Origin of the sequence: Prosthecobacter sp. (assembly GCF_046154365.1) — a bacterium.
Classification (GTDB): Bacteria; Verrucomicrobiota; Verrucomicrobiia; order Verrucomicrobiales; family Verrucomicrobiaceae; genus Prosthecobacter.
In genome coordinates, this window is sequence record NZ_JBJXFV010000238.1 from 1 (window position 1) to 48,270 (window position 48,270).

At 59.6% G+C, this 48,270-nt stretch carries 35 protein-coding genes and 1 tRNA gene; 14 read left to right on the top strand and 22 right to left on the bottom strand.

Annotated features, from left to right (window positions below):
* Positions 1-152: 152 nt before the first annotated feature.
* Both ACKVY0_RS29785 and ACKVY0_RS29790 read left to right on the top strand, forming a co-directional pair.
* Positions 153-440: a hypothetical protein gene (locus ACKVY0_RS29785; protein WP_409218529.1), complete on the top strand. Its 288-nt coding sequence runs from the start codon at positions 153-155 to the stop codon at positions 438-440.
* 525 nt (positions 441-965) lie between these two features.
* Positions 966-4,895: an MBG domain-containing protein gene (locus ACKVY0_RS29790; RefSeq protein WP_409218530.1), complete on the top strand. Its 3,930-nt coding sequence runs from the start codon at positions 966-968 to the stop codon at positions 4,893-4,895.
* Between the two features lie 252 nt (positions 4,896-5,147).
* Here the strand turns inward: ACKVY0_RS29790 and ACKVY0_RS29795 are convergent, their stop codons facing one another.
* From ACKVY0_RS29795 to ACKVY0_RS29810, 4 genes are all read right to left on the bottom strand, one after another.
* Positions 5,148-6,182, bottom strand: a complete 1,035-nt coding sequence (locus ACKVY0_RS29795; protein WP_409218531.1) for an MlaD family protein — start codon at positions 6,180-6,182, stop codon at positions 5,148-5,150.
* Between the two features lie 32 nt (positions 6,183-6,214).
* On the bottom strand, positions 6,215-7,015 hold the full coding sequence (locus ACKVY0_RS29800; RefSeq protein ID WP_409218532.1) for an ABC transporter ATP-binding protein: 801 nt from the start codon (positions 7,013-7,015) through the stop codon (positions 6,215-6,217).
* 2 nt (positions 7,016-7,017) lie between these two features.
* Positions 7,018-7,821, bottom strand: coding sequence for an MlaE family ABC transporter permease (locus ACKVY0_RS29805; protein WP_409218533.1), 804 nt, complete (start codon positions 7,819-7,821; stop codon positions 7,018-7,020).
* Between the two features lie 133 nt (positions 7,822-7,954).
* Positions 7,955-8,575, bottom strand: a complete 621-nt coding sequence (locus ACKVY0_RS29810; RefSeq protein WP_409218534.1) for a hypothetical protein — start codon at positions 8,573-8,575, stop codon at positions 7,955-7,957.
* A gap of 298 nt (positions 8,576-8,873) precedes the next feature.
* On the opposite strand from ACKVY0_RS29810, the gene ACKVY0_RS29815 reads away from it, so the two are divergent.
* The 3 genes from ACKVY0_RS29815 (at position 8,874) to ACKVY0_RS29825 (ending at position 14,552) form a co-directional block, all read left to right on the top strand.
* Positions 8,874-9,314 carry a 23S rRNA (pseudouridine(1915)-N(3))-methyltransferase RlmH gene (locus ACKVY0_RS29815; protein WP_409218535.1) on the top strand — a complete coding sequence of 147 codons (441 nt, stop codon included), beginning with the start codon at positions 8,874-8,876 and terminating at the stop codon, positions 9,312-9,314.
* A gap of 297 nt (positions 9,315-9,611) precedes the next feature.
* Positions 9,612-12,407: a PAS domain S-box protein gene (locus ACKVY0_RS29820; RefSeq protein WP_409218536.1), complete on the top strand. Its 2,796-nt coding sequence runs from the start codon at positions 9,612-9,614 to the stop codon at positions 12,405-12,407.
* Positions 12,408-12,473: 66 nt separating this feature from the next.
* Positions 12,474-14,552: a hypothetical protein gene (locus tag ACKVY0_RS29825; RefSeq protein ID WP_409218537.1), complete on the top strand. Its 2,079-nt coding sequence runs from the start codon at positions 12,474-12,476 to the stop codon at positions 14,550-14,552.
* A gap of 211 nt (positions 14,553-14,763) precedes the next feature.
* On the opposite strand, the gene ACKVY0_RS29830 is transcribed toward ACKVY0_RS29825, so the two are convergent.
* The 11 genes from ACKVY0_RS29830 to ACKVY0_RS29880 all read right to left on the bottom strand — a co-directional run bounded on the left by ACKVY0_RS29830 (position 14,764) and on the right by ACKVY0_RS29880 (position 30,852).
* Positions 14,764-16,836 carry a hypothetical protein gene (locus tag ACKVY0_RS29830; RefSeq protein WP_409218538.1) on the bottom strand — a complete coding sequence of 691 codons (2,073 nt, stop codon included), beginning with the start codon at positions 16,834-16,836 and terminating at the stop codon, positions 14,764-14,766.
* 137 nt (positions 16,837-16,973) lie between these two features.
* On the bottom strand, positions 16,974-17,690 hold the full coding sequence (locus ACKVY0_RS29835) for a YebC/PmpR family DNA-binding transcriptional regulator (RefSeq protein ID WP_409218539.1): 717 nt from the start codon (positions 17,688-17,690) through the stop codon (positions 16,974-16,976).
* Between the two features lie 267 nt (positions 17,691-17,957).
* Positions 17,958-18,140 (bottom strand): DUF433 domain-containing protein, encoded by a 183-nt coding sequence (locus ACKVY0_RS29840; protein ID WP_409218540.1) that lies wholly within the window; start codon positions 18,138-18,140, stop codon positions 17,958-17,960.
* A 44-nt stretch (positions 18,141-18,184) separates the two neighbouring features.
* Complete coding sequence (locus ACKVY0_RS29845) at positions 18,185-19,183, bottom strand: hypothetical protein (protein ID WP_409218541.1); 999 nt, start codon at positions 19,181-19,183, stop codon at positions 18,185-18,187.
* Positions 19,150-24,870 (bottom strand): excinuclease ABC subunit UvrA, encoded by a 5,721-nt coding sequence (gene uvrA, locus ACKVY0_RS29850; protein WP_409218542.1) that lies wholly within the window; start codon positions 24,868-24,870, stop codon positions 19,150-19,152. The genes ACKVY0_RS29845 and uvrA overlap by 34 nt, the downstream gene beginning before the upstream one ends.
* Positions 24,871-24,958: 88 nt before the next feature.
* Positions 24,959-25,717, bottom strand: a complete 759-nt coding sequence (locus tag ACKVY0_RS29855) for a purine-nucleoside phosphorylase (protein ID WP_409218543.1) — start codon at positions 25,715-25,717, stop codon at positions 24,959-24,961.
* 89 nt (positions 25,718-25,806) lie between these two features.
* Positions 25,807-26,976: a DUF1080 domain-containing protein gene (locus tag ACKVY0_RS29860; RefSeq protein ID WP_409218544.1), complete on the bottom strand. Its 1,170-nt coding sequence runs from the start codon at positions 26,974-26,976 to the stop codon at positions 25,807-25,809.
* A 343-nt stretch (positions 26,977-27,319) separates the two neighbouring features.
* Positions 27,320-27,766 carry a transposase gene (locus ACKVY0_RS29865; RefSeq protein ID WP_409218545.1) on the bottom strand — a complete coding sequence of 149 codons (447 nt, stop codon included), beginning with the start codon at positions 27,764-27,766 and terminating at the stop codon, positions 27,320-27,322.
* Positions 27,767-28,343: 577 nt separating this feature from the next.
* Positions 28,344-29,720 carry a sulfatase gene (locus tag ACKVY0_RS29870; RefSeq protein WP_409218546.1) on the bottom strand — a complete coding sequence of 459 codons (1,377 nt, stop codon included), beginning with the start codon at positions 29,718-29,720 and terminating at the stop codon, positions 28,344-28,346.
* 47 nt (positions 29,721-29,767) lie between these two features.
* Positions 29,768-29,852: transfer RNA gene (locus ACKVY0_RS29875), tRNA-Leu, on the bottom strand.
* A 52-nt stretch (positions 29,853-29,904) separates the two neighbouring features.
* On the bottom strand, positions 29,905-30,852 hold the full coding sequence (locus tag ACKVY0_RS29880) for a type II CAAX prenyl endopeptidase Rce1 family protein (protein WP_409218547.1): 948 nt from the start codon (positions 30,850-30,852) through the stop codon (positions 29,905-29,907).
* Positions 30,853-30,885: 33 nt separating this feature from the next.
* Between ACKVY0_RS29880 and ACKVY0_RS29885 the strand changes: the two genes are divergently transcribed.
* Entirely contained in the window at positions 30,886-31,176 is a 291-nt protein-coding gene (locus tag ACKVY0_RS29885; RefSeq protein WP_409218548.1) for a hypothetical protein, read from the top strand.
* Positions 31,177-31,190: 14 nt separating this feature from the next.
* On the opposite strand, the gene ACKVY0_RS29890 is transcribed toward ACKVY0_RS29885, so the two are convergent.
* Complete coding sequence (locus ACKVY0_RS29890; RefSeq protein WP_409218549.1) at positions 31,191-31,925, bottom strand: hypothetical protein; 735 nt, start codon at positions 31,923-31,925, stop codon at positions 31,191-31,193.
* Positions 31,926-32,129: 204 nt separating this feature from the next.
* Here ACKVY0_RS29890 and nuoD point away from each other — a divergent pair, with 204 nt between their 5' ends.
* Both nuoD and ACKVY0_RS29900 read left to right on the top strand, forming a co-directional pair.
* Complete coding sequence (nuoD, locus tag ACKVY0_RS29895) at positions 32,130-33,389, top strand: NADH dehydrogenase (quinone) subunit D (RefSeq protein ID WP_409218550.1); 1,260 nt, start codon at positions 32,130-32,132, stop codon at positions 33,387-33,389.
* Between the two features lie 35 nt (positions 33,390-33,424).
* Positions 33,425-33,925: an NAD(P)H-dependent oxidoreductase subunit E gene (locus ACKVY0_RS29900; RefSeq protein WP_409218551.1), complete on the top strand. Its 501-nt coding sequence runs from the start codon at positions 33,425-33,427 to the stop codon at positions 33,923-33,925.
* Positions 33,926-33,989: 64 nt separating this feature from the next.
* On the opposite strand, the gene ACKVY0_RS29905 is transcribed toward ACKVY0_RS29900, so the two are convergent.
* The gene (locus tag ACKVY0_RS29905) at positions 33,990-34,655 is read right to left on the bottom strand and encodes a type II secretion system protein (RefSeq protein WP_409218552.1); all 666 of its coding nucleotides are present in this window, start codon (positions 34,653-34,655) and stop codon (positions 33,990-33,992) included.
* A gap of 312 nt (positions 34,656-34,967) precedes the next feature.
* Between ACKVY0_RS29905 and ppdK the strand changes: the two genes are divergently transcribed.
* Positions 34,968-37,898 (top strand): pyruvate, phosphate dikinase, encoded by a 2,931-nt coding sequence (gene ppdK / locus ACKVY0_RS29910; RefSeq protein WP_409218553.1) that lies wholly within the window; start codon positions 34,968-34,970, stop codon positions 37,896-37,898.
* 171 nt (positions 37,899-38,069) lie between these two features.
* Here ppdK and ACKVY0_RS29915 read toward each other — a convergent pair whose 3' ends face one another.
* Positions 38,070-38,621, bottom strand: a complete 552-nt coding sequence (locus tag ACKVY0_RS29915; RefSeq protein ID WP_409218554.1) for a hypothetical protein — start codon at positions 38,619-38,621, stop codon at positions 38,070-38,072.
* 137 nt (positions 38,622-38,758) lie between these two features.
* Here ACKVY0_RS29915 and ACKVY0_RS29920 point away from each other — a divergent pair, with 137 nt between their 5' ends.
* From ACKVY0_RS29920 to ACKVY0_RS29940, 5 genes are all read left to right on the top strand, one after another.
* Positions 38,759-40,009 (top strand): valine--pyruvate transaminase, encoded by a 1,251-nt coding sequence (locus tag ACKVY0_RS29920; RefSeq protein WP_409218555.1) that lies wholly within the window; start codon positions 38,759-38,761, stop codon positions 40,007-40,009.
* Between the two features lie 71 nt (positions 40,010-40,080).
* A complete protein-coding gene (locus tag ACKVY0_RS29925; RefSeq protein ID WP_409218556.1) occupies positions 40,081-40,404 on the top strand; it encodes a hypothetical protein in 324 nt (107 codons plus the stop codon).
* 85 nt (positions 40,405-40,489) lie between these two features.
* The gene (locus ACKVY0_RS29930) at positions 40,490-40,651 is read left to right on the top strand and encodes a hypothetical protein (RefSeq protein WP_409218557.1); all 162 of its coding nucleotides are present in this window, start codon (positions 40,490-40,492) and stop codon (positions 40,649-40,651) included.
* Positions 40,648-41,223, top strand: a complete 576-nt coding sequence (locus ACKVY0_RS29935) for a hypothetical protein (RefSeq protein WP_409218558.1) — start codon at positions 40,648-40,650, stop codon at positions 41,221-41,223. The genes ACKVY0_RS29930 and ACKVY0_RS29935 overlap by 4 nt, the downstream gene beginning before the upstream one ends.
* A gap of 20 nt (positions 41,224-41,243) precedes the next feature.
* On the top strand, positions 41,244-42,170 hold the full coding sequence (locus tag ACKVY0_RS29940; protein WP_409218559.1) for an SAM-dependent methyltransferase: 927 nt from the start codon (positions 41,244-41,246) through the stop codon (positions 42,168-42,170).
* A 227-nt stretch (positions 42,171-42,397) separates the two neighbouring features.
* Here the strand turns inward: ACKVY0_RS29940 and ACKVY0_RS29945 are convergent, their stop codons facing one another.
* Genes ACKVY0_RS29945 through ACKVY0_RS29960 form a run of 4 tightly spaced genes read right to left on the bottom strand, consistent with a single transcriptional unit; the run spans position 42,398 to position 47,953 of the window.
* Positions 42,398-44,221, bottom strand: a complete 1,824-nt coding sequence (locus tag ACKVY0_RS29945) for an Hsp70 family protein (RefSeq protein WP_409218560.1) — start codon at positions 44,219-44,221, stop codon at positions 42,398-42,400.
* A gap of 16 nt (positions 44,222-44,237) precedes the next feature.
* Positions 44,238-44,942 (bottom strand): nucleotide exchange factor GrpE, encoded by a 705-nt coding sequence (gene grpE / locus ACKVY0_RS29950; protein ID WP_409218561.1) that lies wholly within the window; start codon positions 44,940-44,942, stop codon positions 44,238-44,240.
* Between the two features lie 6 nt (positions 44,943-44,948).
* Positions 44,949-45,287, bottom strand: a complete 339-nt coding sequence (locus tag ACKVY0_RS29955; RefSeq protein WP_409218562.1) for a molecular chaperone DnaJ — start codon at positions 45,285-45,287, stop codon at positions 44,949-44,951.
* Between the two features lie 5 nt (positions 45,288-45,292).
* Positions 45,293-47,953, bottom strand: a complete 2,661-nt coding sequence (locus ACKVY0_RS29960) for a tetratricopeptide repeat protein (RefSeq protein WP_409218563.1) — start codon at positions 47,951-47,953, stop codon at positions 45,293-45,295.
* Between the last annotated feature and the right edge of the window lie 317 nt (positions 47,954-48,270).

Below are 48,270 nucleotides of genomic sequence, written 5' to 3' on the forward strand. Positions count from 1 at the left end.
TGCGTGACCACGAGCGCAACGCACGCCACCACGAAGCCTTCGTTTATCTGGCAATGATCGGCCATAGCGCTCGCCATCTGGCGTCTCAAAACTAGTGATTATGAAGTTTTAACGGACAGGCTCTGAGCGATGAGAATGGTGAGAACATCGACGTGGCGGACTCGCAGGCGACACCTGACCGCGAACTCGACCGCAACTGGGCCAGAAGCGTGATCGACCGTGCATTGAACTGCATGAGTGTGGAACTGCATGCCCAAGGGCGCGGCGATGTGTGGGGCTGCCTGGAAAACAACGTGATCGAGGGCGCTCGTGCCGAGCGTCCGCAAAGCGGCGCGCTGCGCACGGCGCTGCATCGTGCCAGAAATCGTCTGCGTACGCTGATCCGTGCCGAATGCCGCCATGGCGAGAACGAGACCGTCCTGCATGCGGCACTGGCATGAGGGATTGATCCGAGGTGGGCCAAGGCTGCTGAACAGAACTGGCACTGGCGTGTCTTAGAACCGCTCTTCCTCGCTACTTCTTTGATTGACGGGCGTTTAGGGCGCACCCACCCTCGCCGCTTTTCCCGTTTCGATTCAACCCGCCTTATGTGCTCCAGTTCTTCCGCCCGCATGAGTGTTCGCACGTTTTTCTTCAGCCTCTTTGCATTGGCCTTTACCAGCGCTGCCCTGGCGGCACCGAATGCGCCGACGAGCCTGACCACTTTTATCACCAAGCAAGCCTCGAGCCACACCTATGCATGGTTATGGACGGATAATTCCACCGACGAGACTTCCTTTGTGATCAGCTATCGGATCGGACCTAGTGGAGGTTTTTCACCGTTATATACTGCATCTGCGTCCACTGGAACTGGTAGTGCGGGCGTCGTGCTTCCCGGGATTACGGCTTTGGCAAACGGTACGGATATATACTTTCAAGTGACTGCTCAAAACGGTAGCGGAGCATCTGCGCCAACAAACACGACGTTGGTCACCATCCCGGCGGATGCCTTTAACGTGCCATCGGCGGTTACCGCCACCGCCGTGAGCGAAACGGTGATCAATGTCACCTGGACCGACAATGCAACAACCGAAGACGGTGATGAGTTGGAGCTCAGCACGAATGGCGGGGCGAATTACACAAAGCTCGCAGACGTTTTGTTTTACCAGCAAAAATCAATCAACATCACGGGTTTGTCCCCTGGGCAGTCAGGCTACCGAGTTCGTTTGAGAACATACAAAGAGGGTACGCCAAGAACTTACACAGGCTACTCCACGGTGGCCAGCGCCACCACGCTGTTCAATGCTCCCACGGGTCTCACGGCCACGGTGCAAAACGACTCGTCTGTCTTGTTCACCTGGACTGACAATTCCAGTGCTGAGACCGGCTATGAAATCCAGTACAGCCCGGCGTCTGCGAATAATTTCAAGAAGCTCGGCACCCCCAGCGCCAATGCCACCAGCATCACCTTGGGCGGCTTCGGTCCGGGACAGTCCAGCCTCAGCCCGGGCCAGTCCTATGATTTCAAAGTCCGCGCCATTTTTAATAACGGCATCGCTATCAGCAACTCGGCATTCTCGTCGGTGGTGACCAGGTCCACCAAGGACGGCTTCACCAGCGCCACCTACAAGCAGATCGCCTACAACCAGCCCTTGACCTACCAGGCGGTGGTCACCGCCCTTTCTTCTCGCAACTCTTGGAACATCACCGGGCTGCCCACGGGACTCACTTTCAGCAGCACCACCGGTCAGATCACTGGCACCCCGACGGTGACCGGGGTTTTCAACTGCCCCATGACCGCAACTTTCGCCAGCGGCGCGACTGCCAGCACCACCTTGACACTGCGCGTCGTGCTGCCGCCCGTGGTCGCCACTTCCATACCTGCCCAAGTCACGACAGCCGGGGGTAATGTCTCCGTTCCTCTGGCAGACAAGTTCACCGACCCCGATACCACCTCTGCCGCGCGGCTGGTCACCAACCAGGGCACCATGGACTTCATCCTCTATGACACGACGACATCGACCCAGAGCGCGACACCGCAAACGGTGGCCAATTTCCTCAGCTACGTGCGAAACTTCGGCGTCTCAGACACGACCAACAAATACGATGGCGCACTCTTCCACCGCTCCATTCCGGGCTTCATCGTCCAAGGCGGTGCCTTCAAAGTCCAATCGGCACCGAATAACTTCTCCTCGATCACCACTTCGCCTTCGCCCACCAACGAACCGGTCAACTCCAATTCCCGCGGCACGGTGGCCATGGCCAAACTCGGCGGCGATCCGAACAGCGCGACAAATCAGTTCTTCGTCAACCTCGCTGATAACAGCGCCATTCTTGACGGCCAGAACGGTGGCTTCACGGCTTTCGCCCGCGTCGCCGGCAATGGCATAGCTGTGGCAGAGGCCATCGCTGCATTACCGACCGTCGATTCCTTGGTCAACGTCGGGGGTGTCTCCAACACTTCCCTGACCGATTGGCCGCTCACGAGCGCCAGCACGGTGATGGACACGACCAAGATGGTTTCCATTACGTCCGCCACCAAGAATGTGCCTTTGATCACTTACGCCATCACTGGCAACACGAATTCCACCGCCGTCAGCGCCAGCATCAGCACAACGGTGGACGGCAGCGGTATCAGCAGCAGCAGCCTGCAGATCAATGGTGGCTCCATCGGGCAGAGCAACGTGACGATGACTGCGACGGATCTGGATGGGAACACGGTTTCCCAGACGTTTACGGTGACGGTGGGTCAGGCACCGCTCATCACCAGCACCCCGCCCAGTGCGAGCGGCACGGTGGACGCGGCTTACAATTTCAACTACACCGCCTCCGGTTTTCCTGTGCCGACCTTTTCGGTTACCGCAGGCGCCTTGCCTCCCGGGCTGAGCCTGAGCAGCACCGGCGTTATTTCCGGCACCGCCACGACTGCGGGCACTTTTACCGGCACCGTGACCGCCACTAACAGTGTCAGCACTAACTCGCAAAATTTCAGCATAACGATCGCCAAAGCCGCAGCCAGCGTGACGCTGGGTAGTCTGTCGCAGTCCTATGATGGCACAGCGCGTGTTGCCACGGCAACGACAACGCCTGCGGGGAAAACCGTCGCCTTCACCTACAATGGGTCGAGTACACCGCCGACGAACGCAGGTACCTACGAGGTCATTGGCACCATTGTGGACAGCAACTATGCAGGAACCAGCACGCCTCAAGACCTCGTAGTCGCCAAAGCGGCCGCCACTGTAACGCTAGGCAGTCTCGCGCAAACCTATGATGGCACAGCGCGTGTAGCCACGGCGACAACGACGCCATCCGGCAAAACGGTTACCTTCACTTACAATGGTTTGAGCACACCGCCGACGAACGCAGGCACCTACGAGGTCATTGGCACCATTGTGGATAGCAACTATGCAGGAACCAGCACGCCTCAAGACCTCGTAGTCACCAAAGCGACCACCACTGTAACGCTAGGCAGTCTCGCGCAAACCTATGATGGCACAGCGCGTGTAGCCACGGCGACAACGACGCCGTCCGGCAAAACCGTGACCTTCACGTACAACGGCTCAAGCACGCCACCCACGAACGCGGGTACCTACGAGGTCATTGGCACCATTGTGGACAACAACTATGCAGGAACCAGCACTCCTCAAGACCTCGTAATCGCCAAGGCGACCGCCACCGTGACGCTGGGCAGTCTCGCACAAACCTACGATGGCACGGCCAAAGCGGCCACGAGCACGACCACGCCCTCTAACCTCAACGTCACCTACTCCTATGGCGGTTTCGCTACTCCGCCGACGACTGCAGGAAGTTACGCCGTTGTGGGCACCATCAACGACACGAACTACGCAGGCACGGCCAACGGCACGCTGGTGATTTCGAAGGCGACTGCCTCCCTCTCCCTCGGTAGCCTGTCGGCAACCTATGACGGCAGTCCGCACGCGGCCACGGCCTCTACCACGCCTAGCAGTCTCGCCGTGAACTTGACGTACGACAGTTCGTCCACGGCACCGACGACTGCAGGCAGTTATGCCGTCGCCGCCAGCATCAATGACGCAAACTACCAAGGCACCGCCACCGGCACCCTGGCGATCGCCAAAGCTGCCGCCAGCGTCACTCTCGGCAGCCTCGCACAGACGTTCAACGGCAATCCGAAGCCTGCATCAGCCACGACCACGCCTCCTGGTCTCACCGTGACCTTCACCTACGACACATCGGCCACGGCACCCACGAACGCAGGCAGCTACACTGTGATGGGCACTATCAGCGACATCAATTATGCAGGTTCGTCCGCAGACACGCTCGTCATTGCCAAAGCCACCGCCGCCATCACCCTGAACGGGCTGCTGCAAGCCTATGATGGCAGCCCGAAGCCCGTTTCGGCCACCACCACGCCGCCGGGACTCACGGTGAACATCACCTATGGCGGTTCAGCCACCGCCCCCACGAGTCATGGCAGCTATGCGGTTGCCGTCAGCATCAACGATGCGAATTACAGCGGCACGGGGACGGGAACACTGACCATCACGGGCCAGTCCGCCACCGGCTGGCGCACGCAGCACTTCTCCGCCGGGCAGATCACCGCCGGCCTAGCCGCCGATGATGCCGATCCCGATGGCGACGGCTTGAAAAACATGGCCGAATACGCCCTTGGAATGGATCCTCTGAGCCGGACCCCCGCATTGTTACCCACCCGCGATGCCAACGGCCTGACGCTGATTTTCACCCGGCCCAAAGATCTGCCGGACGTGACTTATGGTGCCGAGTCCACCGACAATCTGGGGAGCTGGAATTCTGTAACCCTGGAAGTCATCACCGATGGCCCGGTGCAAACCCTGCGCGCTCGTGACCCGCTCGCCAGCGGTAATCCAAACCGGCGGTTCATCCGCCTGAGCTTTGGGACTTCCGTGGTCGAATAGCCAAGGAGCGTGCTCAGCGCCGCGCCTTCGATGTCATCCAGCGCAAGCTCGATCTCAAATGAGTTGGCACGGACCCATGCCATTGGTTGGCGCGTGGGTTCATTTCTGTCAACAATCGACCCCCTGACCCTTTCTTGCTTATTGAACCTGCTGGTGAGCGACCCGCCGACGCAGGCGGAGGTGCAGTCCATCGCGACCAAGCTGGATGAGCTGATTGCGGCGCTGCGGCGGTAGCCAAGCGAGGAGCGAGGCTTATCTGCCGAAGATGCCGCGTTTTGGCGGAGTCGTGGACTCCTGCTGTTTTTTCAATTCTTCGGCACGCTGTTTTTCCGCCGTGTTCTTGTACCACAGCGGGCCGTTGACTTTGAAGTTGTAAATCAGGTCGCGGAAATCGTTCTTCATCTGCGGGTCGTTCATGAGGGCGCCCAGCAGGCCTTTGCCCGATGAGATGTTGGCGGCGGCGGCGGCGAAGCTGTCAGCGGCTTTTTTGATGGATTGCAGTGATTCTTCGGCGGTGCTCATGGCCTTGTCGGTTTTGGCGATGATAGGATCGAGTTTTTTGCTGGATTCCTCGATGCTTTTGGAGGCACTTTTGAAGCTGGTGGCAGCATCCTTGAGTTCAGCGAGCGTGGTCTTGAGGGTCAGGGCATTTTCTTCCCCGAGCACCTTGTCATCGACCCGTTTGAGGGTGCTATGGAGGTGCTCCATGCCTTCGGAGAAATTATGGATGGTGGCGTCGGAGAGCGCATCTTTGTTCACCTTGCTCATGGCTTCTTTGATGTCCTTGAGGGCGATTTTGACTTCATCGAGCACGACATCGACTTTTTCGCCGACGGCCTTGGCGGTGCTTTGGAGGTCGTTGAGTCCGCCGGCTTTTTCGCCTTCGATGACTTTATCATAGTCGTGTGGCAGGAAGACATCGGTCTCTTTGCCGCTGGGTTTGATTTCGACGAGCGCATCGCCCATGAGACCGGCGGAGCCGATGGCGAAGGTGGCATCAGCGGGGATCTTTACGTCTTTAAAGAGTTCAAGATCGATGATGACGCCGGTGAAGGTGGCGTTGAGGGCAGGTTTCTTGTCCACCTTGCCGACGCGGGAGCCGCCAAGGAAGACGGGGGAGCCTTCCTTGATGCCGGAGGCGTTCGCGAAGGCGACGTGCAGGTGATAGGTGTCTTTGAAGACTTCGCGTACGCGGCCGAACTGGAGGATGAGGCCGCCGAGCAGGAGCAGCCCGACGAACAGGAAGAGTCCGACGAGCATTTCGGTTTTTTTGTCGCTGTCGATCATGGTAGGGATGAGGAAGGTGGAAAAACGTGGGATTAGCCGGTGACGTCGGAACGGCCGTTGATGAAATTTTGCACAATGGGATCGGGTGAGGCGCGCAGCTCGTCAGGAGTGCCGAGGAAGTGAATTTTGCCGCGGTAGAGCATGGCGACGCGGTTGGCGATCTTGAAGATGCTGCGCATGTCGTGTGTGACGATGATGGAGGTGACGCCGAAGCGGCGCTGCATGCGCAGGATCATCTGGTCGATGATGTCGGAGCCGATGGGGTCGAGGCCGGAGTTCGGCTCGTCGTAGAGGATGCACTCGCTGCGGCAGATGATGGCGCGGGCGATGCCGGTGCGCTTGCGCATGCCGCCGGAGAGGCTGGTGGGGTATTTATCCAGGTGCTCGGCGAGATCGACGGCCTCCAGGGCCTCAAGTACGCGTCGCTTTATTTCCTTGCGGTCACGCACGCCGCTTTCCCACAACGGGAAGGCGACGTTTTCCTCCACGGTCATGCGGTCAAAGAGCGCGGCACCTTGGAACAGCATGCTGACCTTCTGCCGGATGGGGGCCATCTCGCGTTCGCCCAGGCGGTTCACATGCATGCCTGCCACGAAGACATCGCCGACATCCGGTCGTATGAGGCCGATGATGTGCTTCATCGTCACCGTCTTGCCTTCGCCGCTGGGGCCGATGATGCAGAGTGTTTCACCGTGGTAGAGCTTGAGGTCGATGCCACAAAGGATCTCCTGTTCGCCAAAGCGTTTGTGGAGATCCCGCAGTTCGATGAACACCTCGGCGGTGCCGTTTGGCGCGGCAGGTGGCTTCGTGCTGGCGGTGGGTGATGCAGCCATGGCTAGACGGTCCCGATGGGGAAGACGTAGTTGAGCAGGATGGAGAGAAAGAAATTAACGATGAGCAGGACGAGCGAGGAGATGACCACCGCACGTGTGGTTCCTAAACCGACGCCGACGGCGCCATTTTCCGCTGCCAAACCCTGATGGCACGAGATCAGGGTGATGAGCATGCCGAAGACGAAACCTTTGATCATGCCGATGGAAAGGTCCTCCATGTTGGTGTGGTCAATCATGTGTGTCAGATACCACGAGGCGGGCATGTCATAGCCGAAGCTCGTCACCATGTAGGAGGCGATCAGGCCGAAGGAGACGCTTTCCGCCACGAGAAAGGGCATGGAGATCATCATGGCCAGGAAGCGTGGCAGCACGAGGTAATCAACCGGATGCACGCCCATGACGCGCAGGGCATCGACCTGCTCGGTGACTTTCATGGTGCCGATGTCGGCGGCCATCGCCGCGCCGACGCGACCTGCGACCATCAAACCGGCCAGGACCGGGCCGAGTTCACGGCACAGGGCCACGGAAACGACGGCACCGACGGTCGTTTCAAAGCCAAATTCTTTGAACTTCGCGTAGCTTTGAAAGGTGAAGACCGCACCGGTGAAGGCACCTGTCACGATGACCACAGCTTGTGAGCCGTAGCCAATGGCGACGATCTGCTGTGCCACGAGCCGCAACCGCCACACCCGTGATCGCACGGCGAGCATCAACTCGCGCATCAGTGCGGCAAGCTGACCGAGGTAGGTCAGAAAGTGAAGAAAGGTGCGACCCGGAAGGGTCAGCAGGCTGGAGGGGGAATCCATCGCACGCCATCATGGCATGTTGTGACACGAAGGCAAATCACGGAACCGTTGAGCAAGAAATGAAAAGCCCCGTCTGGAATTTATTCCAGACGGGGCCAAGACTGATGATCAGCAGTGCTGACGAGAGCGTGCGTTACTGCGGCGGCACACGGAAGAGCTTGCCGGTGTAGGGGCATTTGACTTCCATGCCGACGGGCAGACCCGTAACGTCCACGAGCTGATGTTTGGCTGCAAACGGGCTGTTCACGAATCCTGGGCGTCCAGCAATGGGAGCGCCATATGGCAGTTCAGCCGCAGTGCTAGGAGCAGGAGTGGTCGCAGGCGGAGTGGATGGCGTGGCATTGTTCATCGCAGCGACAGTGCTGTTCGGAGCGACTGGTGCGGTGCGTGGGCGTTCCGGAGCCACAGGCGTCTTGGTACGAGCTGGAGCTGGTGTAGAAGCCAGATTTGAGGCCGTCACACTGCCTGGCACAAGGAAAGGACGCTGGGTGTAAGGGCAGACCACCTTGGCACCTGCGGACATGCCGCGAACATCGACGAGACGGGGAGGATTGGTGAACGGAGTGCGCACATAACCCGGAAGGTCAGGCACCGCTTGAGCGACGGGCATCGTGGATGCATTCAGCATGGATGGCGGCGGCGTAGAAGGACGCTCAGGGCCAACGACGGCGGTCGTCGGTGTTTGAGTCGCTGCGGTATTCTGTGCCAGCGTCTGCGAGCTAGAAGAACCCAGCGGTCCAGAGTCTTTCGACATGTAATAGGAGATCAGACCCTGGGATTGGATTTGCTGCCATGCGTGACGCGGAGGGACAGCGCAAGAAGCCAGCAGGCAAGCCGCAAGGCTGGCTGCGGTGAGACGAACCGTGGAGTAGGATGCTTGTGACATGGGCGTTGCGGTTAATTTTTGAATTAGCATTCTCAATTTAACGATCTTTTTAAATTATGCAACAACAAGGATGGTAATGCTGCGAAACAAAAGTAAACACCACTAAAAATTTCATAAATCAAGACTGATCTTGTTTATTCTTCTTGGACGCGCTCTCACTGTTTGTATGCAATGGCGCATCATCACAGTAGGAAAGCCCGGCCACCCGTGGGTGAAGGATGCTGTGGGGTTGTATTGGAAACGGCTCCAGCACTACGCCCGCTTTGAACATGTGGTGATCAAAGAAGCGCCGTTGTCACAGGTGGAGAGCCAGATTGCAACCGCCTGCGGCGACGCTCATTGCGTCTTGCTCGACGAACGCGGCAAACAACTGCGCAGTCTTGAATTGGCCAAATGGATCGAACACGAAGAAATTTCCAGTCGTAAACGCATTTGTATCGTGATCGGTGGCGCAGAGGGTCATTCGGAGCATTTCCGCGCTCATGCAAAAACATGCTGGTCACTTTCGACACTGACCATGCAGCACGACATTGCTCTCGTCGTGCTGGTGGAGCAGATTTATCGTGCCTACACCATTATGCGCGGAGAGCCATATCATCGTGAGTGAAAGTCAGAAAACTTATGTGACGATGAAGCTTGCCACGCGGTGTGTTTATTGCTGAATTGAGTCGCAAATCTTCGTATTTTCACCTTGTTGAGAACTTGAGAGAGGCTAATTTTTAAAACTTCTCAAATATTTCCCGCGATGTCTTCATCTGTGCTCAAAAACGTAATTCAACCCAAGGTGCAGACATCGCCGCTGGAAAAATATGGTGAGGACTCCCGGCCTCCGCGCACGGGAGCATCCGCATCTCAATTTGCCTCTAACTCCACTCACGAATCGTCTAAAACCGAATCTGAAGACATGGAACTGGTGCTCGGTGTCCTGGTGGAAAACGCCCCGGTGGCGATGGCTATGTTTGACCGTGCCATGCGCTACATGCTTGCCAACCGGCAGTGGATTCATGAATTCGGTTTGCAGCAGGTGCAGCCCCTCGTTGGCAGGAGCCAGTATGAGATATTTCCCGGTCTGCATCCTGGCTGGAGACAGGTCTATGAACGTGCGTTGCAGGGACACATCGTTCGTAGCGAGCACGACGCCTTCAGCGGACCAGACGGCCGCCATCTGGTCTATCGCTGGGAGGTTCGTCCTTGGCGCAAGAAGCGTGATGCCACTGTGGGTGGCCTGATGGTCACCTGTGAGAAGTTCACTTCACCACAGGCTGCTGCGGAGAACGAGCCCGAAACCACCTCCCCTTCGGACGACAAAGAAGGCCTCCAGACGACAACCAAAACGCCAGATCTGCTCGACTGCACCATGCCCATGCTCGTGCTGGATGCTCAAGGCGTGATCCAACGCGCCAATGTCGCCGCCGCACATCTCACACTGGACAAAGGCATTCAGGAAGGCACGACCAGCTTCTGGGAAATCTTTGGCGAAGGCCGCGATTTCACCGCCCTGCGTCAGCAAACGCTCGAAACACTCGCCAAAGTTGCTGCGGGTGAAGATAAAGCGCCCGGTTGCATCACCACGCGGCCAAATTCTTCTGCCGACCATGCCTCACCTTCGCGCTGGCTCGTTTCTTCTCTAGCACACAAAGGCTCCAGTGATTCTCCGCGTCGGTTCATGCTCATGGGGCTTCCACCGCAGGCAGCGGCCGAAACCGTGACGCGAGCGACCTTTCAAATGCCCGCGCCGGTTCCCGCAGCGGCTCCCGTTGCGGTTTCTACACCTGCGACTGACGCCGTCATGCAGCGCATGGAAGACGAGCTTTCACGCGCCCGTCAGGAACTGCGCACCCTCGCCGAGGCACAACACGCTTTTGGCAAACGCGAAATCCGTCTGCGCACTTATCTCGAAGGTGTTCCCTGCGGCGTCTTCGTTCTGGATGAACGTGGTGCCCCGGTGTTTCAAAACGAACGCCTCGCTAAGCTGCTCGGTCGTCCGCTCGAAAAAGACCAAACCGTCGAAAGCTGGCTCGCACATGCCTGCCCCACCGTCGAGCATCGCGAGCAGGTCACGCTCGCCTGGCGTGAGAGCGTTTGGCGTCGTCAGCTCACGCGCACCGTGTCACTCGCCACGGCGGATGGCCTGCTCAAAGAACTCGAGTTTCACCCCATCGCACTGCCCGGCGGCGGCTTGCTCGTCAGCATACAGGACGCCACCGAGCACACCCGGCATGAAGAGCAGCTCCGCAGCATGGAGGCCAAGCTGCGCACGCTGTTGCAGGGCAGTCCTATCGCCATTGTCCTCACCGACAAGACCGGCGTCATCTTTGAGGTCAATCAGCATGCTGAATCGCTGCTCGGCCAGGCCAAGTCCGAGCTGCGCCGCTATCCGCTCGATGCTTGGCTCGATCCCGACAGCGCTACCGCCCGGCGCGATGCCCTGCGTGGCTTGCAAACCAGCGGCAGGCAGGCAGAAGCGCTCGGCGTTCGCATCAAACGCGTCGATGGCTCCTTCTCCAATGCCATTCTGCACCTCGCCACCGTGCCTGATGCACAGGGCGAAACGCATTGCACGATTCATTATCTCCAAGAGGTCACAGCACCCGAAATCGTTGCCGCATCGCCTTCCGTTTTGCCGGTTGCGCCAAGCATCGCCACGTCATCAGCCATCACACAGCAAACGCAAGCCACCTTGCTCACCACCGATGCGAATGGCCGCGTCCGCACCTGGCCCGAGTTGGCGCAGCAAATCTTCGACCTTGATGCCACCACCGCCATCGGTCGTCCGTTGCATCAGTTCTTCCGTCCGTCAGACTCCACCGGGTTCTTTGCCGATCTCGCTCAGCAGGCCGCTGATCCGCAAAACGCCATTGAACGGCCATTCTACGGCGGCAACGGCAAACGCGGTGCCGTGAAAATCAGTGCTCGCATGCTCGATGACGGCGGCTTTGAACTCACCTCGCACGCGGCTCAGCAGTTCGCGTCACCCCAGGTCCAGCTAACGCAGCCCGTCGCTTTGAAAGCCGCTGTGCCACTCGCCTTCCAGGTGGTTTCGCCCTCCAGCCAGCGCTGGCCCGTCGTCGATCTCGAGCGTGAAAAACTCCTGCTCACCGAGACGCATCACCGCATCAAGAATCATCTCCAGATCATCTCCAGCCTGCTGAACATGCAGATCAATGGCGTGAGCGATCAGGACGCGCGTGACGCCCTGCGCTCCAGCCAGAGTCGCGTGCGTGCCATCGCCGCGTTGCATCAGCATCTCTATCAGGTCGCTCTCGGGAAAGGCGACACCTTCAGCGACTTCACGCGCGATCTCGTCGCGCATCTGCGTGAGTGCTACCAACTGCCTGCGGAACAAATCAGCGTGCGTTTGGAAATCCAGGAAGGCCCCATCCAGCAGGAATGGCTCATGCCACTCGCCCTCACGCTCAATGAGGCGCTCTCCAACTGCCTCGAACACGCCTATCCGCATGGTCGCCGGGGACAGATCACCGCCACGCTGAACTACACTCAGTCCAGTGGTGAACTCATCATCAGTGACGACGGTATCGGCCTGCCACCCGAGTTTCATCCTGGCGAAGGTGCCGGTCTCGGCCTCAAAATCCTCGCCGTCTTCGCCGAGCAGATGCGCGGCCAGCTTTTCGTGCAGGGCAATCCCGATCAAGGCGCCGAGATCAAGCTGCGCTTCCCGCTCGTTTCACAAGAAGGATAAACCTTCGGCGCAGCACATTCCTTTTGCGAAGTGCCGGGTCACCCGTGACAATGGCATGTGCGAATCATGACCACGGCCTCTTTGCGCCTCCTTGCGTTCCTCACGCTGGGCCTCGGCACCATCTCCGCACAGCCCGTCACCACGCGTACCGATAACGTCGCCAAGCTGCTCAACGACTGGTTCATCAATGGCACCGCTGCTGGACTCAAGGCCATCACCTATGAAAATCGCGACGGTCAGCACTCGCCGCTGAACACCGCGCAGTATCCGCTGCTGCAAGTCTTCAAAGGCGCGGAGAATGACAAAGGTGCCGCCACACAACTGCGCCCCCAGCCCACGCTGGGCAACTGCTCCATGGCCTCCGCCGCCACCCAGCTCGGCTGCCTGCCGCGCCTCTACATGATGGACCCCGGCGGCAACCGCTTCCTCGCGCAGCAGTATCTCTCCAACAACCTCTTCATCTATCCCGAACACCAGGACCACGACATCGGTGCCAATGGCATCGGCGGGGGTTACGGCGATCTCCTGCCGCTCAACACTCCCGCCTTGCTCATCTCCCAAGGCTCCTCCTACACCGACCAGCCCTTCTTGCAGGCGCTGCTCTCCGCCGCCGCCGCCCTTCCTCCCGACACGCAGAAACTGCTCATCGAGAAAAAACTGCTCATGCCCACGCTGCAGTCCATCTTTCGTCGCTCGAACAAGATGGTTCAAACTCCTGAGGACTACTTCACTGGCAAAGCTCATCCGCCAGTTTTTGACAGTACTCAGATCGACGAAGAAAAAATGGTGCGCATCGCGCATGAGATGACGCCCGAGAAAATCCCACCGCTCGTGCTGCTTCAGGTCATCGAAGAAACCAAGATCGAAGCCGGTAAAAACTACTTCGAACTGCCCGGCGCTTATCCCTGGCAGTTGTCCGACACACCCGTCTCCATCGCCCGTGTCCTGCGCGGCAATGAAGCCGAGCACGGCTTGCTCATCGGTTTCGACAAGACGCTCAACCTCGTCAAAGCCCCGCTGCAAATGCGTGCCACCGTGCTGCAAGGCGATCCGCGCTTCGTTCGCATCGAATCCGCACCCGGCGGCAATGTCATGCGTCTCCGCGTTCGCTGGCAGCCCCCCGTCATCGCCGCCACCGGCATTCGCAGCCATCGCATCGACATCGGCATCTTTGCCGACAACGGTGCCAGCATCAGCGCCCCGGCCATCATCAGTTTTTACATGCTGCCCAACGAGATGCACTTCTACGACGAGCAGGGCCGTGTTGCCGAAATCCATTATCAAACCCACAACCCCGACTTCGGTCTTCCCACTTCCGAAACCGACTCACGCTGGGTGAAAGTTCTCTTCGCCTTCTGTTTGAAGGACACCAACCTGCGTGGCCGTCTCCTCGATCAAATCCTCACTCCCGCCGAACGCAGCGGCCTGCAAAAACACTATCTCGCTCTCAAAGAGCAGGTTGATGCCCTCACCGCCGCCGAACGCGATGATAAACGCAAAGACGAAGCCGCCAAGCTGCGCTCCAAACTCGGTGAAGCCATCAGCACCGCTCTGAAGACACGTATCGACGAAAAATCCGAGTTCACCGTTCGCAACACCATCGAAAAAGTGCTCCACACCATCGCCAGCTTTCATCCCTTCTACCTCGGCTCCCAGCGCGAACTCGACGCCCTCGCCGCAGCGTCTCCCAAGTCTTCCGCCGTCGCCGATGTCCGTGCCGAACTCCATCGCCTCATCATGCAGGGCGTCCTCGTCGAGCAGGCCTCCGGCCAGATCGACACCATGTCCCCGCCCGACCAGCTCTCCCTCGGCGAACGCTACATGCTGCGCGGCCTCAATCTCACGCTGCTGAGCCAGGTCCTCTTCGCCGACGTCCTCGAACGCTCCACCGCCCCCGCCTACGTCAGTCCGCGCCTCACCACGCCCAAGCAATGGCGCGATGTCTATCGCTACGATCCCGATTCGGGTGACTTGCAGGGCTGGATTCGCTACACCGGTGCCCGCATCGCCAACTTCGACGCAGCCGGCCGCCTTCTCCCCGACGGCCCCAAAGGCAAAGCCGTCCCCGTCATCTACACCAAAGACGAAAACGGCGCACTCCTCTGGCAACCCCAGGCCGCACCTGCGGTCGTCTCACCGAAGTAATGGAGCGCGAGTGTGTCGCAGACCACTCGCCACTTGGTTTGGCCCAGCGATCACCAATCGCCCAACAGTGACGAGCGACTCCTTCATTCCCTGAAGACCAACGGTCTTCCGTCATACAGCCCAGGGTTGGAACAACCCTGGGATTTGGCAGAGAGGGAGAGGCTTTCCAAGGGCGAACCCCAACGGGGTTCCGTCCGCTGGTCGATTGACATCAATCATAACTCAACACATCACGCATCCCCCACGACACACGCCCCCGGCCCTGCCTTTCCTCACTCCACAGCCTCACCTCCATCACCCCACACGGCTCCAGCCACTTCAACGTCGTCTTCAATCCGTCCGCCCCGCCATTCTGCGCACGCACCATCGCAAACGCCTTCAAAAACTCCCGCAGCTTCGTGAAGCTCACCTTCACCCGCATCCCCGTCGGCACCAATGCGTTACCCGGCTGCCTTATATTTTCCGCAAATCGATTCTGCTGCGTCCGTGACGTGCCCAGCATGAACAACTTCTCCGTCAGCGAAGCACACGGCACCAAGTCCTCCGATTCAAACGGCAGAGTATAAAGATAGCTGGTCAGATCGTCGCTCCGCTTCGTCACCACCGACGGCAGCTCGATCGGCTGCGCCGCAGGCACCTGCTTCAGCAATTTCTGCAACGCCATCTCCATGTTCTGCCACGACACGCCGATCAGCTCACGGTTCTTGATCTCATGCACCATCGCCAAGCGTGGCAGCGGCACCGCCTCTCCCCCCGGCGGCAAACCCGGCAGCAGCGGCATCTTCCCACCGGTATCGAGAATAATCGCGCCATCACTCTCCAGCGCCTTCTGCCAGATCGTCTTCGTCCCGTCATACACGCTGAGCACACCCGGCAGCACCGCTTGATCCACCAGCTTGAGCGTCTCCGCTGCCTGCTCTCCACCCACGCCCGCCTTGACCAGCTCCTTTGCCGTCGCGTGTGCCATTTTCATCCACGCTTCAAAATACGTCCGGCCAGCTCCCGTCGTCGAACCATGGCCGCTCATGCCAAACACCACTTCCGGCTCATCCAGCAACGCCGTGAACTGCGACGCCTTCGCCAACGCCTCCATCTTCGCTTTCGCGCTACCACCGGCCCAATCCACCTGCAAACCACCGTCCCACCACGCCACCGCCGCGCCACTCGTGTGCTCGCGATGAAAAAATGCCCGCTCTGCCGCCGCCAGTTCCACCGCCTGAGGCTCCAGCGCCCGCGCCATACCCGCAAACATCTTCTCCGACTGCAAACCCGCTAACAACCCGCGCACAATCGGCTGAAACGGCTGATCCGATTGCAGCACATCCCAAAACGGTCCGTCCCAGCACGCGATCAATCCCAGGCCCTTCAGCGCATCCGCATCCAGCGTCCGCATCTCCGGCCGCGCTAGCATCGAATCCTCCACCGAATTCGCCAGCCGGATCTGCTCTGTCGCTTTCGCCACCGCCACATACGCACGCTCTTTTCCCAAGCCCAGCGCCAGCACCCACTTCTTCCGCGCCAGCACATCCAGCCCGCGTGCGATCCGGTCCTTCATCTCCGGCGTGATCTCTGGCATCGCCTTCACCAGCGCCGCCAACCATTCCCGCCGCCGTTCCACCGTCAGCACCGTGCCCATCGCGATCTCATGCACCGTGATCTGCTCCCCCTGCGTCGTCACGATGCGCGACTGCGGCGCATCCCCCAGCCATTCGGCCAGATGCAGTTGGTCACTTGCCAGCTTCAACACCTGCTCCGGTGTCGGCGATGCCACGCCGATCATCACCGGCGGCATCTCAAATCGCTCCAGCAGCAGAATCAGCGCCTCCAGCACCTCGGGATCACGCAGCGCCGCCTCCATCAGCCTCTTCGCATCAAAACTCGTCCCCAAACCCGCCAGCACACCGCCGCTCATCATCCCGCGATACGCCGTCTCGTTGTACAGATCATTCAACTGCCGCAGCAGTGCGATGCTCTTCACGCTCTCCTTGCCAAACGCGATGAACATCTCATCCACCGCCACATTCATCGATCCACTCGTCGCCGGCGTCTGGTCCTCCACCAACGCCATCATCTGCCGCCACCAGTTCGACGCCTTCAACGCCTCCGCATGCTTTTTCCACTGCACGCTGCTCACGCAAAATTCCACATCCCCCGCCACCCGCCCCGCCAGCCCCAGCTTCGCCGCCTCCGTTATCAACGTCGGCATCACCACGACGGGCACATCCGCCTTCGGCTTTGCAGCAGCCTTCTTTTTACATCCACAAAGCGGCACTAGCAGCGTCATCAAAACCACAACGCTGCATCGCACCCAACGCAAATCCCCTCTCCCCGCCATAACAGCTCTTAGCTCAAACATCATCTTCGGGGCTGCGAAGCCGCGAAGCGAAAGGCCGGGTGAGGGGGCATCCATAACATCAGCCGCTACTTCAGCGCCGCATACACCCGATGCACATCATCATGCGCATCCAGCGTCTGCAAAAACTCCGTCACCTCCTCGCGCTGCTCATCCGTCAACTCCGGGAACTCCTTCGGCACATAGCTCATTTCGGAAGTCGTCACCTGCCAGCCAGCCGCTTTCAGCGCCTTCGTCACCGCATCCAGGCTCGTCATCTGGCAAAAGAACCGCGCTCCGAGGTGTCCCACCACTTCTTCATCCTCGACCTCCATCGGCTCCACATTGTCCGCCTCGGCCTCCAGCGCCGCCACTTCGATGTCCAGCGACTTGTCCGCATGATGCGCTTCGATCACACCGCAGTGATCAAACATCCAAGCCACCTTGCCCATGCTGCCCGCGCGGAACAGCACCTTGATGTCCGAGGACGTGCGGTTGTTGTTGTCCGTCAGGCATTCCACGATCACCGGCACCCGGTGCGGCGTAAAGCCCTCATAAGTCGTCGTCTCATACTGCACCGCATCCGGTCCCGTGCCCGAGCCCTTCGCAATCGCCCGCTCAATGGTGTCCCGCGTCACACTCTGCTTCTTCGCGATCGCCACCGCCGCCGCCAGCCGTGCATTGTACTCCGGATGCGGCCCACCCAGCTTCGCCGCCACCTGAATTTCCCGCACCAGCTTCCCCGTGATCTTCCCCTTCTGGTCCGCGGCCATTTCCCGCCATTTCTGTTTCCATTGTGCGCCCATGATGTGTCTTTCAGTTCAAAGTTAGGCGCGCACCAAAGGTGGGAGCAGGGGGAATGCAAGCCGTGCCGTAGCGCGGTATTCCGATACCGCGAACACGCCGTCACGGAATCGGAATTCCGCGCAACATCCGGGCTGTTGTTTTCACGACGCTTTCACCCGGCTGAGGCGCTGTTGTAGTTGCGTGTTGCCCAGCTTCGTCAGTATGACCTCGGTCCGCTTCTCACGTTCCTGAATCTGGCTCTCCATCTCTTCCACATGATCATAGAATCACGCCAGAGCAGCATGAATCTGCGCCAGGCTGAGGTCAGGATGATTCTCATGCAGCGCCTCAGCACTCCAGCCATGCGCCAGGTGCTCGCCCGCGATCATCACCACCTTGTAGCCGGTGTCATCGACCCACGCCTCGTTCGAGGCGTCGCGCCAGATATGCGGCATGATTTGAGCAGGCATGGCCTATGCTTGGCTCATAGGCATCTTTGTTCAAGCTGGCATATTTACGGCACCGACCTGATTCGAACTTTGTACCAGCGTGATCCTCCTTCAGGATCACGCATCGTCACCACAAAGTGATCATCTTTGATCGTGCTGGCAACAGGAGTGCGGTTCTCGTGCTTGCCAAATCGCTCCTTGGAAACGAGCACCGTCTCGGCCACCAGTTTAGGTGCCGTCGTTTTGATAAGATACACGTCGCTCGTATCAGGTCCGCGATCTCCTTTCACACGCCACTTGGGCTTCCAGCGGCTACCGTTCACATAGGTGGCCTCATTGGAGCCTTCATGCAGGCCCGGCTTGGCTTCGCTACCAGGCACCATCCAGTAGATGCCTTCTTTCGTGACGTGCAGCTCGGAACCACCATCAATAAGAGCTTCTACTGTGAATCCTTCGACGGCCTCCTGCTTGGCTCCCGACAGGTTCTTGGGGGGAGCCAGTTTGTCAGCTTCCTCGCGAAACTCCCGCATCTTGGCGTCTGCCGCATTGGCCCCAGGCAGGTCACCAGACTTGAGCAGGTCCACTTTCACCTTGTCGAGTCGCGGGATGAATTGGTTGTTTAGGCCACTGATGCCTGCAAACACCTTGGTCGCATGCTCTTTCAGCACCGCCACGGCCGCTGGCGGCAGCCCCTCCGGGGGAGTTGCTTTTTCCGGTGAAGTGATGGGCAAAGAAGCAATGGCCACGTTGATGGCGTTGGCGGCTTCGAGTTTGCCACTTTTCATCTGCTCCTTCAGCACCTCTTGAAGCTGCGACTTTGCCAGTTCTTTGAGCCGGTCGATCCCTTCAGTCTTCTTTGCCTGATACTCCGCTAATTCAAACGCCAGAACAGCCGGAAGAGCGGCTGTGGCATTTTGTTGTGCCATGGCTGAGAACGTCTTGAGTAGGAGTATGAAGAGGATGAAGAACTGTTTCATGGCGCATGAGGTGATGAGTCGCCGAATGTTTCCGAACGGATCAGCCAACGCAATCACAAAAACCGCGCCGTCCGGCTCTCCTTGCACTTCTTCACCTGCTCGGGCGTTCCTGCGGCGACGACACGGCCGCCTTCGGCTCCAGCCTCGGGGCCGATGTCGATGAGGAAGTCGGCTTCGGCATAGACGTCGGGGTGATGCTCGATGACGACGACGGTGTGGCCTTCATCGACGAGGCGGTGCAGCACGTCGATGAGCTTGGCGACGTCCTGGATGTGCAGGCCGATGGTGGGCTCTTCGATGAGGTAGAGATTGCGCTTCCCGGCCTTGGTGATGCCTTTGAGCTGCTCTTTGATGGTGCGGCCGTCGCCGCTGCGCAGTTCGGTGACGAGCTTGATGCGCTGCGCTTCGCCGCCGCTGAGCGTGGGGCTGGGCTGGCCGAGCTGGAGATAGCCCAGGCCGGTGTCGGCGAGCAGTTTGAGCGGACGCGCGATCTTTTGCACGGGCGCGAAGAACTCGGCGGACTCGCTGATGCTCATGCGCAGCACTTCGCCGATGTGTTTGCCGTTGTACTCGACTTCGAGCGTCGCGGCATTGAAGCGCAGGCCGTTGCAGGTCTCGCAATGCACGCGCGTCGTTGGGAGGAAGGCCATTTCGACTTTGATCTCGCCATTGCCGCCGCAGGTCTCGCAGCGCCCGCCTTCGGTGTTGAAGGAGAAACGGCCCGAGGAGTAGCCACGCGTTCTGGCGAGCGGCACCTGTGCGAAAAGCTTCCGAATGTCATCCCAGATGCCCACATACGTCGCCGGGCACGATCGACTGGTCTTCCCAATCGGCGATTGATCGACCTCATGCACCGTCTGCAAATTCTCAAAGCCCGTGATGCTCTTCCATGCGTGAACGATCTTGGCTTTCGACTTGCTGATCTTCTCGCGCACCGCTGGCGACAGAGCGCCATGCATCAGCGAACTCTTGCCGCTGCCACTCACGCCCGTGAGCACGGTCAAACGGACGAGCGGGATCGCGACATCGACGTTTTTGAGGTTGTTCGCCGTCGCGCCGGTCACGCGCAGCCAGCCGTCTTTCGATTTGAGCGCAGGCAAGGCACGCCGCTCGCCGCGTGAGGGATGTTTGAGCGGTTTGTTCAGGCTCTGGCCCGTCACACTCTTCTTGTTCTTCAGCAGATGCGCCAGCGTGCCTTGCGCAATGACTTCGCCGCCGAATTTGCCCGCGCCCGGCCCGAGATCGAGAATCGTGTCCGCACGCCGCATCGTTTCGTCATCGTGCTCGACGACGAGCAGCGAGTTGCCCTTGTCCCGCAGCGCGGAGAGCGTGTCGAGCAGCTTCTCGTTGTCGCGTGGATGCAGGCCGATGGTTGGCTCATCGAGCACATACAACACACCGCGCAGATTGCTGCCGAGCTGGGCGGACAAACGTATGCGCTGCGCCTCGCCGCCGCTGAGCGTGTCGGCACTGCGATTGAGCTGGAGATAACCCAGGCCCACCTCCTGCATGAATTTGAGCCGCTGCTCGATCTCCTTCACGATGTCGCGTGCGATGATCGCCTCCGTGCCCGCAAACTTGAGTTTGCCCATCAGTTTGCCCGCATCGCCCGCGGTGAGCGAGGTGAAGTCCTGAATTGTGCTGCCTTGAAGCTGCACTGCGCGGCCAATCTCATTGATGCGGCTGCCGTGGCAGCTCGTGCAGGTTTGGCGCGGCGCATCTTCCTCGTCTTCGCTGTTGAAACGGCGTTCTTCTTCCATCTCGGCCTCCAGCACCGATACATCGGGCTGACGATCGCTCAGATCGAGTTTGCGACCGACGACGCCAAAGCCTCGGCAGTCTTTGCACCAGCCATGCGGGCTGTTGAAGCTGAACAGGCGCGGATCAAGCTCCTCAAACGACAAACCGCACGTAGGACAGCTCATCTCCGTGCTCAGCACCGATATCGATTTATCCGCCAAGCGCAGCTTGATTGTGCCCTTGCCCATCTTGATCGCCGCTTCGACCAGCGGACGCAATTTCTCATCCGAATCGGCCTTCGTGACCTTCGCGATCACCGCATCGATGTTGTGCTCCTTGAAGCGCTCCAACCGTTGGAAGCCCATTGTCTCGCGAAACTCGCCATCGACGAGCAATGTCTCGATGCCATGCCGCTGCGCATGATCCGCCACCTCGTTGTGGAATCCTTTACGCGCCTTGATCAGCGGTGCCAGCAGATGCAGCGGCCCTTTGGTCGCCTGCTTCATCACCGCATTCAAAATGGACTGCACGCTCTGCTTCTTCACCGGCACGGCACACTTCGGGCAATACTGCGTACCCAGCTTCGCAAACAGCAGGCGCAGGAAGTGATACGACTCCGTCACCGTCGCCACCGTCGATTTGCCGCCGCCACGCGAGATGCGCTGCTCAATGGCCACCGTCGGCGGCACGCCCGTGATCAGATCGACCTCCGGCTTCTCCATCTGCTCCACAAACGTCCGCGCATACACCGACATGCTGTCGAGGAAGCGCCGCTGCCCTTCCGCAAAGATCAAATCAAACGCCAACGACGACTTGCCCGAGCCGCTGAGGCCGGTGACGACCACGAATTGATCACGTGGGATGTCGAGCGAGATGTTCTTCAAGTTGTGCTCTCTGGCTCCGCGGATGCTGATCGTGTTGGCGGACTTTAAGTGCTGAGTGCTCAGTGCTGAGTGCTCAGTCTTCGCTTTCGAGGTCGCCTTGTAACTCGCCGCTTCTTCTCTAAGCACTGAGCACTGAGCACTGAGCACTTGTTTGAGATACCGCCCGGTATGCGACGCCTCACACTCCATCACTTCCTCCGGCGTCCCCGCAATCACCAGCGCACCGCCCGCAGCGCCGCCTTCCGGCCCGAGATCAATGACCCAGTCGGCGCATTTGATGACTTCGAGGTTGTGCTCGATCACGAGCAGGCTGTGGCCTTCGTTGACGAGGCGTTGCAGCAGTTTCACCAGCAGCGCGATGTCATCGAAGTGCAGTCCGGTGGTCGGTTCGTCGAGCAGCAGCAGGCTGCCGGAGCCTTGCTTCGCTTTGGGATTCGTGGGGTTCTCAATGAGATGCCCGATGAGCTTCAAACGCTGCGCCTCACCACCGGAAAGCGTGTTGAGCGGCTGCCCGAGCTTCAAGTAGCCAAGTCCGGCCTCGTTGAGCATCTGAAGCTGCACCACGATCTGCGCGGCTTTCTTTGAAGACTCAAACAACGTGCTGCTAAACCACGCCACCGACTCCTCGGCGGTCAAACCGAGCACGTCGTGGATGCTTTTGCCGTGCAGCAGGATTTTCAGCGCATGCGGCTGATAGCGACGGCCTTCGCATTCGGGGCACGTCACATAGAGATCGCTGAGGAACTGCATCTCGATCTTCTCGTAGCCATTCCCTGCGCAACGCTCGCAGCGGCCTTCGCCGGAATTGAAACTGAAGAAGCCCGGCATGATGCCCTGTGTCTTTGCATCCTCCGTTTCGGAGAACAGCGTGCGAATGTGATCAAACGCGCCGAGAAACACCGCCGGTGTGGAGCGCGGCGTGCGCGCCAGTGGTGATTGATCCACCATCACGACCTCACGCAAGTTTTCATGGCCCGTGATCTTGCTCACGCGGCCCGGTTCATCCTCGCAGACCTCGCCCCGCAGCTTTTGCAGGTTCCGGTAAAGCACGTCATGCACCAGCGTCGATTTGCCGGAGCCGCTCACGCCCGTGACGCAGCAGAACACACCGAGCGGGATGTCCACATCGAGCTTCTTGAGGTTGTTTTGGCGTGCGCCGAAAATTCTCAAGTGCTCAGTGCTGAGTGCTGAGTGCTCAGTTTTGAGTTTCTTGGTCTTTGGCGCTTCACTAAGAACTGAGCACTGAGCACTGAGCACTTTCCGCCTCTTTTCAGGCACGGGCACCGACTTCCGCCCAAACAAGTAGTCGCCCGTCAGAGAACCCACTTTGGCACTCAACTTCGAAAGCGGCCCGCTAAAAACCAACTCACCACCTTTGTCACCGCGCCCTGGGCCGATATCGATGACGTTGTCGGCGCTGCGCATGACGGCTTCCTCGTGCTCGACGACGAGCAGCGTGTTGCCTTTGTCACGCAGGCCTTCCATGACGCCGATGAGGCGGCCGATGTCGCGCGGATGCAGTCCGATGCTTGGTTCATCAAGCACGAACAGCGTGTTCACCAGCGAAGCACCGAGACAGGTCGTCAAATTCACGCGCTGGAGTTCTCCACCGCTCAACGTGCGTGTTTGACGATCCAGATTCAAATAACCGAGGCCCGCACGATCCATGTAGCTGATGCGGCTGGCGATTTCGTCGCGCAGCATCGCGGCGGCGTGATCGCCGTCTTTGAGCGGCCAGGATTGCACCAGCGGATGCAGATCGCTCACCGGCAGACGCCACAGATCGGCCAGCGTGTGCTCGCCGATGCGGAAGCTGTGCGCCTCCTTCTTCAAACGACCACCACCGCAATCCATGCACTCGGTGTAGGCGCGGTAGCGGCTCAGGAACACGCGCACATGCATCTTGTAGCTGCGCGACTCCTGCCACTTGAAGAACCCTCGCACGCCATACCACTCACCGCGATTGTAGGCGACTTCTGGATCGTCATTCGTGCCTTCGATGAGCCACTTGCGATCCGCATCGCTGTAATCTTCAAACGGCTTGTGAATATCAACGCTACGCTTCCGCGCAGCACGTTCGAGATCGAGCTGCGACTCGCCATAAGTGCTGCCTTGGAACGGACGGACGAGACCTTGATTGATGCTCAGTGATTCATCGGGAATCGCTTTCCCCATGTCGAGACCGAGCGTGCGGCCAAAGCCACGGCAGGTCGGACACGCGCCGATGGGACTGTTGAAGCTGAAGAGGCCCGGTGTGGGTGTTGGGAGTGTGATGGCGCAGTCGGCGCAGCTCCAGTCGGTGGAGAAGGAGAACTGCAAGTGCTCAGTGCTCAGTGCTGAGTGCTCAGTTTTCTTTGGCGCAGGCTTGGACTGAAAACTGAGCACTGAGGACTGAGCACTTGGCTCGATCACGCATGTGACGTGGCCCTTGCCAAAACGCAGCGCTGCCTCAACCGCCTCGCTGATGCGTGCGCGCTGTTTTGCTTCGAGCGTGACACGATCCTGCACCACCATCACCTGCGCTGGCAGTTTGCGCTCGGTGATTTCATCGAGTCGAACGATCTGGCCATACAACCAGATGCGCACGAAGCCTTGCGCTTGCAGGAAGGCCGCGAAATCGGCCGACGCCGTGTCCTTCGGGACCGGAACGGGAAACAGAATCAGCGCCTGCTTGCCTGTGTGGCCGTGCAGCAGCGTGTGCAGGATACTCTCCGTCGTTTCCGGCTTCACGGGCTGCTTGCACGACGGACACGTCGCCGATGCGAGGCGCGGGAAGAGCATCTTGAGGTAATCATTGATCTCCGTGATCGTGCCGACGGTCGAGCGCGTGCTGCGCATGTTGTTCACCTGCTCGATGGCGATGGCGGGCGGGATGCCCTCGATCGAATCCACCTGCGGCTTGTCCATGCGCTCGAAAAATTGCCGCGTGTATGGCGAAAACGTCTCCACATACCGCCGTTGGCCTTCCGCATAGATTGTATCGAAGGCGAGCGACGATTTTCCCGAACCACTCGGGCCTGTGATGACGTTCAGCTTACCGAGTGGCAGGTCGAGATCGATGCCTTTGAGATTATTCTGCCGTGCTCCACGAATGCGGATGACGTCATCAGAGATTGGGCGACGGGCAGTTTTTTTCGGAACACGAGACATGGGGAGCGCGAGAGTAGCGATACGCCCCGAAGTGGCAAACGGGTGTCTGATGATTTGGCCACCCGAGGATCCTGATCAATAATTCAACTCACACCACCGCCTTCAACAGCCGCGCCAGATACAGGCTCGCGGTCTTGCCGACTTCGACGACTTCGGCGTGATGCAGTGTTTGCGGGCGCAAACCGGCGGCCCAGTTGGTGAGCATGGAGATGCCGGCGACTTCCATGCCGAGCGCACGGGCTTGAATCGCCTCGGGCACGGTGGACATGCCGACGGCGTCCGCACCCAACGTGCGCAGCATGCGAATTTCGGCAGGCGTTTCATACTGCGGGCCGAGCAGCGCGGCATACACGCCCGCGTGCAGCTTCAAACCGATCGCCACCGCCGCCGCGTGGAATTTTTCCGCCCACGCCCGCGAATAGACCTCGCTCATGTCATGGAAGTGCGGCCCGCCGAGCAGCGGCGTGGTGCCCTGGAGATTGATGTGATCGGTAATGAGCATCAAACCGCCGACGTGGAAGTGCTCGTCGATCGCTCCCGCCGCGTTCGTGAGCACGACCCGCTTCACGCCGATCTCGTGCATGAAGCGAATGCCCGCCGTGACTTCTGCGGCGCTGAGACCTTCATACAAATGCCGCCGCCCTTGCGCGATGAGGATGGGCTTGTCGTGATGACGTGCCAAAACAAAGCGCCCCGCATGCCCTGGCACCGTGGAAGCACTCAAACCGGGCACTTCGGCATACGGCACCTCGCATTCGACCCCAAACGCCTCCGCCACACCCCCGAGACCAGAACCGAGCACGATAGCAGTTTCAGGGCGCAGGTTTTGCAGAATGGCGAGTGACATGGTGGTGATAAAGTGGTGAGCACAATCCCTTGTGCGTTCTGGCTGCCTGGCGGCGTTCGTTCCGCACAGCGGACTGTGCGGACCCCATTTCACTTCTTCTTCGGCTCCCAGTCCTGGGCCTTGATGATGGCTTCGAGATCTTGCTTCGCGGCGAGGTCTTGCGGCACGAATTTGAACTGAGTGAGATAACGCAGGGCTTTGGTGACGTGCAGGATCTCGCCTTTCTGCGCTGCGATCTTGTCCGCAGGCACGGCCTTCATGGCGGTGGCGAAGTCTGTGACGGCGGCGAGCGCGAACTCCTGCGCGTCGGCATTGGCCTCATAGCAGATGGATTCAAACAGGCGCAGCATCTTCGCGTTACCTTCGAGCTTCGCGGCGTCTTCACGGATGCTCTTGGCGATCTCCGCACGCTTCGCGGCGGTCGCAGCCTCGCTCATGCGGCTGGCTTCGCCGCCTTCGATGGCACGCTTCGGCAGCGGGCGATACCAGATGTTGCGATAGCGCACGGGATTGCCGTGGTCCTGGAGCTTGAGCGGGCCCTGGTCGGGAAATGCCTTGGGTTTGGAGCGCTTCATGTGCCCGCCGCCGCCTTCGAGCGGCGTGTGGTCCTGCGTGAGCACGCCATTGACGAAAACGGTGATGTAACCGGGATCGAGTTCCTTGCCGTCTTTGAAGATCGGGCGGCGGAAGATGATGTCGTAGCTCTGCCATTCGCCGGGAGCACGCAGCGGGTTCGCCATCGGCGGATTGATGCCGTAGATGGATGAAGCCATGCCGTCGGGGTAGCTGGGGTTGTTATAATTGTCGAGCACCTGCACCTCGACCTGGCCCATGAGGAAGACGCCGCTGTTGCCACGGCCCTGGCTGTTGCCCTCGACCTTGCTGGGCGCGCTCCATTCGATATGAAGCTGGCAGTCGGCGAATTCTTCCTTCGTGCGCACGTAGCCGCTGCCCGGCACGCATTGCAGCACGCTTTCTTTGACCACCCACTTCGTCGGTTCGCCATTCTTGTCCGAGATCCATTTCTCGATCTCCTCCGCCTTGCCACCGAAGAGAATGATCGCGTCCGAAGGCGGCGTACCCGGCTTCTCTTGCGAACTGAACGTCCCTGGCTCCACACGCATCGGCTGCGGCCGGTTCATGTCATGAATCGCCCACGGATGCGTGGCGTCCGGCGGATCGCCGTAGAAACCGCCTTCGGCGAGTGCGGCGGTGGTGAGGAGGGAAAGTGCGAGCGTGGGGAATGCGGAGCGTTTCATGGCGGTTGGAGGTGTAAGCGGGGTGTGGAAGGGAGCAATGGAGATTCGTGGAATCAGCAGCGCCAAAGGCGCGTCCCTCCTCAGCCCACGGGCGAAGCTCTGGGATAACGAACGACACGTCGCGCCTCCTGTTCGGTGGAGTCCTGAAAGGGCGGAACTCGACCTTGGGCAAACTTCGCGGATGGCAGGATGATCTTGTGGGCACAGTGTCGAGTATCGCCCTTTCAGGGCTTTCCCAATTTCATGCGCGGTTTGTTGCGCGCGAGACCCAGGATTTCATCCTGGGCTGAGGAGTGTTGCGCCGTTGGCGCTGACTGAATGTGGGACGCAGACGTTTGGTAGCTCAATCCCAGACGTAGCGTTCGTCCCATGCGATCTCGTAGCGTTTCAACAAGGTGCGGAACTCGTCCTGAAATGTGGTGACACGATGATGTGACTCCTGGGTCTGGATGTATTTGATAACACGGGATTTCTGTGAGCTGGCGACGGAGAAGGCACCGTAACCGGCATGCCACCAGAAGGCGGTGCCGAGTTGCTGTTTCATCCACTGGCTGGAGCTGGTTTTCATCGCCTTGATCGCGTCGGCGATGGTAACGGTGCGTGAAAGCGCGAACAACCCGTGGATGTGATCCGCCGTGCCGCCGACCTGGAGGGATGGACAGCCGATTTCGTCGAGCACCGTCGCGAGATAGGCGTGAAGACGCGGACGCATGGCGGGCGGGATCATGGGTTCGCGATTCTTGGTGCTGAAGACCGCGTGGACGAGAACCTGGGAGAGAGATTGCGGCATGGTCGGTGATACGTGGGTGATTCGACGGCGTGCGGAATGTGATGGAAGCGTGGGGTCGAGTCACGCCCTTTCAGGGCCCTTTCAGGGCTCGCCGAAAGGAATCGTCGGGCCACGCGCGAATCCCGGTGTTGCACACCGGGCTGAGGAGTGGCGCGCCTTCGGCACTTCAAGAGTTGCTCAGGCGGGTCGGCTAGTGCAGCAAATGCAGATAAGTCAGGCTGAATCCAAGAACTGCGGCAGCTCGCTGTGATCGGAGCACCAACGGTGCGGGATTCCTCAGCCTGTGGGCGAAGCCCCAGGATGAAAGCCGCATTGAGCGTCCTCGATTTCGTTCAGCCCTGAAAGGGCGGAACTCGACCCTGGGCGGACTTCGCGGCTCGCAGGGTGGTCTTGTGGACACGGTGTCGAGTGCCGCCCTTTCAGGGCTGTTCCCATTTTGGGTGTGGTGCGATGCGCGCGCGACCCAGGATTGCATCCTGGGCTGAGGAGGTACGCGCCTTTGGCGCTGGAGGCATGTTGTTTACGCTCGGGCAACTCTGTGCATTCATGTCACGCTCAAGCGTGAACAACGTACCCCTCACCTCACCCAAACCTCCCGCTCACTCGCATCCATCTCCGCCTCCCATGCTTTGAGCTTGGCTTTGAGGTCGGCGAGGATGTCGAGGTGCTGGTAGCCGAGGTCGGTGCGCTCGCTGATGTCGGTGTCGAGGTTGAAGAGGAGGTCCATGGTGTTGCCGTCGTTGATGTATTTCCATTTCCCGTGACGGATGGCGCGTTGCTGGCGGTTGGAGCGGTCGATGCGCCAGAAGAAGGTGCGCTCGATGGATTTGGCATCGCTGGTGAGAAGCGAAAGGAGATTGATGCCGTCGAGCGGCTTGGGCGCGGTTGACGTGACTCCGGCGGAAGCGAGGAAGGTGGCGTGGAGGTCCATGGTGATGGCCATTTGCGACGTGACTTTGCCTTTGGGCAGTTTGGCAGGCCAGCGCATGAGGCAGGGGACGCGGATGCCGCCTTCCCAGAGGGTGGCTTTGTGATGGAAGAGCGGCAGATTGCGGCTGTAGCGCTCGCCGCCGTTGTCGCTGGAGAAGACGACGAGGGTGTTGTTGGTGAGGCCGTGTTTCTCCAATTCGGAGAGGATCTTGCCAACGCCGAGGTCGATGCGTTCGACCATGGCCTTGTAAATGGCGCGGCTGCCGTGGTGCATGCTTTCCTTCGTGACCATGGGTGTCTCGGGAGCATCCGGCGGCTGGAAGGGGCCATGGACAGCGAGATGTGGGACGTAGAGGAAGAAGGGCGCGGCTTTGTGATCGCGGATGAATTTGACGGCGCGTTCGTTGAGGAGGTCGGTGAAGTAGCCGTCGCGCTTTACGGGCTGGAGGCCGTCGCGCAGCGCGTAGGTGCCGTCATAGTAGGCGTGCTGGTAGTAGTCGGCGTGGCCGAGGAGTTCGCCGAAGTACTCGTCGAAGCCGCGTTTGGTGGGATTGAACTCGTCTTTGAAGCCGAGATGCCATTTGCCGAAGGCACCGGTGGCGTAACCAGCGGCTTTGAGGCGGTCGGCGATGGTGGTTTCCGTCAGCGGCAGGCCGAGGGCGTGAATATCAGGCTCATTGACCCACTGACCGTTCACACGGCGTGACTGTTCGACAGTATAACCGAACGCGTGCTCAAGCCCGCAACGCTGCTGCCAACGTCCGGTCATGAAGCCCGTGCGCGTCGGCGTGCAGACGGGTGCGTTGGCGTAGAAGTCGGTGAACTTCACGCCTTCCGTCGCGAGGCGGTCGATGTTAGGCGTGGCGATGTCGGTGCAGCCCATGCAACCGAGATCACCGTAGCCAAAGTCATCAGCTAGGATGAAGATGATGTTGGGTGGGGCCGCATCCTCCTTCGCCAAGGCTACGGAGGACATGAAGAGCGAAGAGCCGAGGGCGAAGAGGAAGAGAAGCAGCGAGCGCATGTGAGATGGGAACGTGATTCGTTGCCTGCGCTTGCATCCCAAGATGATGGTGCCCGAGACAGGACTCGAACCTGCACTGATTGCTCAACCAGATCCTAAGTCTGGCGCGTCTACCAATTCCGCCACTCGGGCGAGGGGCTGCTGCGTGCGTATGTTCCGTGTGAGCGGGTAAGCTGCAAACGAATTATCGTGCGGCGTTGTTTGGCAGCAGCCTGGAGGCGATCCAACCGGTGAACAGAACGGTGAGCAGCGGCGCGAGGCCGATTTTGAGGTTGGCACCGATCCAGGGCAGCCAGCCGTTGGAGTAGGTGGTGAGGGCGCTGAAGTATTTCAAGCCGAAGACCCAGCCACCGTGCAGGCCGATGCCAGCCCACAACGCACCGGTTTGCATGCGCACCTGCGCGAGCACCCAGCCGACGGCGAAGAGCGTGGCGAATTCGGCGAGGAGAAACTGCACGTCACCAAAACCGAGGGCGATTTGTTTGAGCACGAGGAAACCGCTGCTCCAGGTGACTGCGGCATCGTCGATCTGCCAGCCTTCCGGCGGTTTGAGGAAATGGACGAGAGCGAAGACGAAGGTGCCGGCGAGCAGGGCTTTGCGCACGGACATGGTGCGTAGCAACAAACCGAGCAGCAGGCCGCGGAAGAAGAACTCCTCGATGATGCCGGCGCCAAGCGCGGCGGTGATGGGTTCGCCGAATTTGAACCAACCTGAGTTGGGACGAAGCTGATACGCGCCGATTTTGAAGAAGACGAAGCCGAGCACGAGCAGCAGGCCGCTGGCGAGGATGAAACCGAGCACCCACTGTTTGATCCCAGTGCTGAGCGGTTTCCAAGTGGGCAGCAGCGAGCGATCCAGCCGCACCCAGCGCAGAAACGGCCAGATGAGGACGATGGCGCAGACGAGCACGGCGCGATTGAAGTAGCGGGTAAAATGGGCGCGCTCGATTTCGGCGCGCAGCCAATTGGCCATGCCGATGTCCTGCCACGAGGGCGTGGACAGCCAGCCGTAAGCTGCTTTGCCAAGGTGAAACAGCGGCACGGCCAGCAAGGCGCCGCCGAGCATGACGACGAGAAGGTAGAGCAGGAGTTTGGGCAGGGCAGGGGAACTGCCGGGGCTGGCGGCTTGCATGGGGACGATACTAGCGCATCCTGCACGCTCTCAATGACCAAAAACCAAATCCACGAATGGCACGAACGTCTGGAAGACGGCCGCAAGCAGTACATCCGCGCGTACTGGGACTCACGCGAGTGGCTGTTTCGGGTCGCGCATCCGGACGGTGAGATGTGGACGCCATTGGAGAACCCGGAGCCGGAGCGCTGGCTGGAGCTGCGAGATCTGTTGTTTCGCAAGTATCAGCGCAAGAAGCTGCCGTGGAAGTATGTGGAGCAGCTCGACAAGAAGCTGGAAGGCATGGGCCTCAAGCCGGATGGCACCAAGCTGAGTGACGAATAAGGCGCAGCGGCGGCTTACTGTGCGGCGGCGTTGGTTTTGATCTCGGCGATGACGCCACCGCCATAGGCTGCGCCAAAGCGCATACCGACATGCACGTCGGGGAAACGGAAGCGGCGGCCTGCACGTGCGCTGCGCCGACGTGATGCGAGTCCGAGCACGGCGGCGATGGCCGCAGCGCCTGCAAGCATCGTGACGATGATGAGCGCGAAACGCTTTTCGCCACGCTGTATCCAGAGCGATTGTTTGAGCCGCACACTTTCCATGACACGCAGCCGGTCGATCCATGAGCGTGTGGCGAGGGCGAGGCGCTCATCGAGCGTGAGCTTAGTATCGGTGCAAATGCGGCGTGTCTCCTGCATGATCTCGACGAGTTCGGCGGATGGGTAGCGCTCCCAAAACTCGGGCGCGAAGGACATGGCGCTGCTGTTGCTGGCGCGATCATAGGCCATGAGCACCGCCGGGCGCTCGCCACTCCATTCACGACGGGTGATTTGAGCCTCCCGCCGGATGGTAGCACCCGCAGAGGCGAAACTGGATGCTGTGATCCAGGCATCACATTTCAAATCTTTGCGGAACACCTGCAGCTCGCGTGCGATCTGGCGGTGGGTCTCCGCAGAGAGCGCCCGGGTGTCATCCTGGATGCCATCGGCGGGCGGCGTGGTCTGGGCAATTCCCCATCCGGCCATGATCAGCCAGCCAGCCAGTGCTGGGTAAAGCAGGCGAGGTTTGGAGTGGAGGATGGAGCGCATGCGTGCGCTCAGTCTGTGTCATTCCCGGCCTGTGGGCAACCGTCAGGAGAAACAGCGTCTATTTAATAGAGAATGTGGGGGTAGAGGAGGCGGTCTTGGCTCCTGTTTGAGCGAGCTTGTGAAATTTTTCACAAAATCGCCTTGCCGCAGTTTAGGCAGCGTAGATAGATACCCTTCAAGCCCGAGACCAGACCCCTGTTTTACATGCCCACTGTCACCCGAGAATACGAGGCCCCGGATACCGCCGCCAAGGTGGCCCGGCAGCTCGAAGCCGTGGAAGAAACCACGACGGACATCGTCGGCGAGAAGCTGGTGCTGAATATGGGGCCGAGTCACCCGGCCACGCACGGCGTGTTGCGGCTGATCTTGGAACTGGACGGCGAAATCATCACCAAAGCCGATCCTGATGTGGGCTTCCTGCATCGTGGCGATGAAAAGATCGCCGAGAACATGCACTACAACCAGTTCGTGCCTTACACGGACCGATTGGACTATCTGGCACCGCTGGCGAACAACGTCGCGTATGCGCTGGCGGTTGAGAAGCTGATGGACTGGGAACTGCCTGCACGCGGCAAGGCGATCCGTGTCATCTGCTGCGAACTGGCGCGCATCTCCGCCCACATGCTGGGTGTTGGGGTGTTTGCGATGGATGTGGGAGCGATGACTGTGTTTCTCTACACCTTCACCGAACGTGAGAAGATCTACAATTTGTGTGAACAGCTTACTGGCGCTCGATTCACCACGAGTTACACGCGTGTTGGTGGCCAGATTCGTGATTTGCCGAATGGTTTTGTGGATGCGGTGAAGCAGTTCCTCAATGAGCTGGAGCCGGTGATCGACGAGATCGACAAGCTGCTCTCGCGCAATCGCATCTTCATCGACCGGACACAGGACATCGGCGTGATTTCCAAAGCGGATGCCATCGCCTATGGACTCACTGGTCCGAATCTGCGTGGATCCGGCGTTGATCATGACATCCGCAAGGCCAAGCCTTATCTGGATTACGAGCAGTACGAGTTTGATGTCCCGATCGGCACCAAAGGTGACTGTTACGACCGTTATCTCGTGCGCATGGAAGAGATGCGGCAGAGCGTTCGCATCTTAAGGCAGGTGTTTGCCACTCTTCCCGGTGGTCCCATCAACGTGGCGGATGCCAAGGGCCTGCTGCCGAAGAAAGAAAACGTGCTGATGAAGATGGAGGAGCTGATCCATCACTTCATCCTCGCCACCCAGGGCATCGAGGCACCTGCGGGTGAGGTTTACTTCGCCGCTGAGAATCCGAAGGGCGAACTGGGCTTCTACATCAACAGCACCGGCGGTGGCGTGCCGCATCGCCTGAAAATCCGCGCCCCTTCCTTCTTGAATCTCAGCATCATTTCCAAACTGATCCCCGGCCACATGCTCAGCGACATTCCCGCCGTGCTTGGCAGCTTGGATTTCGTCATGGGCGAGTGTGACCGCTGATTCATCTTTAACCATTTCATCCGAGACACGCACGCATGCCCTTTGAAGTTCCAGCCGAGTTGGAGAAACGCATGGACGAGGCGATCTCGCATTATCCTGTTTCGAAACGCAGCGCTGTGCTGCCGCTGCTGCATCTGGTGCAGGAGCACTTTCGCTTCATCAATGATGAAGCGGTAAGCTGGGTGGCTGCCAAGCTGGGCCTGGAGCCGATTCAAGTGCTTGAGGTCGTGACTTTCTATCCCGGCTTCCGCCAGGCGGCTCCCGGCAAGTTTCACATCCGCGTCTGCCGCACGCTGTCATGCGCGATGGCCGGCAGCTACGAGTTGATGGATGCGTTATGCAAAACGGCGAACATCGACCGCTCGCACACGGATCATCATCACCCAATCGCGGTCAGTGCCGACGGTAAATACAGCATTGAGTTCGCCGAGTGTCTTGCGAGCTGCGGTTTCGGCCCCGTTTGCATGGTGGAGGATGACTTTCATGAGAAGGTCGATCCAACGAAGGTGAGCGAATTGCTGGCGAAGTACGTCTGAGTGAGCTGACAAAAAAGCGCAGCGGGGAAGCCGCTGCGCCGAAGGACAAGCCTGTTATCTGTCATCACTTGGATCGCCAGGATACAACGTCATCCTTGGTCATCCCCACCTTATCCAGTCCCCAACTGTAAATGGCGACTTCCGTGGGCAGGTTCTGCGGCGGCGGACTGGTGGCGTTTTGTGAAATGGTGGGGTCGGAATTTTTCAAATCCGGGTTCGGCACTTGTTTGTCACCATTGGTATCAAGCAGCACATAATAAGGCAGGCCCCAGAGATCCACCAGTTTGTAGGGCGGCTGGGCATTGACGAGACCATACATGCCGTTCTTGGCAATCGGAAGATCGATGAACTTGATGTCCCTGGGGTTAAGGTTCGTGGCACCGCCACCTCCAGATCCGCCACTGCTGGAGGACGAGGTGCTCATCAAGGCGCTGACAATGCCGCTGTTTTCATCCGTTAGCAGTGCTTGAATATCCTGGCCGTCGGATGCGCTGCTGAGCATGCTGGAGTTAACCGGATAGCGGTTGTATTCGACTTGATAGCTGGCGATGGCAATGCGCAGGTCTTTGATGACAGTCTGCACCTGCAGCTTTCGCGCATCCGCCATCATCTTGTTTGCCTGGCCCATGACCAGACCGGCAAGAATGGCAATGATGGTGATCACCACCAGCAGCTCGATGAGCGTGAAGCCCTGGCGGGGGAGGTTGGGAACATTACGTTTCAATTTCATGATCTTCGGATGATGGTGAGGTTTGTTGTGTTGGAGCAGCGTCTGGTTGAAAAAATCGTCGCTTCACACGACTGGATTTAATCGTTTTTGAATCTCCACGTCAATACTTGTCGTGAGCATGCGCCAACTTCAATGCACACCAACCCATCATGAACGATGAACTGCGGGTGATGATGTGGCCGCTGCGTCGCAACTTTTGATTGTCAACTAATGCTTGCATCATATGCTCCAACGATATAAATCCGCGACCTAACCCTCACTGAACACACACAACAACCACGGCTTCGCATCAGACGATCCGCATCATTATTTATGGCAAAGACAGCATCCAAGGGCAGCGCAGATAAAAAGAAATACGTCTATTTTTTCGGAGCAGGCAAAGCAGACGGTGACGGCTCCATGAAGGCGCTACTTGGTGGCAAGGGTGCCAACCTCGCAGAGATGAGCCGCATCGGCCTCCCAGTGCCTCCAGGGTTCACCATCAGCACCGATGTCTGCACCTATTTTTACGAGAACAAAAAGACCTACCCTTCCGCGTTGCAATCGCAGATGGAGACGGCCGTCAAGAACATGGAGAAGATCATGGGCTACAAGTTTGGCGATGCCAAAGGCTTCCCGCTGCTCGTGGCCGTTCGTTCCGGCGCGCGTGATTCGATGCCTGGTATGATGGACACCATTCTGAACCTCGGTCTGAATGATCAGACGGTTCTCTCACTCGTTGCGGCGACGAACAACGAACGCTTTGCCTGGGACTGCTACCGTCGTTTCGTTCAGATGTATGGCGACGTCGTTCTCGGCGTGCAGAAGCTCGAAGGCGAAGACCATGAGCCGTTTGAGACTGCCATCGAGAAATTCAAACACGAAACCTATCACAAGGACATCATCGACAGCGATCTCACCGCCGCCGACCAGCAGGAACTGGTGAAGCGCTTCAAGGCGCTCGTCAAAGAGCGCACTGGCAAGGTGTTCCCCTCCGATCCATGGGAACAGCTGCGTGGTGCCGCCGGTGCTGTCTTCGGCAGTTGGATGAACGACCGAGCGATCGTCTATCGCCGCAAATACAACATCCCCGCCGAATGGGGCACTGCCGTGAACGTGCAGGCAATGGTGTTTGGCAACACCGGCCACACCTCCGGCTCCGGTGTGGCCTTCACCCGCAACCCGGCCAACGGCACGAACGAGTTCTACGGTGAGTTCCTCATCAACGCTCAGGGCGAAGACGTCGTCGCCGGCGTCCGCACCCCTGAGCCAGTGGCCCAGCTCGCCAAAGAAATGCCGAAGTCCTACGCGGAGCTGCTGCTGGTTCGCAAAAAGCTCGAGCAGCATTTCAAGGATGTACAAGACGTTGAGTTCACCATTCAAGAAGGCAAGCTGTTCATGCTGCAGACCCGCAATGGCAAACGCACCGCCGCTGCGGCACTGAAATTCTCCATCGACATGGTGAAGGAGAAGCTCATCGACTGGGAGACCGCCGTGCTGCGTAATCCTGCCGATCAGCTCGACCAGTTGCTCGCGCCGATCTTCGATCTGGCCGATGTCAAAAAGGCCAAGCCGATTGCCTCCGGTCTTCCTGCCGGTCCTGGTGCCGCTTCAGGTAAAATTTATCTCAACGCGGACCGTGCCGTCATCGCCGAACAAAAAGGCGAAAAAGTGCTGCTCGTTCGTAATGAAACCAGCCCCGAAGATCTGCGCGGCATGATCGCTGCCGAAGGCATTCTCACCGCACGCGGCGGTGTCTCATCGCATGCGGCGCTCGTTGCCCGTCAGATGGGCAAAGTTTGCATCTGCGGTGCAGCGGCGCTCGAAATCGATTATGACAAGAAAACTGTCAGCGTCGCGGGACAGACCTTCAAAGAAGGCGACTTCCTCTCCATCGACGGTACCAGCGGTATTGTTTATGCCGGACAGCTCAAGACGGCCCCCTCCGAAATCATCACCGGCATGATTCATGGCGATGAAGTCGCGAGAGCGACCGAAAAATTCAAGAGTTTCCAACAGCTCATGATCTGGTGTGCCAAGGCCACGCGCCTGCAGGTCCGCACCAACGCTGACAATCCAGAGCAGACGCAAAACGCCATCTCCTTCGGCGCGCAGGGCATCGGTCTCACCCGCACGGAACACATGTTCTTTGAAGGTGACCGCATCGACGCCGTGCGTGAAATGATTCTCGCCGACAACGTGGCCGACCGCAAAAAAGCGCTCGCAAAACTTCTTCCGTATCAGCGTGAAGACTTCACCGGCATCTTCACGGCCCTCAAAGGCCTGCCCGCCACGATCCGCCTGCTTGATCCGCCGCTGCATGAGTTTGTTCCTCATGAAGAAAAAGCGCAGGCCGAACTTGCGAAAAAAATGGGTGTCGCCGTCGAGAAGGTCGCCGCTCGTGTGCAGCAGCTTCATGAATTCAATCCGATGCTCGGACATCGCGGCTGCCGTCTCGGCATCGCCTATCCTGAGATCACCGAAATGCAGGCGCGTGCCATCTTTGAAGCTGCGGCTGATGTCGTGAAACTGAAGATCAAGGTGAAGCCCGAGGTGATGATTCCTCTCGTCGGGTTCAAGAAAGAACTCGACCTTCAGGTGGAAATCGTGCATAAAGTGGCAAAAGAAGTGATGGCTGAGAAAAAAGTAAAACTCGACTATCTGGTCGGCACCATGATTGAGGTGCCGCGTGGAGCACTCACGGCTGATGAAATCGCCGAGACGGCGCAGTTCTTCAGCTTTGGCACCAACGACCTCACGCAGACCGCACTCGGCATGAGCCGCGATGACATGGGTAGCTTCCTGATGCCCTACACCGAGAACGAAATCTTCAAGAAGAACCCCTTCGCCACGCTGGATCAGTCCGGCGTCGGTCAGCTCATCAAGATCGCCATCGAAAAAGGCCGCAAGACCAAGCCCGACATCAAACTCGGCATCTGCGGTGAACACGGCGGCGATCCAGACAGTGTCAAATTCTGCCATCGTGCAGGCCTCACGTATGTGAGTTGCAGTCCTTTCCGAGTTCCCGTCGCACGCCTTGCCGCAGCGCAGGCCGCGATCGAAGAAAAGCGCGCCCTTGCGGCCGCCGCAGGAAAAAATGTCCGTGGAAGCAAACCGGCTGCGAAGTCGGCTGCCTCTGCGGCAAAACAAAACAACAACGCAACCAACAACAACAAGAGGATAACTACCATGGCTAAGAAAGCTGCAAAAAAGAAGGCCCCCGCTAAGAAAGCTGCAAAAAAGGCCGCCAAGAAGAAGAAGTAACGCGTTGACCTCCTTGTGAGGTCAAATGTGGCGGAGCAATCCGTTATCAGAAGCCCTGTGGGGATCACTCCTCACAGGGCTTTCTCTTTTCACGCAACGGTCGGAACTTCGTCAGCATATCGTCTTTTGGGGCGCTGCACTCCCGCTGAAAGCCCAGCCGCTGCCGTCTTTTTACCGTTTCACCGTGGTATCGTAGATAGAGCCTGGCGGCGGTGCTGAAAGGAAGGAGCCGCCTGCTGAAATGGCATCATTGCGGACGGACTGCGCTCTTTGAAACTGTTCACTAGCGGAACTAACACTGCTCATGCCTGCGGTGCCACTAACCCCAGCCACATTGCCAAAATTTTGATTGGCCGGCCGGTGGAATGACTCGCCGCTGGAGCCCCCCGGATTCAAACGCACGGGTGCGTCCGGCGTCGGCACGCCATCCACTTTGCGTTCGGATTCAGCCAAAGAATGGTTACGCCAGGCGACGTCGTTCACTTCTTCCGTGACCTTGGAGTCAAGCTGACGTCTTCTTTCGCCGTACTCCGTTTTGCTGATCGCTCCCGAGGCGCGTTGCCTTTCAAGATCGTCGTAGAGTCCTTGATGCCTCGAAAGGATCACTCTTTCATAGGCTTCCAATTGTGCCAGGGTCGGAATGCTATCCATCGTGGAGGACGCACAGGAAACGAGAAGCCCGGAGAGCAGTATGACTACGAGGTGGGATAAAATGATCTTCATGGCATCAGATTATGACAAGTGCGATGCTTTTCAATTCAAAGCACCGTTGCATCTCTTTCCCGTCCTGCGCATTCTATGGCTGTTCCGCCGCCATCCAGGATCCCATCGCCTCCCAGCCTGCGAATCACCGTTACAGGATGAAATCCACCTTCTCAGACATCGGCCTGCGTCTCGCCGGTCCCAGCGGCATCCAGGAGCTGATGGATGACTGCGGTGCTGCGCTCACCACGCATCCCGACATGCGTATGCTCGGCGGCGGCCAGCCTGCGGCCATTCCACCGGTCCAGCAGCTCTGGCGTGAGCGCATGCGTGAAATGCTCGACGACGGCAGCATCGATCGCACCCTGCTCAATTACGACCCGCCCGGCGGGAATCCGCTTTTCCGCGAAGCCTTCGCCGCTTTCCTACAACGCGAATGCAGCTGGAACGTGGCGAGCGAAAACATCGCCGTGATGCCCAGCAGCCAGAGCGCCTTCTTCCTGCTCTTCAATCTCCTCGCTGGCGACACTGCAGGTAAAAAACGCCGCATTCTCTTCCCGCTGCTGCCTGACTACATCGGCTACGCCAATCAGGCGCTCACGGCAGGCCAGTTCACCGCCTGCCTGCCGCGCATCGTCGAAACCGCAGCGCACGAAATCAAATACCACGTCGATTTCGACCGCCTGCGCATCACGCCGGACATTGCGGCGATGTGTGTCTCGTGTCCGACCAATCCCACCGGCAACGTCCTCACGTTAAACGAATTCGACAGCCTCCATGCCATCTGCGACGCGCATGGCATCCCGCTCATCATCGACAACGCCTACGGTCATCCCTTCCCCGGCGTCATCCACAACGGCTTCCAGCCGCAGTGGCAGCCCGGCATGATCTTCAGCATCAGCATGAGCAAAGTCGGCCTGCCCGGCGTGCGCACCGCCATGATCGTCGCCGATGCGCCCATCGTGAAGGCGCTGTCGAACATGAACGCCATCGTCTCCCTCGCGAATGGCAACCTCGGCCAGGCGCTGCTCCTGCCGCTGCTCAAGGACGACACACTCATCCAGCTCGGTCCGCAAGTGATCCGCCCGTTTTACCGCGAACGCTCCGACTTCGCCAAGTCCGTGATCGCCAATGCGCTCGGCGAGAAAGTGCCGTGGGCCTTGCACGCGCAGGAAGGTGCCTTCTTCCTCTGGCTCTGGATCAACGGCCTGCCCATTCCCGCCGCCGAACTGTATCGTCGCCTCAAAGAGCGCAAAGTCCTCGTCATCCCCGGCCACTACTTCGCCTTCGGCCTCGACGAACCCTGGCAGCACCCGCACGAGTGCCTGCGCCTCACTTACTCGCAACCAGAGCACATCGTGCGTGAAGGCCTGGAGATCATCGCGGAAGAGATCGCTAAACTTTTCTGAGCCATGATCATTTACATTCGATGTCGATGACACCTTGGTCCTGAAGCCGAGTTGAAGCAATGTTGCCCCCCATGCGCCTCCATATCCTCAGCGACCTTCATCAAGAATTTGGCGAAGTGCCGGTTCCGAGGGTGGACTGCGACTGCGTGGTGCTCGCAGGCGATGTCGCGACCAAGACGAACGGTCTGAAGTGTCTTCTGCGCACGTTCACCGACGTGCCCGTCATCTACCTCTGCGGGAACCACGAGTACTACGGCCAGAATTACCCCTCACTGCTCGACAAGCTCCGTGAAATGGCCCGTGGCACGAATGTGCACGTATTGGAAAACGATTCGGTCACCATCGGCGGTGTTCGTATCTTTGGCTGCACGCTTTGGACCGGAGCGCTCACTTGACGCCTGCGTCGTATCAGCGCACACTGCGGCGTGTTGAGTCCTGACTCACAGACCTTTCTATCACCCATCACCGCCCTCCTCCGTCATGAGCAAAGCCGAGTTCAAAAAACATGTCGAACGCATGCGCCAGACGCGCGAGCGGTGGGTGTTGACGGACCCGGACAAAACCCGGCTGCAAATGGCATCAAATCGGGCGATGCGCCTTTCGCTGGAGCAGGCAACTCTGTCCTCCAGTTCAAAGCCTTGACCGAATGGGCGGAAAAGAACGATGGGTTCTTCAAAATAGCTAAACTCGGCGATCTGTTTGACCAAGGCGGTGAACATCTGGTTTACGAATCAAGCGAAGCAGACAATCGCTTTTTCAAAGTCACCCACCCAGGACAAGCAGGCCTGTGTCTGGCGACAAAAATGATCGGTGGTGACTTGCATGTAGCGCAGACATCCGCCACACCGATCGACTACCTGCGGCGCTTCATTTGCGTGAATCAGATCTTCGGCGACCAGGTGCGCTTTGAGGGCATGATTGATGGAGACCAGCCTTCGCTGGTCATCTCCCAGCCGAAACTCGAAGGCACACTGCCGGAGGCCATGGCGATCAACGAAATGCTCAAAGGCATCGGCTTTCAGCGGACGGACTTGCTGATGTGGTATCACCCCGGCATCGGAATCGCCCTTGGCGACACCAAGCGGGCGAACTTCCTCCAAACACCTGACGCCGCCGTCGTGCCCATCGATGTGCTCACCCAACGCGCCACACCTGATATGGCCGCCGCCTGGGGATTCCCCCCGCCTGATGAGGATGACGAGTTCTTCGATTAACCAAGCATCCTGGCTACGTCATGCCTGAACCCTTCGCCGCCTTCATGCAGCGCGCGCTGTTTGATCCACAGCGCGGCTACTACACGCGCCACATCCGCACGGTCGGTGCGCGTGGGGATTTCAGCACCAGTGCCACGCTGGCACCACAGCTCGGAGGGACCATCGCCGACTGGCTTAAAGCGGAGTACAGGCTTCAGCCGCGTGTGCGTCACATCATCGAAGTCGGTGCAGGCGACGGCTCGCTGATGCAGCAGGTGCGCAAGACACTGGGGCTCCGTTATCGCTGGCGGTTCACTTTCCACATCGTTGAAACCTCGCCCGTTCTTCGATTGCAACAACAGCATCGGTTCGGCTCAAAAATCCGCTGGCATGACGATCTTGAAGCGGCGCTGACTGCTGCGAAGGGTGAGGCCTTCATCTTCCACAACGAATTGCTCGACGCCTTCCCTGCGGTGCTTGTTGAATGGCGAAATGGCCAGTGGCTCGAGGTTTGGGTGCCCGAGCAACTCCAGCCGCTCACGCTCGATCCCGCTCCATTCAGCGCACTGCTGCACCACTCGTTCCAAAACGGCCAGCGCTGCGAAATTCACGCCAGCGTGCGCACTTGGCTGCAAAATTGGCTCCCACACTGGAAGAGCGGCAGCATGCTCACCATCGACTACGGCGACGAATTTCCCCATCTCTACCACCGCCACCCCAAGGGCACGCTGCGCGGCTATTTCATGCATCAGCGGCTCTACTGGCCCGATTTACTCTCAAATCCGGGCCGCCAAGACATTACCGCCGACATCAATTTCACCGACTACCGCGCATGGTTGAGCCAACTCGGTTGCGAAGAGGCTTCGTATCAAACCTTGGCCGAATTCATGCCCGCCAAGGGCACTCTATTGAGTGACCCCGACGGAGCCGGTAGCGCCTTCAAGTGCCTCGTGCATCGTCCTGCCTGATGCGGCGGCTCAGGGGTGCGTCGCCGGAATGTCGTAGGCCGGATGTGTTCGGCGCGCAGGGCGTGGATGACACGATGGACGTTCTTCGCCGAACTATCCGGCTGTTTGGGCGTGCGTGGGCCGGAGAGCTTCCGTGCGCTCAAAGCAGCCGGATAGTTGGGCGGAGCTTACTGGTGGTGGAATCCAAGCTTTCCCCGCCCAACACATCCGGCCTACGAGCGCTTGGCTTAGTCTTCCAGGTAGAAAAGGACGTCGCTGAGCTGGTCGGTGTGAGTCGTGAGGATCGGCCAATCCGAGTGCTGAATGGCGTGGGAGATGCCGCTGAGGCGGGTGCGCAGGTCGGCGGCATCCGTTTCCGCGACGCCACGCTCCAGGAGGGCCTCAGCGCGGCGGCGGAGGCTTTTGGCGGTGGCCAGCAGTCCGGCGGGTGCTGCGCTGGCGGGTGCGTCGGAGTCCACGTCTTCCAAGGTGATGTAGTCCTCGTCATCATCCTCATCCTCGTCGTCTTCGAGGTGCATGTGGGCGGCGTCGGCTTCCTCAAAGAGGGCGGCGAGGTTGGTGCGAGCGGCGTCGAGATTGAGGCGGTGATGGCCGGCGGTGTCGATGACGGCGCTTTTGGCCAAGCCGGTGCGCTTTTCAGTAGCGGTGACTTTGAGCAGGCCGTTGAGGTCGATTTGGAACTCGACGACGACTTCGTTGCCAGTCGGGACGGCGGCAAGGCCTTCGATGAGGAATTTGCCAATCTCAAGGTTGCCTTCGGGCAACGGCTGCTCGCCCTGAAAGACGATGACTTCGATGATGTCTTGGTTGTCATGCACGGTGGTGAAGGCCTCCGACTTGCGCACGGGCAGGGGGGTGCCACGACGGACGATGGGTGCGCAGCCACGCACGGGCATAAAACCTCCGCCCATGCCACCGATGAGGGCGGCGATGCTGTAAGTGTGCGCGGAGATGTCGATGAGAATGGCGGGGGCGGGCTGGCCGGCGAGTGCGGCACCCTGGATGGCGGCACCCATGGCGACGATAAGGTCGGGATTGATCTCGTGGCGTGGTTCTTTGCCGAGGCGGCTGCTCAGGAGAGCGTGGACGAAGGGGGTGCGTGTGGCACCACCGACGAGCATGATTTTGTCCACCTGCGCAGCGGTGACTTTGGCGTCGCTGAGGCTGCGCTGGAGGCAGTCGAGGGTTTTTTCGAGAAGGGGCTCAATGAGGGCTTCGTAGTCGGTGCGGGCGAGTTCGGTCTCGAGGTGGCTCTCGGGGGTGAGGTATTCCTCATGCACCGTGGCGTAGGGGTCGTCAGAGAGGCGGATTTTGGCCAGTTCCATGGCGGCTTTGAGGCGGCGCTGAGTGGCGGGCGTGAGTGCGCCGCCTTCGCCGGGGTGCTGCTGCTGGAAGCGCTTTTCGCCTTCGGTAGCGAGGAGGATGTCAAAGTCGTCGCCGCCGAGATGGGTGTCTCCATGGCTGGCGCGGACTTCGACGACGCCGTTTTCGACGGTCACGAGGGAAACGTCGAAAGTGCCGCCGCCGAGGTCATAGACGAGGAGCGTTTCACGCTCTTGGATGCCGTGGCTGCCAGCGCCGTAGGCCAGTGCGGCGGCAGTGGGCTCGTTGATGATGCGTAGCACCTCGAGTCCAGCGAGTTTGCCGGCATCTTGGGTGGCCTGGCGCTGACGCTCATTGAAGAAGGCGGGCACGGTAATAACGGCGTGCGTGACGGAGCGGCCGAGATGGGCTTCAGCGGCGCGTTTGAGCTCGCCGAGGATGAGAGCGCTGATTTCCTCTGGCCGGTAGGTTTTGCCGCCGAGCGTGACGGTCTGCTCAGTGCCCATGAGGCGCTTGATGGAGAGCAGGGTGCTCTCTGGAGCGGAGACGGACTGGTTTTTGGCCGCCTGGCCGATGATGAGGCGACCGGTGGGGTCTAAACCGACGGCGCTGGGCATGGAAAGCTGCCCCGCGACGGGGATGACGGTGACGCTGCCATCGATGACGGCGGCGATGCTACTGTTGGTGGTGCCGAGGTCGATGCCGACGACGAGATCTGGTGTGTTCATGATGATGAGATATTTTTTAGCGGCGTGAGACGCGGACTTGGGCGGGGCGGATGATTTCAGCAGTGCTGGGGCATAACCAGCCCGGCAGAAGCTCAGCGAGGACGGTGTGGTCGGGCGGGGTGCTGTCCTGAGTGGTCTCGACGGCGGTCATGCATGCGGGATCGAACGGCTGGCCGGTGACGCTCATGCGCTCGAGGCCGGTGTTTTTGAGGAGACCTTCGACGTGGATGCTGAGGATGCTGAAAGCCTGACTTTGGGTGCTCCAGGCCGCATCCCAGGCACTGAGGGCTGTTTTAGCTGATGGCAGCCAGGAGGTGGCGGCAGCGGGGCGGCGGTCAAAGGCGCTGCTGAGTCGCTTGAGGCGGTCTGCCAACTCGATGAGGCCGATGAGGTGCCCGCGCGGCAGCCCGCTGTCTTTTTCACTCACAGCGGCCTGGGAGGCGGTACGGGTGCTGCGGTGGAGGTCATTGACCGTGGCGGACATGGCGTCCAACACGGTGCCGAACTGCTTGAGCACATCAAAGGTGCGGCGCGCGGTGCGGCGGTTCTCGGCGGTGCCAGCGGAGATCTCGTCACGCAGTTCGGTGAGGGTGATGTCGTCTTCGTAGAGCTGCTCTTCGTCTTCTACTTCGTCGATGGTTTCAACCTCGGCGGTATCGGGTGAGGCGTCGCGGATTTCGCGGTCGAGTTCGTCTTGATCGGAGTCGGATTCGTCTGGCATGGGCGGTTACTTTGTGGGCGGGGAAGTGAGATCACGCTGCGCGGCAGTGGCGCAGGCCGTGAGTAGGCTCTGGAAGGCGGCGGCACCGGGTGGGCGCGCACGACCGGGGAGGCGCGCTAGCTTTTCCAGTGCCGCCAGTGGGCTTTCAGCTGGCACGTCGGTGTTGAGCAGGTGCCAGCGCCAGCGATCACGCTCCGTGCGCAAGGCGGCGTAGGCTTCCTGGAGGGTCTGAAAGCCGGTGGGGTCTTGCTCGGGCGTGTGCTGGCGCAGGCGCTCATGGTAGGCCGCGCGCACTTGGTCGTCGGAGCAGCCAAGGGGGAGATCGAGGACGAGGAAGGGGTTCATGGCCGTTAAAAGAGGTCTAGCTCGGGCTGGGGGCCCTTGCGGGAGGATTTTTTCTGCTTGTCGCCGGGCTTGGATCCGGTCGTTGGAGCGCAACGGACAAATTTGTCGAACAGCTCAGCCGACATTCCGCCAGCGATCGACTGGAGGCGTAGGCGTGCGATGGCCGCAGTATCTCCTTCGATGATGGCGTCGCCCAGTTCGAGGAGCAGCAGCATCACCGCCGGTGGGACTTTGTTAAAATCCGCCTCGGTGATTTGTTCGTCCTTTATGGGGGGCAATGGTGGGAATGACTCCTCTTCGAAGTCATCGTCAAAGCCGCCGTCAAACGCTCCATCTGGGCCTTGGTCGAGCTGCGACCGTAACAGCTGTGCGGCCTCTAACAAAACGGTTAGGCCCTGCTTCTGCGCTATCGAAAGGATTTCAGCCAGCCGCTTGTCGAACGTCTTCTCTGGCTGCCACGCGAAGTGATCCAACTGCAACTGCATACCAGCAAAGCACTGGTGTGGGTGAGATGCCTGCTTCTTCGAGTAAGGAGCCAGTGCGCGTGTGAGTTGTGCGCGAAGTTCGTTGAAAGTGGTCCCCAGCCATTGGTAGTCCTTGTCCGGCAGGCTATGGGTGCTCGTGCGCGTGATGAAGAGCAGCATGCCATCGGGATCATCGAGCAAATGACGACTGGCGGTTCTGGTAAGCACAGCCTCAAGCAGGTTACCCACGAGTCTGGCCTCCTGCCAGCCGAAACCTTTGATGCGGCAGGCGTCGTGCGCGATTTCCAGCAGCGAAATGAGGTCCTGCCAGCTCGAACCGGTTTCCAGCGCGACACTCCAGGCCTGCTGCCAGCCTGCACGCAGCTCGCATTTGTAGAGTGGACTGAGCAGCCGCTCAAAGAAGAGCGCGTGTGTCACTGTGGGAGCCATGGCGGCGGCCTCAGCGGCCAGGGCATCACTGCGCTCCAGCACCGCCCGGCGCACCCGCTGCGTCCAGCGTGCCAGTGTGTGGTAAACCGGGCCAGCGGCCTCGTGCGTGAGCGTTTCGATCTCCGCCCATACCGCATCCGCCGGGCGCTGCTTTTTCAGCAACTCACGCGCTTGCTGGATGAGCGCGGTGACGAGCGCGGTCTGCGCCTGGCGGTCCAGCGGATCGAGTGCACGCGCCGCACGCAGGCTGGGCAGTGCTTTGGTGAAGGCTTTCCGCTCTGCCGCGAGCAGACCCGTCTGGATAAGCACGTCTTTGTTCTGCGGGAAGCATTTCACCAGATCATCGAGCAATTTATTGCGCTCTGAGGTTTCGCCCCGCTCCGTGTGAAAGCGCAGCAGCGCCAGCCAGGCGGCTTCATGGCTGTCATCACATACAGTGGCCTCCAGCAGCGCCGTACGGGCGTGCCCGGCATGGCGGTGCGGACTTTCCTGACGGGTGAAGAAGCCCAGGCTCGGCGGTGGCTTCATCATCTGCTCTCCCAGCCACAGCCAGCCAATGCTGTCACGCACGGGATTGGGGCCGAGGATTTTTATCTGGAGATTCAGCATCTGCCGCCATTCTTCAAACAGGTCATGCGGATTCATGACCGCCGTATCACGCAGCGCGAGCGCCCGCAGCATGGCGCAGATGAGCTGGGACAGATTTTTCTGACGCAGCAGATCTTGCTGCAAGTGGTTCCACTGATTCGCACGCTTCTCTTCGACAGCACCACGTGGGATACGCGTGGGCATGATGACAGCGGTCATGAGGCCCGCGAGGCTGGGCTGGAGGCTGGGGAAGTCTTTGCCAAAGGCCTTTCCCAGCACCTCAAAAGACTGTCGCACATCCGGCTTCACCCACGCCACATGCGCCTCCGTGAGCGCTGCGGCCAGCGTGCGCGGCTGTCCGCTCACCGCCAGCCACCAGTCCGCACGGGCACGCGACGGTGCCTGCCGTTTCAGGTCTGGTGCCACCTCATTCCCGGCGATGACGGCCGCCGCACGCGCCAGCGCACCATCCGGCGGCAAGGTGCCAAAGCAGCGCCGCGCCTGCTCCGCCTCCCGCAGAAAATGATGGCGCACACCACGCAAAAACATGCGCCAGTGCAGAAAGACGGACTGCCGTGCCAGTGAGCGCAGGCCCGTCTGAGCATCCTCCCAGCGTCCCTCTGCCGTGGCGGCGCAGGCCAGATGAATCATCTCCAGCTCCGCAGCAACCAGCAGGCCGAGGCTTTCCCCATCACCTGTCGGAGCTGGGGTGAAGGCGCTCACCGCCGCATCCACCGCCGCCCACTCCGCAGCAGACACAGGCAGGCCTTTCTCACACGCCTCCGCCGCCTTTAGCACCGTCGGCCAAGCCAGCGCAAGGACCACCGCAGGGCTGCCACTGGCAGGCGCATCGCGGGTAGGGGCAGAGACAACAACGGGCGCGGCTTTTTCAAGATCCTGGCGCAGCTTCTCCCACATATCAGATGGGCAGATGCTTTTTAAATACGCCAGCACTGGCTCCGCATCTTGAGTCAGCCCTTTGGACTTCATCTCACGCACCAGCCCCACATTTGCCTCAATGAGCAGTGGTAAATAACGTGCACGCTCCTTTTTGCACAGCTCCTTGGCCAAATCACGCGCTTTACGCCACTTCGCCGCCGCGAGTGCCGTCAGCACCGGGGCAGCCGTGCTGTCACCCGTGAATTGATTGATGTCCATCGTCATACATCAGCCAAAACCAGCATCAGAACCCGTGGTCAAGTCTTGTTCTGCCTGTAACGCAAATCACAGCGGCGGCGGCGAGGCATAATGTCCTTTCCGTGTCCACGCAATGGAACCACCGAGACACAGGGGACAACAGAGGGAAGAGTCTTGTTGATCGACTTCACCATGAGGTCGCTTCCAGGTGTTTCTTAGAGCCTGTCCGTTAAAACTTGAGAGCCGCCATAACGGTGCGAAGGCTGATGGATGGAACGCCACTATCCCAGCGATGTGAGTGATGCCGAATGGGCCTTGCTCGAACCCTTCATTATTGACCCTTC

Excerpts from the sequence above, each read along its gene's own strand:
- ACKVY0_RS29905 (WP_409218552.1), bottom strand. The coding sequence starts at position 34,655 with ATGAAATTGAAACGTAATGTTCCCAACCTCCCCCGCCAGGGCTTCACG.
- ACKVY0_RS29930 (WP_409218557.1), top strand. The coding sequence starts at position 40,490 with ATGAGCAAAGCCGAGTTCAAAAAACATGTCGAACGCATGCGCCAGACG.
- ACKVY0_RS29890 (WP_409218549.1), bottom strand. The coding sequence starts at position 31,925 with ATGCGCTCCATCCTCCACTCCAAACCTCGCCTGCTTTACCCAGCACTG.
- uvrA (WP_409218542.1), bottom strand. The coding sequence starts at position 24,870 with ATGTCTCGTGTTCCGAAAAAAACTGCCCGTCGCCCAATCTCTGATGAC.
- grpE (WP_409218561.1), bottom strand. The coding sequence starts at position 44,942 with ATGCCAGACGAATCCGACTCCGATCAAGACGAACTCGACCGCGAAATC.
- ACKVY0_RS29880 (WP_409218547.1), bottom strand. The coding sequence starts at position 30,852 with ATGCAAGCCGCCAGCCCCGGCAGTTCCCCTGCCCTGCCCAAACTCCTG.
- ACKVY0_RS29800 (WP_409218532.1), bottom strand. The coding sequence starts at position 7,015 with ATGGCTGCATCACCCACCGCCAGCACGAAGCCACCTGCCGCGCCAAAC.
- ACKVY0_RS29870 (WP_409218546.1), bottom strand. The coding sequence starts at position 29,720 with ATGCGCTCGCTGCTTCTCTTCCTCTTCGCCCTCGGCTCTTCGCTCTTC.
- ACKVY0_RS29925 (WP_409218556.1), top strand. The coding sequence starts at position 40,081 with ATGCGCCTCCATATCCTCAGCGACCTTCATCAAGAATTTGGCGAAGTG.
- ACKVY0_RS29860 (WP_409218544.1), bottom strand. The coding sequence starts at position 26,976 with ATGAAACGCTCCGCATTCCCCACGCTCGCACTTTCCCTCCTCACCACC.
- ACKVY0_RS29960 (WP_409218563.1), bottom strand. The coding sequence starts at position 47,953 with ATGACGATGGACATCAATCAATTCACGGGTGACAGCACGGCTGCCCCG.
- ACKVY0_RS29815 (WP_409218535.1), top strand. The coding sequence starts at position 8,874 with ATGCAATGGCGCATCATCACAGTAGGAAAGCCCGGCCACCCGTGGGTG.
- ACKVY0_RS29855 (WP_409218543.1), bottom strand. The coding sequence starts at position 25,717 with ATGTCACTCGCCATTCTGCAAAACCTGCGCCCTGAAACTGCTATCGTG.
- ACKVY0_RS29955 (WP_409218562.1), bottom strand. The coding sequence starts at position 45,287 with ATGAACCCCTTCCTCGTCCTCGATCTCCCCCTTGGCTGCTCCGACGAC.
- ACKVY0_RS29945 (WP_409218560.1), bottom strand. The coding sequence starts at position 44,221 with ATGAACACACCAGATCTCGTCGTCGGCATCGACCTCGGCACCACCAAC.
- ppdK (WP_409218553.1), top strand. The coding sequence starts at position 34,968 with ATGGCAAAGACAGCATCCAAGGGCAGCGCAGATAAAAAGAAATACGTC.
- ACKVY0_RS29810 (WP_409218534.1), bottom strand. The coding sequence starts at position 8,575 with ATGTCGAAAGACTCTGGACCGCTGGGTTCTTCTAGCTCGCAGACGCTG.
- ACKVY0_RS29885 (WP_409218548.1), top strand. The coding sequence starts at position 30,886 with ATGACCAAAAACCAAATCCACGAATGGCACGAACGTCTGGAAGACGGC.
- ACKVY0_RS29820 (WP_409218536.1), top strand. The coding sequence starts at position 9,612 with ATGGAACTGGTGCTCGGTGTCCTGGTGGAAAACGCCCCGGTGGCGATG.
- ACKVY0_RS29835 (WP_409218539.1), bottom strand. The coding sequence starts at position 17,690 with ATGGGCGCACAATGGAAACAGAAATGGCGGGAAATGGCCGCGGACCAG.
- ACKVY0_RS29795 (WP_409218531.1), bottom strand. The coding sequence starts at position 6,182 with ATGATCGACAGCGACAAAAAAACCGAAATGCTCGTCGGACTCTTCCTG.
- ACKVY0_RS29805 (WP_409218533.1), bottom strand. The coding sequence starts at position 7,821 with ATGGATTCCCCCTCCAGCCTGCTGACCCTTCCGGGTCGCACCTTTCTT.
- ACKVY0_RS29830 (WP_409218538.1), bottom strand. The coding sequence starts at position 16,836 with ATGACGCTGCTAGTGCCGCTTTGTGGATGTAAAAAGAAGGCTGCTGCA.
- ACKVY0_RS29915 (WP_409218554.1), bottom strand. The coding sequence starts at position 38,621 with ATGAAGATCATTTTATCCCACCTCGTAGTCATACTGCTCTCCGGGCTT.
- ACKVY0_RS29920 (WP_409218555.1), top strand. The coding sequence starts at position 38,759 with ATGAAATCCACCTTCTCAGACATCGGCCTGCGTCTCGCCGGTCCCAGC.
- ACKVY0_RS29900 (WP_409218551.1), top strand. The coding sequence starts at position 33,425 with ATGCCCTTTGAAGTTCCAGCCGAGTTGGAGAAACGCATGGACGAGGCG.
- ACKVY0_RS29840 (WP_409218540.1), bottom strand. The coding sequence starts at position 18,140 with ATGCCTGCTCAAATCATGCCGCATATCTGGCGCGACGCCTCGAACGAG.
- ACKVY0_RS29865 (WP_409218545.1), bottom strand. The coding sequence starts at position 27,766 with ATGCCGCAATCTCTCTCCCAGGTTCTCGTCCACGCGGTCTTCAGCACC.
- ACKVY0_RS29940 (WP_409218559.1), top strand. The coding sequence starts at position 41,244 with ATGCCTGAACCCTTCGCCGCCTTCATGCAGCGCGCGCTGTTTGATCCA.
- ACKVY0_RS29825 (WP_409218537.1), top strand. The coding sequence starts at position 12,474 with ATGACCACGGCCTCTTTGCGCCTCCTTGCGTTCCTCACGCTGGGCCTC.
- nuoD (WP_409218550.1), top strand. The coding sequence starts at position 32,130 with ATGCCCACTGTCACCCGAGAATACGAGGCCCCGGATACCGCCGCCAAG.